Source organism: Nocardioides marinus, assembly GCF_013408145.1.
GTDB classification, from domain to species: domain Bacteria; phylum Actinomycetota; class Actinomycetes; order Propionibacteriales; family Nocardioidaceae; genus Nocardioides; species Nocardioides marinus.
The window spans coordinates 737,572-793,250 of the sequence record NZ_JACBZI010000001.1 but is presented as its reverse complement, the minus strand read 5'-3'; the positions used below and the strand labels follow the sequence as shown (position 1 = coordinate 793,250).

Annotated in this window: 54 protein-coding genes (2 of these 54 only partly in view); 22 read left to right on the top strand and 32 right to left on the bottom strand. The window is 72.7% G+C overall.

The annotated features are described in order from the left end of the window. On the top strand, positions 1-1,365 hold the end of the coding sequence (locus BKA05_RS03815) for a pyruvate carboxylase (RefSeq protein WP_179530248.1). The gene continues 2,037 nt to the left of window position 1, outside the view; only the last 1,365 of its 3,402 coding nucleotides appear in the window; its start codon lies off the left edge, out of view; it ends in the stop codon at positions 1,363-1,365. 3 nt (positions 1,366-1,368) lie between these two features. Here BKA05_RS03815 and BKA05_RS03810 read toward each other — a convergent pair whose 3' ends face one another. Beyond that, a complete protein-coding gene (locus BKA05_RS03810; RefSeq protein WP_179530247.1) occupies positions 1,369-1,905 on the bottom strand; it encodes a helix-turn-helix domain-containing protein in 537 nt (178 codons plus the stop codon). Positions 1,906-1,960: 55 nt separating this feature from the next. On the opposite strand from BKA05_RS03810, the gene BKA05_RS03805 reads away from it, so the two are divergent. Beyond that, the gene (locus BKA05_RS03805) at positions 1,961-3,160 is read left to right on the top strand and encodes a benzoate/H(+) symporter BenE family transporter (RefSeq protein WP_179530246.1); all 1,200 of its coding nucleotides are present in this window, start codon (positions 1,961-1,963) and stop codon (positions 3,158-3,160) included. On the opposite strand, the gene BKA05_RS03800 is transcribed toward BKA05_RS03805, so the two are convergent. The 3 genes from BKA05_RS03800 to BKA05_RS03790 form a co-directional block, all read right to left on the bottom strand. Continuing rightward, entirely contained in the window at positions 3,093-4,295 is a 1,203-nt protein-coding gene (locus BKA05_RS03800) for a SpoIID/LytB domain-containing protein (RefSeq protein ID WP_179530245.1), read from the bottom strand. The genes BKA05_RS03805 and BKA05_RS03800 overlap by 68 nt on opposite strands. A 110-nt stretch (positions 4,296-4,405) precedes the next feature. Beyond that, positions 4,406-5,554: a SpoIID/LytB domain-containing protein gene (locus tag BKA05_RS03795; RefSeq protein ID WP_179530244.1), complete on the bottom strand. Its 1,149-nt coding sequence runs from the start codon at positions 5,552-5,554 to the stop codon at positions 4,406-4,408. A 13-nt stretch (positions 5,555-5,567) separates the two neighbouring features. Next, positions 5,568-7,130 carry an LVIVD repeat-containing protein gene (locus tag BKA05_RS03790; protein ID WP_179530243.1) on the bottom strand — a complete coding sequence of 521 codons (1,563 nt, stop codon included), beginning with the start codon at positions 7,128-7,130 and terminating at the stop codon, positions 5,568-5,570. Between the two features lie 169 nt (positions 7,131-7,299). Between BKA05_RS03790 and BKA05_RS03785 the strand changes: the two genes are divergently transcribed. Together BKA05_RS03785 and BKA05_RS03780 are read left to right on the top strand one after the other, a co-directional pair. Then, positions 7,300-9,117: a CocE/NonD family hydrolase gene (locus BKA05_RS03785; RefSeq protein WP_179530242.1), complete on the top strand. Its 1,818-nt coding sequence runs from the start codon at positions 7,300-7,302 to the stop codon at positions 9,115-9,117. Positions 9,118-9,132: 15 nt separating this feature from the next. Then, a complete protein-coding gene (locus BKA05_RS03780) occupies positions 9,133-9,810 on the top strand; it encodes a DUF305 domain-containing protein (protein WP_179530241.1) in 678 nt (225 codons plus the stop codon). Between the two features lie 7 nt (positions 9,811-9,817). Here the strand turns inward: BKA05_RS03780 and BKA05_RS03775 are convergent, their stop codons facing one another. Then, the gene (locus BKA05_RS03775; RefSeq protein ID WP_179530240.1) at positions 9,818-11,170 is read right to left on the bottom strand and encodes an MFS transporter; all 1,353 of its coding nucleotides are present in this window, start codon (positions 11,168-11,170) and stop codon (positions 9,818-9,820) included. A 64-nt stretch (positions 11,171-11,234) separates the two neighbouring features. Between BKA05_RS03775 and BKA05_RS03770 the strand changes: the two genes are divergently transcribed. Beyond that, complete coding sequence (locus BKA05_RS03770) at positions 11,235-11,579, top strand: DUF2200 domain-containing protein (RefSeq protein ID WP_179530239.1); 345 nt, start codon at positions 11,235-11,237, stop codon at positions 11,577-11,579. A 43-nt stretch (positions 11,580-11,622) separates the two neighbouring features. Here the strand turns inward: BKA05_RS03770 and BKA05_RS03765 are convergent, their stop codons facing one another. Both BKA05_RS03765 and lpdA read right to left on the bottom strand, forming a co-directional pair. Continuing rightward, on the bottom strand, positions 11,623-13,017 hold the full coding sequence (locus BKA05_RS03765) for an NAD(P)H-quinone dehydrogenase (protein ID WP_179530238.1): 1,395 nt from the start codon (positions 13,015-13,017) through the stop codon (positions 11,623-11,625). A gap of 22 nt (positions 13,018-13,039) precedes the next feature. Beyond that, a complete protein-coding gene (lpdA, locus tag BKA05_RS03760; RefSeq protein ID WP_179530237.1) occupies positions 13,040-14,440 on the bottom strand; it encodes a dihydrolipoyl dehydrogenase in 1,401 nt (466 codons plus the stop codon). Positions 14,441-14,486: 46 nt separating this feature from the next. On the opposite strand from lpdA, the gene BKA05_RS03755 reads away from it, so the two are divergent. From BKA05_RS03755 to BKA05_RS20190, 4 genes are read left to right on the top strand one after another with little or no spacing between them, the layout of a single operon-like run. Further along, positions 14,487-14,939, top strand: a complete 453-nt coding sequence (locus BKA05_RS03755) for a gamma-glutamylcyclotransferase (RefSeq protein WP_179530236.1) — start codon at positions 14,487-14,489, stop codon at positions 14,937-14,939. A 31-nt stretch (positions 14,940-14,970) separates the two neighbouring features. After that, positions 14,971-15,774 (top strand): purine-nucleoside phosphorylase, encoded by an 804-nt coding sequence (locus BKA05_RS03750; protein ID WP_179530235.1) that lies wholly within the window; start codon positions 14,971-14,973, stop codon positions 15,772-15,774. Positions 15,775-15,786: 12 nt separating this feature from the next. After that, positions 15,787-16,461: a TetR family transcriptional regulator gene (locus BKA05_RS03745; protein WP_179530234.1), complete on the top strand. Its 675-nt coding sequence runs from the start codon at positions 15,787-15,789 to the stop codon at positions 16,459-16,461. 10 nt (positions 16,462-16,471) lie between these two features. Beyond that, positions 16,472-17,035 carry a TetR family transcriptional regulator gene (locus tag BKA05_RS20190; RefSeq protein WP_179530233.1) on the top strand — a complete coding sequence of 188 codons (564 nt, stop codon included), beginning with the start codon at positions 16,472-16,474 and terminating at the stop codon, positions 17,033-17,035. On the opposite strand, the gene BKA05_RS03735 is transcribed toward BKA05_RS20190, so the two are convergent. Genes BKA05_RS03735 through BKA05_RS03705 form a run of 7 tightly spaced genes read right to left on the bottom strand, consistent with a single transcriptional unit; the run spans position 17,036 to position 25,703 of the window. After that, a complete protein-coding gene (locus tag BKA05_RS03735; RefSeq protein WP_246289948.1) occupies positions 17,036-19,063 on the bottom strand; it encodes an HtaA domain-containing protein in 2,028 nt (675 codons plus the stop codon). It abuts the gene before it with no gap. A 12-nt stretch (positions 19,064-19,075) separates the two neighbouring features. Further along, positions 19,076-20,443 (bottom strand): HtaA domain-containing protein, encoded by a 1,368-nt coding sequence (locus tag BKA05_RS03730; RefSeq protein ID WP_179530231.1) that lies wholly within the window; start codon positions 20,441-20,443, stop codon positions 19,076-19,078. After that, the gene (locus BKA05_RS03725) at positions 20,440-21,681 is read right to left on the bottom strand and encodes a hypothetical protein (RefSeq protein ID WP_179530230.1); all 1,242 of its coding nucleotides are present in this window, start codon (positions 21,679-21,681) and stop codon (positions 20,440-20,442) included. The genes BKA05_RS03730 and BKA05_RS03725 overlap by 4 nt, the downstream gene beginning before the upstream one ends. Continuing rightward, the gene (locus tag BKA05_RS03720; RefSeq protein ID WP_179530229.1) at positions 21,678-22,757 is read right to left on the bottom strand and encodes a hypothetical protein; all 1,080 of its coding nucleotides are present in this window, start codon (positions 22,755-22,757) and stop codon (positions 21,678-21,680) included. Before BKA05_RS03720 ends, BKA05_RS03725 begins: the two co-directional genes overlap by 4 nt. Continuing rightward, positions 22,736-23,533, bottom strand: coding sequence for a heme ABC transporter ATP-binding protein (locus tag BKA05_RS03715; protein WP_179530228.1), 798 nt, complete (start codon positions 23,531-23,533; stop codon positions 22,736-22,738). The genes BKA05_RS03720 and BKA05_RS03715 overlap by 22 nt, the downstream gene beginning before the upstream one ends. Beyond that, on the bottom strand, positions 23,530-24,600 hold the full coding sequence (locus BKA05_RS03710; protein WP_179530227.1) for an iron chelate uptake ABC transporter family permease subunit: 1,071 nt from the start codon (positions 24,598-24,600) through the stop codon (positions 23,530-23,532). The genes BKA05_RS03715 and BKA05_RS03710 overlap by 4 nt, the downstream gene beginning before the upstream one ends. Continuing rightward, positions 24,597-25,703, bottom strand: coding sequence for a heme/hemin ABC transporter substrate-binding protein (locus BKA05_RS03705; protein ID WP_179530226.1), 1,107 nt, complete (start codon positions 25,701-25,703; stop codon positions 24,597-24,599). The genes BKA05_RS03710 and BKA05_RS03705 overlap by 4 nt, the downstream gene beginning before the upstream one ends. Before the next feature lie 174 nt (positions 25,704-25,877). Here BKA05_RS03705 and BKA05_RS03700 point away from each other — a divergent pair, with 174 nt between their 5' ends. Continuing rightward, positions 25,878-26,528, top strand: a complete 651-nt coding sequence (locus tag BKA05_RS03700) for a biliverdin-producing heme oxygenase (protein WP_179530225.1) — start codon at positions 25,878-25,880, stop codon at positions 26,526-26,528. Positions 26,529-26,561: 33 nt separating this feature from the next. Next, on the top strand, positions 26,562-27,560 hold the full coding sequence (locus BKA05_RS03695) for an aldo/keto reductase (protein ID WP_179530224.1): 999 nt from the start codon (positions 26,562-26,564) through the stop codon (positions 27,558-27,560). A 3-nt stretch (positions 27,561-27,563) separates the two neighbouring features. On the opposite strand, the gene BKA05_RS03690 is transcribed toward BKA05_RS03695, so the two are convergent. After that, the gene (locus BKA05_RS03690) at positions 27,564-27,995 is read right to left on the bottom strand and encodes an SRPBCC family protein (protein ID WP_415836784.1); all 432 of its coding nucleotides are present in this window, start codon (positions 27,993-27,995) and stop codon (positions 27,564-27,566) included. 30 nt (positions 27,996-28,025) lie between these two features. Here BKA05_RS03690 and BKA05_RS03685 point away from each other — a divergent pair, with 30 nt between their 5' ends. Together BKA05_RS03685 and BKA05_RS03680 are read left to right on the top strand one after the other, a co-directional pair. Next, positions 28,026-29,696 carry a phospho-sugar mutase gene (locus BKA05_RS03685; protein WP_179530222.1) on the top strand — a complete coding sequence of 557 codons (1,671 nt, stop codon included), beginning with the start codon at positions 28,026-28,028 and terminating at the stop codon, positions 29,694-29,696. 433 nt (positions 29,697-30,129) lie between these two features. Further along, positions 30,130-31,626 (top strand): HNH endonuclease signature motif containing protein, encoded by a 1,497-nt coding sequence (locus tag BKA05_RS03680; protein WP_179530221.1) that lies wholly within the window; start codon positions 30,130-30,132, stop codon positions 31,624-31,626. 24 nt (positions 31,627-31,650) lie between these two features. On the opposite strand, the gene BKA05_RS03675 is transcribed toward BKA05_RS03680, so the two are convergent. Next, the gene (locus tag BKA05_RS03675) at positions 31,651-31,902 is read right to left on the bottom strand and encodes a hypothetical protein (protein WP_218842262.1); all 252 of its coding nucleotides are present in this window, start codon (positions 31,900-31,902) and stop codon (positions 31,651-31,653) included. 62 nt (positions 31,903-31,964) lie between these two features. Continuing rightward, positions 31,965-32,558 carry a hypothetical protein gene (locus tag BKA05_RS03670; protein ID WP_179530219.1) on the bottom strand — a complete coding sequence of 198 codons (594 nt, stop codon included), beginning with the start codon at positions 32,556-32,558 and terminating at the stop codon, positions 31,965-31,967. Positions 32,559-32,647: 89 nt separating this feature from the next. On the opposite strand from BKA05_RS03670, the gene deoC reads away from it, so the two are divergent. From deoC to BKA05_RS03655, 3 genes are read left to right on the top strand one after another with little or no spacing between them, the layout of a single operon-like run. Beyond that, on the top strand, positions 32,648-33,622 hold the full coding sequence (gene deoC, locus BKA05_RS03665) for a deoxyribose-phosphate aldolase (RefSeq protein WP_179530218.1): 975 nt from the start codon (positions 32,648-32,650) through the stop codon (positions 33,620-33,622). Positions 33,623-33,639: 17 nt separating this feature from the next. After that, positions 33,640-35,076: an aldehyde dehydrogenase family protein gene (locus BKA05_RS03660; RefSeq protein WP_218842260.1), complete on the top strand. Its 1,437-nt coding sequence runs from the start codon at positions 33,640-33,642 to the stop codon at positions 35,074-35,076. Further along, complete coding sequence (locus BKA05_RS03655; RefSeq protein ID WP_179530217.1) at positions 35,073-35,945, top strand: aldehyde dehydrogenase family protein; 873 nt, start codon at positions 35,073-35,075, stop codon at positions 35,943-35,945. Before BKA05_RS03660 ends, BKA05_RS03655 begins: the two co-directional genes overlap by 4 nt. Before the next feature lie 3 nt (positions 35,946-35,948). Here BKA05_RS03655 and BKA05_RS03650 read toward each other — a convergent pair whose 3' ends face one another. Continuing rightward, the gene (locus BKA05_RS03650; protein WP_179530216.1) at positions 35,949-36,494 is read right to left on the bottom strand and encodes a hypothetical protein; all 546 of its coding nucleotides are present in this window, start codon (positions 36,492-36,494) and stop codon (positions 35,949-35,951) included. A 75-nt stretch (positions 36,495-36,569) separates the two neighbouring features. Between BKA05_RS03650 and BKA05_RS03645 the strand changes: the two genes are divergently transcribed. Genes BKA05_RS03645 through BKA05_RS03625 form a run of 5 tightly spaced genes read left to right on the top strand, consistent with a single transcriptional unit; the run spans position 36,570 to position 39,448 of the window. Next, the gene (locus BKA05_RS03645; protein ID WP_179530215.1) at positions 36,570-37,178 is read left to right on the top strand and encodes a hypothetical protein; all 609 of its coding nucleotides are present in this window, start codon (positions 36,570-36,572) and stop codon (positions 37,176-37,178) included. Continuing rightward, positions 37,175-37,498 (top strand): hypothetical protein, encoded by a 324-nt coding sequence (locus BKA05_RS03640; protein WP_179530214.1) that lies wholly within the window; start codon positions 37,175-37,177, stop codon positions 37,496-37,498. The genes BKA05_RS03645 and BKA05_RS03640 overlap by 4 nt, the downstream gene beginning before the upstream one ends. Further along, positions 37,495-38,340: a WXG100 family type VII secretion target gene (locus BKA05_RS03635; RefSeq protein ID WP_179530213.1), complete on the top strand. Its 846-nt coding sequence runs from the start codon at positions 37,495-37,497 to the stop codon at positions 38,338-38,340. The genes BKA05_RS03640 and BKA05_RS03635 overlap by 4 nt, the downstream gene beginning before the upstream one ends. A gap of 11 nt (positions 38,341-38,351) precedes the next feature. Next, entirely contained in the window at positions 38,352-38,942 is a 591-nt protein-coding gene (locus tag BKA05_RS03630; RefSeq protein ID WP_179530212.1) for an ATP-binding protein, read from the top strand. Further along, entirely contained in the window at positions 38,939-39,448 is a 510-nt protein-coding gene (locus tag BKA05_RS03625; protein WP_179530211.1) for a hypothetical protein, read from the top strand. The genes BKA05_RS03630 and BKA05_RS03625 overlap by 4 nt, the downstream gene beginning before the upstream one ends. On the opposite strand, the gene BKA05_RS03620 is transcribed toward BKA05_RS03625, so the two are convergent. Genes BKA05_RS03620 through BKA05_RS03610 form a run of 3 tightly spaced genes read right to left on the bottom strand, consistent with a single transcriptional unit; the run spans position 39,429 to position 41,451 of the window. Further along, entirely contained in the window at positions 39,429-39,887 is a 459-nt protein-coding gene (locus BKA05_RS03620) for a DUF3592 domain-containing protein (RefSeq protein ID WP_179530210.1), read from the bottom strand. The genes BKA05_RS03625 and BKA05_RS03620 overlap by 20 nt on opposite strands. Further along, a complete protein-coding gene (locus tag BKA05_RS03615) occupies positions 39,884-40,330 on the bottom strand; it encodes a hypothetical protein (RefSeq protein ID WP_179530209.1) in 447 nt (148 codons plus the stop codon). The genes BKA05_RS03620 and BKA05_RS03615 overlap by 4 nt, the downstream gene beginning before the upstream one ends. Next, positions 40,327-41,451 carry an adenosine deaminase gene (locus tag BKA05_RS03610; protein WP_179530208.1) on the bottom strand — a complete coding sequence of 375 codons (1,125 nt, stop codon included), beginning with the start codon at positions 41,449-41,451 and terminating at the stop codon, positions 40,327-40,329. Before BKA05_RS03610 ends, BKA05_RS03615 begins: the two co-directional genes overlap by 4 nt. A gap of 73 nt (positions 41,452-41,524) precedes the next feature. Here BKA05_RS03610 and BKA05_RS03605 point away from each other — a divergent pair, with 73 nt between their 5' ends. Then, positions 41,525-41,977, top strand: coding sequence for a MaoC family dehydratase (locus tag BKA05_RS03605; protein ID WP_179530207.1), 453 nt, complete (start codon positions 41,525-41,527; stop codon positions 41,975-41,977). A gap of 3 nt (positions 41,978-41,980) precedes the next feature. Here the strand turns inward: BKA05_RS03605 and BKA05_RS03600 are convergent, their stop codons facing one another. The 11 genes from BKA05_RS03600 to BKA05_RS03555 form a co-directional block, all read right to left on the bottom strand. Further along, a complete protein-coding gene (locus tag BKA05_RS03600) occupies positions 41,981-43,267 on the bottom strand; it encodes a thymidine phosphorylase (RefSeq protein ID WP_179530206.1) in 1,287 nt (428 codons plus the stop codon). Next, positions 43,264-44,454: a cytochrome P450 gene (locus BKA05_RS03595; RefSeq protein WP_179530205.1), complete on the bottom strand. Its 1,191-nt coding sequence runs from the start codon at positions 44,452-44,454 to the stop codon at positions 43,264-43,266. Before BKA05_RS03595 ends, BKA05_RS03600 begins: the two co-directional genes overlap by 4 nt. After that, positions 44,426-44,839, bottom strand: coding sequence for a cytidine deaminase (locus tag BKA05_RS19335; RefSeq protein ID WP_343045507.1), 414 nt, complete (start codon positions 44,837-44,839; stop codon positions 44,426-44,428). The genes BKA05_RS03595 and BKA05_RS19335 overlap by 29 nt, the downstream gene beginning before the upstream one ends. Before the next feature lie 2 nt (positions 44,840-44,841). Next, on the bottom strand, positions 44,842-46,068 hold the full coding sequence (locus tag BKA05_RS19330) for an ABC transporter permease (protein WP_218842258.1): 1,227 nt from the start codon (positions 46,066-46,068) through the stop codon (positions 44,842-44,844). Next, positions 46,065-47,192 (bottom strand): ABC transporter permease, encoded by a 1,128-nt coding sequence (locus BKA05_RS03585; RefSeq protein WP_179530203.1) that lies wholly within the window; start codon positions 47,190-47,192, stop codon positions 46,065-46,067. The genes BKA05_RS19330 and BKA05_RS03585 overlap by 4 nt, the downstream gene beginning before the upstream one ends. Next, entirely contained in the window at positions 47,189-48,700 is a 1,512-nt protein-coding gene (locus tag BKA05_RS03580; protein ID WP_179530202.1) for an ABC transporter ATP-binding protein, read from the bottom strand. Before BKA05_RS03580 ends, BKA05_RS03585 begins: the two co-directional genes overlap by 4 nt. A 168-nt stretch (positions 48,701-48,868) precedes the next feature. Further along, the gene (locus BKA05_RS03575) at positions 48,869-49,912 is read right to left on the bottom strand and encodes a BMP family lipoprotein (protein ID WP_343045506.1); all 1,044 of its coding nucleotides are present in this window, start codon (positions 49,910-49,912) and stop codon (positions 48,869-48,871) included. A gap of 148 nt (positions 49,913-50,060) precedes the next feature. Further along, positions 50,061-51,248: an amidohydrolase gene (locus BKA05_RS03570; RefSeq protein WP_179530201.1), complete on the bottom strand. Its 1,188-nt coding sequence runs from the start codon at positions 51,246-51,248 to the stop codon at positions 50,061-50,063. Next, a complete protein-coding gene (gene meaB, locus BKA05_RS03565; RefSeq protein ID WP_179530200.1) occupies positions 51,245-52,270 on the bottom strand; it encodes a methylmalonyl Co-A mutase-associated GTPase MeaB in 1,026 nt (341 codons plus the stop codon). The genes BKA05_RS03570 and meaB overlap by 4 nt, the downstream gene beginning before the upstream one ends. Continuing rightward, entirely contained in the window at positions 52,270-54,435 is a 2,166-nt protein-coding gene (scpA, locus tag BKA05_RS03560) for a methylmalonyl-CoA mutase (protein WP_179530199.1), read from the bottom strand. Before scpA ends, meaB begins: the two co-directional genes overlap by 1 nt. After that, on the bottom strand, positions 54,432-55,679 hold the 3' portion of the coding sequence (locus BKA05_RS03555) for a methylmalonyl-CoA mutase family protein (RefSeq protein WP_179530198.1). It continues 489 nt past the right edge of the window; the window shows 1,248 of its 1,737 coding nt (coding positions 490-1,737); its start codon lies off the right edge, out of view; its stop codon occupies positions 54,432-54,434. Before BKA05_RS03555 ends, scpA begins: the two co-directional genes overlap by 4 nt.

Sequence of the window (55,679 nt, the reverse complement as noted above, 5' to 3'; positions counted from 1 at the left end):
CCGGGCGAGAGCCTCTACACCCTCGACTACTACCTGCGCCTCGCCGAGCGGATCGTCGACGCCGGGGCGCACGTGCTGGCGATCAAGGACATGGCCGGCCTGCTCCGCGCTCCTGCCGCCCGGCGCCTGGTCACCGCCCTGCGCGAGCGCTTCGACCTGCCGGTGCACCTGCACACCCACGACACGACCGGCGGGCAGCTCGCCACGCTGACGGCCGCGATCGAGGCCGGCGTCGACGCCGTGGACGCCGCCACCTCCTCGATGGCCGGCACCACCAGCCAGCCGCCGCTCTCGGCCCTGGTCGCGGCCACCGACCACTCCGCGCGCGAAACCGGCCTCTCGCTGGCCGCGGTCAACGCCCTGGAGCCCTACTGGGAGGCCGTGCGCCGGGTATACGCCCCCTTCGAGTCCGGCCTCACTGCCCCGACCGGTCGCGTCTACCGCCACGAGATCCCCGGGGGCCAGCTCTCCAACCTGCGCCAGCAGGCGATCGCGCTGGGCCTCGGCGAGCGCTTCGAGCAGGTCGAGGACATGTACGCCGCGGCCAACGACATCCTCGGCAACGTCCCCAAGGTCACCCCGAGCTCCAAGGTGATCGGCGACCTGGCGCTGGCCCTGGTCGGTCTCGGGGCGGACCCGGCGGAGTTCGCCGAGGACCCGAGCCGCTTCGACCTGCCCGACTCGGTCATCGGCTTCCTCAACGGCGAGCTGGGTGACCCGCCCGGTGGATGGCCCGAGCCGTTCCGCACCAAGGCGCTGGCCGGGCGCACCTGGAAGCAGCCCGCGGCCGAGCTGTCCGCCGAGCAGTCCGCCGGGCTGGCCTCGGAGTCGGGCGAGCACCGTCGCCGGACCCTCAACGAGCTGCTCTTCCCCGGCCCCACCCGCTCGTACGCCGAGTCCCGCGAGACCTACGGCGACACCTCGGTGCTCTCGACGCTGGACTACCTCTACGGCCTGCGGGGCGGCGTCGAGCACGAAGTGACGCTGGAGGAGGGCAAGACGCTCATCCTCGGCCTGCAGTCGATCAGCGAGCCCGACGAGCGTGGTTTCCGCACCGTCATGGCCACCGTCAACGGCCAGATCCGGCCGGTGGCCGTGCGCGACACCTGCGTCTCCTCCCAGGTGGCGGTCGCCGAGAAGGCCGACCCGGGAACCCCGGGCCACGTCGCCGCGCCGTTCCAGGGCGTGGTGTCGGTGGTCGTCGAGGCAGGCCAGCAGGTCGAGGCCGGCGAGACGGTCGCGACGATCGAGGCGATGAAGATGGAGGCCGCGATCACCGCACCCATGGCCGGCACGGTCCAGCGCGTGGCGCTGTCGGGCACCCAGGCCGTCGACGGGGGCGACCTCGTGGTGGTGCTCGGCTAGGGATCAGCCCGGCGTGACGATCACGTCGACGGCGCTGAGCTCCTCGGTGGACGTGCAGGCGTAGGCGTGCGGCACGTCGGCCGGCCAGGTCACGTGCGTGCCCGGCACCAGGGCGACGACCTGCTCGGACCCGGGCGTGCCGTAGGTCAGCCGTCCCTCACCCGACAGCACCACGAGCTGCTCGACGGCACCCGTGGCGTGGGCGGGCGAGGAGCGCTCGGCCCCGGGTCGCACGCGGACCAGGTAGACCTCGGTGGTCCGGCCGGGCTCGGTGAGCAGGTGCAGCCGCACCGCGGTGAGGGCGTCGTCGCTCAGCGCGTCGGAGTCGCCGGCCTCGGCCACCAGGGCGACCAGCGGGACGCCCAACGGGCCGGCGACGGCGTACACGGTGTCCAGGGTGGGGTTGCGGCGACCGGCCTCGAGCTCGGACAGCGTGGCCTTGCCGATGCCGGCGGCCGCGGCGAGCGCGCTCAGCGACATCCCACGCTCCTCGCGCAGCGCGCGGATGCGGGCGCCGGTGGACGCACCTGGTCCGACCATCGGGACCTCCCCTAGAGTCTGTTCCGTAAACGGAACGATACGCGGGAGGGCGACGATGAGCGAGCAGGGCACCCCGGTGGCCGCGGGCGTGGTCGCGGCCGTGGTCGGCTTCTCCTCCTCCTTCGTCGTCGTGCTGGCCGGGCTCACCGCGGTCGGCGCCACCCCGGTCCAGGCCGCCTCGGGGCTGCTCGCCCTGTGCGTGGCCCAGGCGCTGGGCATGCTCTGGCTGGCGCTGCGGCACCGCACCCCGGTCTCGTTGGCCTGGTCGACCCCCGGGGCCGCGCTGCTGGTCACCACCGGCGCCGTGCAGGGCGGCTGGCCGGCCGCCGTCGGCGCCTTCCTGGCCACCGGTGTGCTGGTCGTCGCCACGGGCCTGCTGCCGCGGCTCGGCGACCTGGTCGCGGCGATCCCGGTCTCCCTGGCCCGCGCGATGCTCGCCGGGGTCCTGCTGCCACTGTGCGTCGAGCCGGTGCTCGCGCTCGCCGACTCCCCCGCCACGGTCGCACCGGTGGTGCTGACCTGGCTGGTGCTGCAGCGCCGCGCCGCCCGCTGGGCGGTGCCGGCCTCGCTGGCCGTCGCCCTGGTCGTGGTGGTCGTGACCGCCGGTGACGCCGTGGCCGCGGGCGACCTGCTGCCCACCCTGGCCGTCACGGCACCCGGGTGGTCCTGGCAGGCGCTGGTGGGCGTCACCCTGCCCCTGTACGTCGTCACGATGGCCTCGCAGAACGTCCCGGGCGTCGCCGTGATGGGCAGCTTCGGCTACCGCGTGCCGTGGCGCGAGACGATGGGCGTCACCGGCCTCGGGACCCTGCTCGTCGCGCCGCTGGGTGGCCACGCCGTCAACCTGGCCGCCATCACCGCCGCGCTCAACGCCGGACCCGCCGCCGGCCCGGACCGCGAGCAGCGGTGGCGGGCCTCGGTGTCCGCGGCCGTGACCTACCTCGTGCTGGCGGTGGGCGCCGGGGCGCTGACCGCGCTCGTGGCCGCCGCCCCCGACGGGGTCGTGCAGTCCGCGGCGGGGCTGGCGCTGCTCGGCACGCTGGCCGCCTCACTCTCCGACGCCCTCGCCGACCCGACCGACCGGCTGCCGGCCGTCGGCTGCCTGGTGGTCGCCGCCTCCGGGGTCAGCATCCTCGGTGTCGGCGCCGCGTTCTGGGCGCTCGTGGTCGGGCTGGTGCTGCGGCGGGTCAGCCCGTCCGCACCGTCACCCACGTCGAGCGCAGGCCGAGCCCGAAGCGGAACGCATCGCCGCTGAGGGTGACCGAGCCCTGGGAGCCCTTGAGCCTGATCGAGCGCACCCGCCCACCCCACTGGCCGTTGCCGTCGCGGGAGAGGACCTCGACCTGGCGCAGGTCACCGATCGCCGGCCACTGCGCCTCGATCCGGTCGTCGGTCACGGTCACCGACCAGCCGTGGACAGGGTTGCCGTCGTGGCCGTCGTAGGGGTCCTCCTGGGCCACGAGGTAGTCCACCGAGCCCGCCGAGGTCCACCCCCCGCTGCTGGAGGAGAACTGCGTGAACGCGGGTGCACCGTCGACGAGGCGGGCCTGCCCCTTGGTCTCGCGGATCGCGGCGTCGGAGGCCGGGTGCTCGGCGGAGGCCCCGCCGTAGACCTGACAGGACGTCGTGTCGCAGACCTGGTAGTGCCTGGCCCGCGGGTGGGCTCGTTCGTACGCCGCGTAGGTGCGCGCGGCCACCGACTGGGCCTGGACCGCCGCGGGGCTCCAGGAGGCGGGCATCTCCAGCGGCACCACGCCGCGCAGGTAGTCCTCCAGCCTCAGCCGGTTGACCGTGTCGCGGGCCTGGCTGCCCGCCGAGGGGGCGGCCGCGCGGAGCTTGCCGCGGTAGGCCCGCTCGACACCGCCGGGCAGCACCAGGGTGATCGGCTTGTTCTTGGCGTCGAGCTCGCCCTCGCCCTGCAGGACCAGGAGCTTGCGCCAGCCGCCGGAGTCCTGGGCGCCGCGGGGCAGGTAGGAGACCTTCGCCCGGCCCTTGCGGTCCTGGCGGATCCGCCAGGCCTGCGCCCCGACGTCGTCGGGCAGCACGGTGCGCTCGCCGGTTCCGAGGTCGGTGACCCTCAGCCCCGACCGGGGACGGACGACCAGGTCGTCGGTGGTGTCGGCGCTGACGAGCACGCTGATCCGGCCGGAGGCGCGGCCGGCCTCGGTGCCCGGGTAGTAGAACGCCAGGATCTCCGTGGCGCTGAGCCCCTGGCGCGCCGCGCCCTCGGCACCGTACTGCGACATGCCATGGCCGTGCCCGAAGCCCCGGCCCTGGATCCTCAGGGTCGGCTCGCCCTCCACGTCCCACCGGTCCGAGGCCGCCGAGGCCGGCGCCGGGACCGAGACCAGGGCCGTGGCGACCGCCAGGGCGAGGGCGCGGACGAGCATCGGCGGACTCCTGTGACGGCTGGTGCGAGGGGGGTCGTGGGGGCCGGTGTGACCACACCAGCACCCCATCGCACCATGCGTCACACGGGGCGGCAATGGCCTCGGGAGAACTACAGATCTGTAGTTCTGAACATCGTGCTGGGCAGCCCCAGCCGGCTCCGGAAGGTGTCGCCGCTGACCGTGCTCGAGCCCTCGCTGCCGGTGACCGTGACCCGCACGACGCGACCTCCGAAGGCGCCACGCCCGTCGCGCTCGACGACCTCGATCGACTCGTAGTCACCGATCGTGTCGAAGGCCGTCTCCAGGTCCGCGACCGGGACGGTGCGGGTCCAGGTGTAGGGGTCCCAGGGGTCCTCGCGCGCCGGGAGGTAGTCGAAGGGGCCGGCGACGCTGTAGCCGCCGTTGCTGGCGGAGAACTGCGCGAAGATCGGCTCACCGCCGCTGACCAGCACCGTCGTGCGGGTGGCGCGGATCGCCTCGTCGGAGGCCGGGTGCTCCGCGGAGGCGCCCCCGTAGACCTGGCAACGGTCGGTGTCGCAGATCTGGTAGTGCCCCGCCAACGGCTCGCCCCGCTCGAAGGCGGCGTAGGTCCGCGCCGCGACCGCCTGCGCGCGCACCGCGTCGGGATCCCACAGCGCCGGCACCTCGCGCGGGACGACGCCGCGCAGGTAGTCCTCGAGGGAGACCCGGTTGACGGTGTCCCGGTCGGTCCCCGAGGCGTCGGCCGACGCCGATCGCACCCGCCCGCGGTAGGCGGTGCGACCCTGCGGGGTCACCACCGTGACCGGCCCCCGTGCCGAGAACTCCGCGTCCCCGCCGAACCGCTTGCTGGTGCGCCAGCCGGCGCCCCCGCGGCGCGCCTGCAGCACGCTGCGGCCGCGGTCGTCGGCGCGGACCCGCCACTGCCTCGCGCGGCGGTCCAGGCGCTGGAGCGACCAGCGCTTCGTCGTACCGACCTTGCGGAGGGTGAGGCCGGGGCGCGCGAGCACCCGGGTGTCGCCGTCGTCGTCGGCGGAGAGCAGGACGGCGACCTGTCCCCCGGCCTTCCCGAGCCGGGTGCCCGGGTAGTAGGTGCGGACGATCTCCTTCCAGCCCACCCCCTGCGTGGCGGCGCGCTGGGCGCCGTGCTGCGAGAGACCGATGCCGTGGCCGAAGCCGCGCCCCTGGAGCTCGAGCGGGTCGGCGGCCGCCGCGGGCCCGACCGGGGTCAGCAGGGCCGCGGCGGCGGCGACGGCGAGGAGGCGGGTCCGAGTTCCCATGCCCCCTATGACATCACCCGGCGTAGGAAGGTTGCGACTGAGCGTTGAAGGTGCCCATCTTGACCTTCTTGGCCGCGTTGACCAGCGGGTCGTCGATCGAGAAGACCTCGAGGCCGCGGGTGATGTCGCTGGAGTAGATGTGGCCGTTGTACCAGTAGACCGACCAGGGGCCGCCCAGCTCGAGGCTGGTGGTGGAGATGGGGCCGCGGTCCCAGTAGGCGAACTCGGTCGGGTTGGCGGAGTCGGTGAAGTCGAAGACCGAGAAGCCGCCCTGGTACCACGCCTGGACCATGATGTCCTTGCCCTTCACCGGGATCAGCGAGCCGTTGTGGGCCACGCAGTTCTCGGTCAGCGCCTGGATGCGGGGGATCTTGTAGTAGCTCTGGAACTCCAGTGCGCCGTCGACGATGTCGTAGATGCCGTTGGCACCCTTGGTCGGGCCGAAGCCGGGGTGGCAGGTGGGCAGCGAGCCGCCGCCGAGCTCGTCGGTGAACAGGACCTTGGTGCCGGCGTTGTTGAACGTCGCGGAGTGCCAGAAGGCGAAGTTCAGGTCGTCGGTCACGACCTCGGTCACCGTCGGCTTGGCCCGCTTGCTGATGTCGAGCAGGATGCCGTCGCCCATGCAGGCACCCGCCGCGATGTCCTTGCTCGGGTAGGCCGTGATGTCGTGGCAGCCGCTGGTCGAGCTCGAGGTCAGCAGCGGGATCGGACCGCCCGGGTTGCCGCCGTCGGGGAAGAGCACCGGGGTGGCAGCCAGCTTCGCGCGCGCCGGCTTCTTCACCGGGATCTTCACGACCGAGATCTTGTCGTGCGGCGGCTGGCAGTCGGGGTAGTCGGCGTTGGGCGAGTACGAGGACACGTAGACGAACAGGGACTTCCCGTTCTTCGTCGGGGCCAGCGTGTGGGTGTGCGAGCCGCAGTCGGTCTCCACGGCTGCGACGTACTTGGGCTTGCGGGGGTTGGAGACGTCGAAGACGCGCAGGCCCTCCCAGGCCGACTTCTCGGTCGCCGACAGCGCGGTGCTCGAGCAGGAGTCGTCGCTGCGGCTGGCGTCCACGCTCATCACCAGGATGTTCTTGTGGATCGACAGGTCGCCCTGCCCGCCGGGGCAGAACACCTGCGCGACGCGCTTGGGCTTGGTGGGCTTCTTGATGTCGAAGACCTGAAAGCCGTTGTAGTTGCCGTCGTAGAGCCACCGGCCCTTGAAGGCCATGTCGGTGCCGTAGGCGCCCTCCTCGGCGAAGCTGCCCTCCAGCGGGAGGTGCGCGACGAGCTCGACGTTGTCGGACTTGTCGACCTCGTCCTCGCTGGTCAGCGGCAGCGGCTCCTGAGCCAGGGCGTCGGCGAACCCGGAGGTGATGTCGGCCAGGGCCGAGCCGGGCAGCTGACAGCCCAGGGCGAAGTTGTCGCCGGCCTCGACGAGGGCGGCGTACTCCTCGGCCGTGCAGGCCCGCAGGCCGGGGTCGGCCTCGGCGGTGACGTTGACCGCCGCGAGCCCGAGGCCGGCGGCGAGGGTCACGGCCAGGCCGGCGAAGGAGAGTCGGGTGCGCGCAGAAGGGAGGGAGCGGTGGCTCATGGCCGTGCAACCGTCGACCGGGGTCGGAGGTTACGGGTCGTCCGCGGTCGATCTGCGTCGCAACGTGATCGTCACGAGCCCGTCATAACGGCAGCGAGCCCGACTCGTTGACCACGCGGCGGGGCGCCCACTCGCTGTTCTCGGTCACACCACTCCCGGAAGCCACTCGATGCCCCTCACCCCGCGCCGCCTCCTCGTGGGCACGCTCGCTCTCATCCTCTTGGGCCTCACCCCGCTGGTCACCGAGCCCTCCCCTGCGCAGGCGCGTGCCCGCCACACCGTGCAGACCCTGCACTTCGCAGTGACGGTCGGACCGCCCGGTGAGGAGCGGGTCTGCGACATCGTCGGTGACCTCTACGTCCCCGCCCGAGCATCACGTCGGCACCGCGCCCCGGCAGTGCTCACCACGCACGGGTTCGGGGGTTCCAAGGCCGACATGGCCGGGTTCGGCCGCCTGCTCGCCGACCGCGGCTACGTCGTGCTCAGTTACTCCGGCCTGGGCTTCGGCGGCTCGGGCTGCAAGGTCACGCTCGACGACCCAGACGTCGACGGTCGGGCCGGACAGCAGCTGGTGAGCTACCTCGGCGGCGCTCCCGGGATCGCCTTCCTCGACGCCGAGCACACCGAGCCGGCGCCGCGGCTGCGCGTGGTCCGCCTGGACCGGGAGCACGGGCGCCACGACCCACGCGTGGGGATGATCGGTGGCTCCTACGGCGGCGGCGTGCAGTTCGCCGTGGCCTCGCGGGACCGACGTGTCGACACCATCGTCCCGCTCATCACCTGGAACGACCTGTCCTACGCGCTCTCCCCCAATCACACCGACCAGGTGACAGGCGTGACCACCGCGACCCCCGGCGCCATCAAGGTGGTCTACGGCTCGGTGATCACCGCCTTCGGGGTACGCGCCGGGGCGACAGGCGCCCAGGACGACCCGAGTCGGCTCGTCGGGTGCCCCAACCTCGCCGAGATCATCTGCGCCGGCATCCTGTTCGGGCTGCCGACGGGCTACTTCCCGCCGGCGACCATCGAAGGGCTGCAGCACGCCTCGGTGGCGCACTACGTCCGACGGATCAAGGTGCCGGTCCTGCTGGTGCAGGCCCAGCGGGACACGCTCTTCAACCTCAACGAGGCAGTCGCGACCTACCGGGCGCTCCAGCGACAGGGCACCGAGGTCAAGATGATGTGGCAGCAGTGGGGCCACTCCGACCAGACGGTCCCGGGCGAGATCTCGCTGGCCGATCCCGACCCGCGCACGCAGCACACCACCGCGCGGACGCTCGACTGGCTCGACCACTACCTGATGGACCGCCCGGTCAGCACCGGGCCGGAGTTCGAGTACGCGCGACCCTGGGTCGACTACGAGGGCAGCGCGGAGCCGGCGTACCGCAGCAGCAGGAGGTTCCCGGTCGGCAGGACCCACCGCTACACCCTGTCCGGCACCGGCGACCTGGTCCGCGAGGCGGCGGCCGCGGAGCCGGCCACCAGTCGGTTCCTCACCCCCGGGGCGGGTGCGCCGACCGGCATGGAGGACCCCGATGCCGTGAAGAACGTGCTCGGTCTCCCCGACCTCGAGCCGCAGGACCTGCCCGGCACCTATGCCGCCTTCCGGACCGCGCCTCTGGCTGCCGACCTCGACGTCGTCGGCTCGCCGGTCGCGCGGCTGGGTGTCGAGGCGCCGACCGCGATGACGACCCAGGAGGTGGGCCCGGCGGGTCAGCTCGTGCTCTTCGTCAAGGTGGTCGACGTCGCCCCTGACGGCACCCGTCGGCTCATCAACGGCCTGGAGGCACCCGTGCGCGTGCCGGATGTCGACCGCCGTTTCACCGTCACCTTGCCTGGCATCGTCCACCGCTTCGAGCGGGGTCATCAGCTCGAGCTCGTGGTGGCGGGCGGGACGCTGAACTACCGGGGCGGTGCGCTCTCGACTCCGGTGAGCATCACCAGCGGACCGGGTCAGACCCTGCGGCTCCCGGTCGTCGGCTCGTGATCGAATGAGGTCCTGATGCGCTCGTCGTCCCTCGCCGCCACGCTCGCGGTCGCCCTGTCCGTCGGCCTGTCCGGCTGCTCCGACGCCGCTACCTCCACCTCGCCCGATGCCGCGGCGAGCTCGACCTCCGAGCTCCGGGAGCTCGTCCCCGGGGCGCCCGGCGCCCCGGTGGCCACCGCGTCCGGGCCGGTCGACGTGGAGATCCCGGGGTGGAGCCACGCCGACCTGGCCTTCGTGCAGATGATGGTCCCCCACCACCGCCAGGCCCTGGAGATGGCGGCCCTCGCGCCCGACCGCGCCGCCTCCCAGGAGGTGCTGTCCCTGGCCCGCCGCATCGATGCCGCCCAGGCCCCGGAGATCTGGTTGATGAGCCAGTGGCTGGAGGCCGAGGGCGTCGACGTCCCCCAGGCCGGTGACGACCCGGCGGAGTGGGACCACGGTGCACACGGCCACGCGGGCATGGCCGGCCTGCTCTCGCCCGAGGAGATGGCGGCCCTCATCCGCGCCGAGGGCACCGACTTCGACCGGCTCTTCCTCGAGGGGATGATCCGGCACCACGACGGCGCCGTGCAGATGGCCGCCGAGGGGATGCCCGAGTCCACCGACGCGCGGGTGCTGGAGCTGATGGAGGAGGTCGCCACCGGGCAGGCCGCCGAGATCGCGCGGATGGAGAGCCTGCTGGCCTCGCTGTAGACCGCGCTCAGGCCTGGGGACGCCCCATCACCGGGGTGTCGGGGTCGATCAGCGACGGCGGCCCGACCTCGAGCGACTCCTCGGCGCTGGGCGCCCCGGCTCGGGCGTCGGCGAGCACGTCGGGCGGCACGTGCTGCTCGAGGAATCGGCGCGCCAGCGCCGTCGCCGGGTGCAGGGCCACGGTGGCGAGCACGATGATGCCGGCGATCACCAGCCACCCCAGCGAGCTCCAGGTGATCGCGAGGAAGGTGTAGAGCGCCGGGGCCCACACGCGCCCGAGCGTGCCGGTGAACTCGGCGGCACCCTGGTAGGAGCCGCGCTGGCGGGGGTCCATCAGCTCGGCCTCGAAGGTCCAGCTGGCGGCCGACAGCTTCAGCTCCGCGCCCGTGAGCGTGACGTGCCCGAGCCAGATCAGCACGATGGTGAGCCAGCCCGCGGTCTCGTGGGTGGCCATGGTGATCAGGCACGAGAGCACGAAGAACGTCGAGGAGACGCGCATCGCCCGCAGCGCGGTCGGCAGGTCGGCGACGCCGCGGGCGGCCAGCATCGGCAGGAAGATGCACATCACCGTGTTGGTGCCCAGCAGCAGCGCGATGAGCTCGCGCGGGGCGTCGGTCTCGGTGAGGACCCACAGCGGGATGACCATGTGCAGCAGCACCTGGTTGGTCCAGGAGGTCCCCAGCAGGAAGGTCGTGACCAACCACCCGGGGTTGCGCAGCGGCCCCGGCCCGGGGACCTTGACCTTGCGCTCCTCCGGGGTGCGGTCGTCGTGGGAGGCGTTGGGCAGCCGCGCGATGTTGAAGGCGTTGACCAGGAAGACCGCGGCGGTGAACCACGGCAGCCCGTGCAGCAGCACGTCGGACTCGAAGGCCAGCGCGATCGCGCCGAAGAGCGCACCGACGGTGAAGCCCGCGTTCAACGCGGAGTACATGTAGGCCCGGGAGCGCACCCGCTCGGCCGGCGGCAGCACGTCGATGGTGTACGCCCCGTGCGCCGCGCCGCCCAGGGCGCCGACGACCTCCATCGCGACCGCCATCGCGACGTAGCCGGCGAAGCTCTCCACGAAGGGCCAGACCGCGAAGGTCGCCGCCTGGCCGAAGGCGCTCAGCGCCCACATCCGGCGTGGGCCGAACCGGTCGACCAGCTTGCCCATCGGCAGCGCCGAGAGGAACGCCGCGATGCCCGCGATCGTGAGGCCCAGGCCGACCTCGACCGGCTTCAGCCCCACGATGATCGTGAAGAAGGCCGCCGACCCGGCCAGGAAGGTGCCGTCCCCCAGGGCGAAGAGGAGCGACTGGCGCGCCAGCCTCCCGGCCAGTGGCGAAGGCGGGCGGGCGGCGCGGAGCAGAGCGGTGAACATCGGTCCGGATTCTGTCCCGCCGCACCGACATCTGTCGCATCCATTACGCCTAGGCTCAGGAGCCATGCACCGGATCTTCACCACCAGCGTCGCGTCGGTCTTCCCGCACTACGTCGCGAAGGTCGAGAAAAAGGGCCGGACGCGGGAGGAGCTCGACGCCGTGGTGACCTGGCTGACCGGCCTCTCCCCCGTGGAGGTCCAGCAGCACCTGGACGCCGGCACGACCTTCCAGGAGTTCTTCGACGCCGTCGAGCTGAACCCCGACGTCTCCCTCATCACCGGGTCGGTGTGCGGGGTGAAGGTCCAGGAGGTCGAGGACCCGCTGATGCGCAGGATCCGGTACCTCGACAAGCTGGTCGACGAGCTGGCCAAGGGCCGCCCGCTGGAGAAGGTCCTCCGCTCGTCCTGACCCGGGGCGTGTGACCCACGCCCCCAAGCATCAGAGCCGCCGGTCAGAAGCGGTGCAGCCTCCGGGCCGCCTCGGCGATCGAGCCGCTCATCGACGGGTAGACGGTGAACGCCTGCGTCAGCTGGTCGGCGGTGAGTGACTCGGCCACCGCGATCGAGACCGGGTGGATCAACTCGGAGGCCCGCGGACCCACGACCACGCCACCGATCACGATGCCGGTGCCGGGGCGGCAGAAGAGCTTCACGAAGCCGTCGCGGACCCCCTGCATCTTCGCCCGCGGGTTGCCCGACAGCGGCAGCATGACGACCTCGGCCTGGATCTCGCCCGCGTCGACGGCCTGCTGCGACCAGCCGACGGTGGCGATCTCGGGGGCGGTGAAGACGTTGGAGGAGACCTTCTTCAGGTCCAGCGGGTGCACGGTGTCGCCGAGCAGGTGCCACATCGCGATGCGGCCCTGCATGGCGGCGACCGAGGCGAGCATCAGGACCCCGGTGCAGTCGCCCGCGGCGTACACGCCCCGCGCGGAGGTGCGCGAGACCCGGTCGACGTAGACGAACCCGCCGTCGTTGAGCAGGACGCCGGCCTCCTCCAGGCCGATGTCGCCGGTGTTGGGCACCGACCCGAGCGCGAGGATGCAGTGCGAGGCCTGGACGCTGCGCCCGTCGGTGAGGGTGACGGTGACGACGTCTCCGTCGCGCGTGACCGACTCCATGCGCGACTTCGACAGCACGTTCATGCCGCGCCGCTTCGAGACCTCCTCGAGCACCATCGAGGCGTCGGCATCCTCACCGGGCAGCACCCGGTCACGGGAGGAGACCAACGTGACGGGGACACCGAGCGCCTGGTACGCCGACGCGAACTCCGCTCCGGTGACACCCGAGCCCACCACGACCAGGGACTCGGGGCGCTCGTCGAGGTCGTAGACCTGCTCCCAGGTCAAGATGCGCTCACCGTCGGGCTGCGCGCTGGGCAGGGTGCGCGGCGCGGCGCCGGTCGCGATGAGGATCGCGTCGGCCTCCAACGTCGTCTCCGACCCGTCGGGAGCCGTGGCGACGACCCGGTTGGGCCCGTCGAGGCGGCCGTGCCCCTGCACGACCTGCACGCCGTCACGGTCGATGCGGCGGGCGATGTCGCTGGACTGCTCGGCAGCCAGCCGCTTCACCCGGGCGTTGACCTTGGCCAGGTCGACGGTGATGCCCGTGGCCGGGTCACCGCCGGCGTCGGTGAGCCCGATGCCGAGCTCGCCGGCCTCGGCCACCTCGGTCATCACCTCGGCGGTCGCGATGAGGGTCTTGCTGGGCACGCAGTCGGTGAGCACCGCCGAGCCGCCGAGACCGTCGGTGTCGACGATCGTCACCTCGGCCCCCAGCTGGGCGGCGACGTGGGCTGCTTCGTAGCCGCCGGGGCCTCCCCCGACGATGACGACGCGATCAGTCATGCGGCTCCCTCGAAGAGTCGGTTCAGAAGTTGATCATGTGGCCGGTGATGCCGTGCACGGCTTCCTTCACGGCCTCCGAGAGCGTCGGGTGCGCGAAGACGTTGCGGGCGACCTCGTCGGCGGTCAGGTCCCACTTCTGCGCCAGCGTCAGCACCGGCAGCTGCTCGGTGACGTCGGGGCCGATCATGGCGGCGCCGAGGATCTCGTTGTGCTCGGCGTCGGCGATGACCTTCACGAACCCGATCGCCTCGCCGAGGCCCTGGGCCTTGCCGTTGGCCGAGAAGGGGAAGGTCGCGGTCTTGACGTCGTACCCCTTCTCCTTGGCCTGCGACTCGGAGTAGCCGAAGGAGCCGATCTGCGGCTGGCAGTAGGTCGCACGCGGGACGAAGTCGTACTCGACCGGCATCGTCTCGGCGCCGGCGAGCGTCTCGGCGGCCACGATGCCCATGGCCTCGGCCACGTGGGCCAGCATGAGCTTCCCGGTGACGTCGCCGATGGCGTAGACGTGCTCGACGTTGGTACGGCAGAAGTCGTCGATCTCGATGGCACCGCGCTCGGAGACCGCGACGCCGGCGGCCTCGAGGCCGTAGCCGTCCAGGCGGGGCGCGAAGCCGAAGGCGGCGAGGAACTTGTCGGCCTCCAGCACCTGCGAGTCACCACCGTCGGCGGGGCTGACGGTGACCTTCACGCCGGAGCCGGTGTCCTCGACGTTCTCCACCTTGGTGGAGGTCATGACCTTCACGCCGAGCTTCTTGTAGTGCTTGGCCAGCTCCTTGGACACGTCGGCGTCCTCGGTGGGGACCATCCGGTCGAGGAACTCCACGATGGTGACGTCGACGCCGAAGTTCTTCATCACGTAGGCGAACTCGACGCCGATCGCGCCGGAGCCGCCGATGATGATCGAGGAGGGCAGGTTCTCGTCGAGGATCTGCTCCTCGTAGGTCACGACGTTCTCGCTGCGCTCCATGCCGGGGAGCATCCGCACCTTCGCGCCGGTGGCGATGATCAGGTCGTCGCAGGTGTAGGACGTGGTCGACCCGTCCTTGCCCTTCACCTCGAGCGAGGTCGGGCCCGTCAGGGTGCCCCAGCCGTCGATCTCGGTGATCTTGTTCTTCTTCATCAAGAAGTGGACGCCCTTGACGATCCCCTCGCTGACCTTGCGGCTGCGCGCGTGCGTGGGGCCGAAGGACATCGTGGCGTCGCCCTCGATGCCGTACTTGGCCTTGTCGTGGGTGAGCACGTGGGCGAGCTCGGCGTTCTTCAGCAGCGCCTTGGAGGGGATGCAGCCGACGTTGAGGCACACGCCGCCCCAGTACTTCTCCTCCACGACGGCGACGGTCTTGCCGAGCTGCGCCGCGCGGATGGCAGCCACGTAGCCGCCGGGGCCTGCACCGAGAACGAGGACATCGAAGTGGGTCGTCACGAGGTCCACCCTAATGCGGCGGGCCGTGACGTTAGCCTTCGGTGTCGTGACGCTCTACGCCGCCTACGGGACCAACCTCGATCCCGCCCGGATGGGTGAGCGCTGCCCGCACTCCCCGTTGAACACGACCGGGTGGCTGGAGGGCTGGAGGCTGACCTTCGGCGGCGAGGAGCACGGCTGGGACGGCGCCCTGTCGACGATCGTCCAGGACTCCTTCGAGCGGGTGTACGTCGCGGTCTACGACGTCACGAAGGAGGACGAGGTCGCCCTGGACGGCTGGGAGTCCGCCGACTCCGGTCTCTACCGCAAGACCAAGGTGCGGGTCTCGACGATGACCGGTGAGCAGGTCGCGTGGACCTACGTGCTCGACGCCTACGAGGGCGGGCTGCCCTCCGCGTCCTACCTCGGGGTGCTGGCCGACGCCGCCGAGGCGGCCTCGGCCCCCGACGACTACGTCGCGGCCCTGCGTCGGCGGCCCTGTCGCTCGACCGGGCTGTGAGCGGCTCGCGGGGGGCGTATCCTCACCGCTCGTGACTGACGAGCCGACGCCCTACACCCGCGCCGACGACGCCGCCGCCCGTCTGGCGGAGCTGACCGGGGTCGAGCGGCACGACGTCGCGCTGGTCCTGGGCTCGGGCTGGCTGCCGGCCGTGGACGCCCTGGGCGAGGCGACCGCCGAGATCGACACCACCGACCTGCCCGGCTTCTCCGCCGCGGCGGTGGCCGGGCACAGCGGGAAGATCCGCTCGGTACGGGCCGGGGACCGCCAGCTGCTGGTCTTCCTCTCCCGCACCCACTACTACGAGGGCAAGGGTGTGGAGGCTGTCGTGCACGGCGTGCGCACCGCTGCCGCGGCCGGCTGCCGCGCGATCGTGCTGACCAACGGCTGCGGTGGGCTCAAGGAGTCCTGGACCCCCGGCACGCCGGTCCTGATCAGCGACCACATCAACCTGACCGGTCGCTCGCCGATCGTCGGCGCCCGGTTCGTCGACCTCACCGACCTCTACTCCGCGCGGCTGCGGGCGATGTGCCGCGAGGTCGAGCCCTCCCTCGACGAGGGCGTCTACGTGCAGTTCCCGGGCCCGCACTACGAGACCCCCGCCGAGGTGCGGATGGCCGGCGTGCTGGGAGGCCACCTGGTCGGGATGAGCACCACGCTGGAGGCCATCGCTGCCCGCGAGGCCGGCATGGAGGTGCTGGGCATCAGCCTGGTCACCAACCTCGCCGCCGGCATCAGCGACCAGCCGCTGGACCACTCCGAGGTGATCGAGGCCGGTCGCGCGGCCGCCTCGCGCATGGGCGACCTCCTCAGCCGCGTCGTCCCCCGGATCTGACAGGAGCCCACCATGACCGCACCCTCCCCCGGGGAGACTCCCAGCGGCGGCCCCGCCGCCAGCGGCGCCGAGACCCGCCAGCGGCTCCTCGTCGCCGCCACGCGGGCCTTCGCCGAGCACGGCGTCACCAACGCCTCCCTGCTCGACATCACCCGTCAGGCCGGGCAGCGCAACCGGGGGGCGGTCCACTACCACTTCGGCTCCCGCGAGGGCCTGCTCGCCGCCGTGCTGGAGCAGCACGCCGACTTCCTGTCCGAGCGTGAGCACCGGCTGCACCAGGCCGCCCTCGAGCGGCCCGACGACGACCTCCCGGCCGCGCTCGAGGCGCTGGTGCGCCCGGCCACCGAGCTGTCCGAGACCGGCTGGAGCGGCCGGTGCTACCTGGTGATCGTCGCCGACCTCATCGCCGACGAGCAGCACGACAAGGACCCCGACGTACGGACCGCGCTCGAGCGCACCGGCGGCGTGCCCGTCTACGAGCTCATCACCGCCCGGATGCCCCCGATGCCCGAGGAGGTCCGGGCCGAGCGGCTGGCGCTGCTGACCTCGTTCGTGCTGCGCGCCATCGGGGACCGCGCGCGGGCCGAGGAGCGCGGGTCGACCCAGCGGCTGGGCCTGGACAGCGAGACCTTCGTGCGCAACCTGGTCTCGATGGCGGCCGGCATGCTGCGCGCCGACCTGCCGTAGCCTCGGGCCCGTGCCCAGGATCACCGGCGGTTCGCTCGCCGAGCACCGCGCGCAGATCCACCACCGCGTCTTCACGGCCTTCGCCGAGCTCCTCGCCGAGCGCAGCTTCGACGCCATCACGATGGCCCAGATCGCGGCCGGCGCGGAGGTCGGGCGCACCACGATCTACCACCACTTCCCCGACAAGGAGTCCGTGGTCGTGGCCTTCGCCGGCCACGAGACCTCGCGCTACCTCGCGCGCCTGGAGGAGGTCCTGGCGCAGGCCTCCGAACCGGCCGCGCGGCTGCGGGCCTACGTGCACCACCACCTGGCCTCCGGCGAGGAGTTCCACCTCGGCCTGGGTCCCCGGTTGTACGGCGTGCTCCCGCCCGAGTCGCGCGAAGCCATCCGGGAGCACGTCGTGGCGGTCGAGAAGGTGCTGCGCGAGGTGCTGACCGACGGCGAGCGCGCCGGGGTCTTCACCGTCGAGGACCTCGACGCGACGGTCGCGCTGGTCCACGCCTGCCTCGCTCCCCGGGGACTGGCTCCGGAGAGCGTGGCGAGGTTCGTGCTGCGGGCGGTCAGCGCACCCTGATCAGCGCACCTTGAAGCGGACCCGGTCCTCGGACCGGTCGTGGTCCTCGTCGCCCTCGTAGGTGGCGATGGCCACGAGCCTGCCCTCGCTCGCCCGGTGGAGCCGCAGCTTGACCCTGCCGCCGGAGCGCAGCGTGGCCCGATGGGTCTCGACCCGACCGGACTGGCGCACCTTCAGCGCCACCCGCCCCGAGGCCGGCGCGCCGTTCGCGGTGACGAGGACCCGCACCGCACCACGCTCGCCGGCGCGCGGCTTCTTGAGCACCCGCAGCGTGGTGGTGGTCGGGGCGGGCTCCGCAGCCGCACGGGGCAGCGCGGTGACGGTGTCCTGACTGGTGTTGGAGTGCGTGTGCGCCTGCCAGGTGAAGACGGAGGCCGTGCCCTCCGGGGCCCCGTCGGGCAGGGACAGGGTGCTGGTGAACGCCCCGTCGACGATCCGTCCGGGCCTCACCCAGTCGACGGCCAGGAACTGCTCGGTGTTCTCCCGCTCGGCCACGTCCGGCAGCACGTCGCCCTCGGCGATGCCGACGTAGACGCCGCTGTCGCCGGGGCAGCTCTCCGCGCGGAACCCGGTGCCGAGGACCCGGAAGGTGTCGCCGCTGGTGGTGTCGAGGCGGGAGACCGAGACCGACGGCGAGGCCGGGGCAGGCTCGCACGCCTCCGGCTCGGGCCCCGGCTCCGGCTCCGGCTCGGGTGCCGGGACGTGCACGGCCCTGGCGGTGAGCGGCGCGGGCGCCTTGGCGTCCTGGGCCGCGTCCTCGCTCGTGGCCCGGAAGTGGTCGCGCGACTCCGCGGTCACCTGGTCGAGGAAGGCCGCCGGGAAGCTCCTGCCCACAGTGGCCCAGTCAGGGGTGGTCGCGAGGGTGGCGACCCCGTCGGAGGCCGACCAGTCCTCCGCGGTCACCGAGAACGTCGCGACGACCACCCGGGTCGGCGTCGTGCTCGTGCCGGGCAGGATGGGCAGCACGGGCGACAGCGGGCTGGGCGTCTCCCCGGACACCACGGCCGTGACCTGCCCCGCGCCGGTCCCGTCCACCTGCAGCCGCGGGTCGGCCAGGGTGAGGGAGTACCGCGTCGAGATCCCGAGGAACGGGTCGGGCACCGATCCGGTGACCGAGCCGGCGTACGACACCGTGGTGACGCCGGTGGCCTCGTCGTGGCTGCCGCGGCCGTCGGGGAAGGTGATGACCCCGTCGGTCTCCGTCGCGCCACCGGTGAGGCTGCGGTCGAAGACGTCGGTGAACTCCGAGGAGACCGCCCAGTCCAGGGTCAGCGGTGCCGGGGGCTCGGGCTCCGGCACGACGTCGGTGGGGGTGGCCTGGGCGACGAACGCCGCCGGGCGCTTCTTGTCGTCCGAGCCGGAGCCGGTGGCGTAGAAGTGGGCGCGGACCCCCGACGTGACCTGGTGCAGGAAGGGGACGGCCCAGGCGCGGCCGTCGATCGGGGTGCCCTCGTCCATCCCCAGCTCGGCGGCGTCCTCGCTGCCCGGCTCGACGACACCCGCCCAGTCGGGGGTCGCCGACAGCGAGGCGAGCGCACCGTTGGGCGCCCAGTCGGAGGCGCCGACGTCGAAGCCGAACATCACGACCCGTGCGGGCTGGGTCTCCTGCGCCTCCTCCCCCTGGGCCGCGATGTTGGCGGCCGAGACGAGAGCCGTCATCTCCCCCCGCCCGGAGCCGTCGACCTGCAGCACCGGCTCGGCGATGCGGACGTGGTAGAACTCCTGGCCCAGCTGGAAGGCACCCCGCACGGAGCCCTGGTAGGCCACCTCGGCGACGCCGGTCGAGGGGTCGTAGGTGCCGGTCCCCCCGGGGAAGGTGACCACACCGTCGGAGTCCTCGGTCGCGCCCCCGCCGAGCGCGTGGCTGCTGAGGTGGTCGTCGAACTGCTGGGACACCTCCCAGCGCAGCACCGGGGCTGCCGCGGTGCTGTCGTGGTTGGTCTCATCGGCGGCGGCGGGCGCCGCCAGGACGCCCGCGAGCCCGACGGGCAGCGTGCCGAGGCAGCAGACCACCAGGCCCGCGAGCATCCTGCGCACGGCTCAGCGCACCCTGAGGGTCAGCCGGTCGGTCGACCGCGCGTAGGTGTCGGACGGCTTGAAGACCACCACGACCTTCCACTTCCCACGCGACAGCGTGGGGAGCGTGACGCGGGCCTTGCCACGGGTGACGGCCTTGGTCACCTTCTTGGTCTTCCCGCCCTTCTTCGCGGTCACGACGGCCTTGCCGGAGGCCTTGCCCGCCTCACCGGTGACCTTGGCGAGGAGCACGCCACGGCGCTTCGTCGTGGGCTTCTTCTTCACCTTCACCGTGGTCGTCGAGGCGACGTCGGCGAGCCCGAGCGCCGCCCAGTCGATCGCGACCGCGGTCTCGGTGTCCTGGCTGGTGTTGGAGTGACCGTGCGCCTGCCAGGTGTAGACGCTGTAGTCACGCTCGGCGTCCAGGTCGGCGGGTTCGGCAGTCAGGGTGACGTCGATGGTGCCGTCGGTCATCTGTGCGGCCGGCACCCAGGCGGCGGCCGCGAAGGCGTCCTGGTCCTGCTGGGAGTCGGTGTCCGGCAGGCCACCGGCCGGGGCGAGGCCGACGTACACGCCGTCGTCACCGGGGTTGGTCACACCGGTGAAGCCGGAGCCGTCGACGTCGAGCACGAGCGCGTCCGACGTGGCGGAGGTGGTGCGCACCGCGACCTGCGGTCCGGCGGCCTCGGCCGCGAACGCCGACGGCTGCTTGGTGGCGTCGGAGCCGGACCCGGAGGCGTAGAAGTGGGCGCGCACGCCGGGTGTGAGCTGGGCCAGGAACTCCGGCGCGAACGACTGGCCGTCGACCGGCTGGGTGTCGGAGAGACCCAGGGCCAGGGCGGCCGGGCTGCCGGTGGGCAGGACCCGGGCCCAGTCCGGCGTCGACTGCAGCGTGGACAGGCCGCTGGTCGGCGTCCAGGCGGAGTCGCTGAACGTCGTGACCACCACGCGCGCGGGGTCGGTCGTCGCGGCTGCCCCCTGCTGCGTGGCGGCATTGGCAGCGGAGACGACGGCGCTCAGCGACCCGCTGCCGTCCTCGGTGACCGAGACGACGGGGTCGGCGAGGGTGACGGAGTAGTACTCCGTGCCCATCATCGCGAAGGCCCCCTTGACCGAGCCGTCGTAGGTCAGGGTGCCCGCCCCGGTCGCCGGGTCCAGGTCGGCGGCGACGAGGGGGAACGACACGACGCCGTCCTCGTCCTCGCTCGCGCCGTCGGACAGCGTGTGGGTGGACAGGTGGTCGTCGAAGCGGGGCGAGATCTCCCAGCTCAGGACGGGCGCGGCGGCATCGGCGTGGGCCGGGGCGGCCAGCCCGACGACGGCGGCGGAGGCCGCGAGCGTCGGGACCAGGGCCGTGGCCAGGCTGACACCGAGGGCGGTGGCGCGGTTCATGGCATGTTCCTCTTCTTGACGGGGACGAGCAGGACCGCGACCGAGAGCAGCAGCAGGCTGCCCCCGACCCACCACAGCGGGTCGGGACGGTCACGTGGGGTCGCCGCGGCCGGGGCGGCCAGCAGACGGGTCTGGGTGGTCACGGTCGTGACCGGGGCGACCGAGGTCGCCGAGGGCCCGACGACCGGCGTGGGTGCCGCGGGGGCGGGAGGCGGGGCGGAGGGCGACGCGGCCGGGGCGGTGACCGTGGCGGTCACCGTCGCCGGGGGCGGGAGGACGGTCGGCGGGGCCGGCGTGGCGGTGGCGCTCGGGCTGGTGGGGGCGTTGGGCGTCGGACCCACCGCGCCGTCCGCGCCCGTCGAGAGGGTCAGCGGCGCGGCGACCTTGAAGGCGTCGGTGGAACCGCCGCTGGAGTACCAGAACGCGGCCGTGCCGAGCCGGTCCATCGCGTCGACGAAGGACTGCGGGAAGGAGCCGGCGTGCTCGCCGTCGCGCTGCTGCGGGACGCCGCTCACCCGCACCCCGAGGTACGCCGGTCGCCAGCTGAGCCCGGTGTCGAGGCTGCCGTCGGCGAGCGCGTCGACCTCCACGTCGGGCAGGTCCGCGACCGTGACCCGCTCCGGGTCGACCGGCTCCCACACGTCCGGGTCCTCCTGGGAGGAGGCGTAGCCCGACACCTCGGCGGTGAGCACCCCGACCCCGTCGGCGACCTCGAGCACCGGGTCGGCGAGGTGGAAGAAGCTCATGCCGGAGTAGTAGAGGACCGTGACCTCGCCCTCCCAGGCGATGGTGGCGGTGCCGGCGACGGTGTCGACCACACCGTCGCCACCCGAGATGGTGACGGTGTGGTTGCTGAAGGTGCCGGCCGTCGGGGAGCCGAGCGGGTCGCCGGCACTGGTGGTGCGCAGGCCGGCCCAGGTCGCGCGACGCCAGGCGGTGCCGTCCCACTTCTCGACCTGCACCGCGCCGTCGCGGCTGCTCCAGTCGGCCCGGTCGATCGTGGTCCCGCCCCGCCCCGGGTCGGGGATGCGACCGGCGGAGAAGAAGTTGTAGGTGTCGGGGGCGAAGGCGCGGTTGCTCGACTCGTCGTTGAGGCCCCAGCGCAGGGTGACGTCCTCGAGCGCGGTGGTGGTGGGTGAGTCGGCGTCGCCGGGCTGGTCCTGGGCGGCCGCGGCCGGCAGGGCGACGCCGGCGGCACCGACGGCCACCAGCAGCGCGGCGAGGAGACGGCGGCTCATGCCCGCCTCCCGCGCACGAGCAGGGCGAGGCGGAGCAGAGCCAGGCCGAGCAGCAGCGCCCCGGCCACCACGAGCAGGACCGCGCCCGGGTCTCGGCCGTCCCCGGCGACCGGCTCGACCGGGTCGACCACGGCGGCAGCGGCCGGCTGGACGGCGAAGGAGACCTCCGGGGCCTCCTCTCCCCCACCCGCCCACAGGCGCAGCACGTGCGTGCCCGGGCCGAGGTCGACGGGGAGGGTCAGCACGCCGGTGAGCGAGCCGTCAGCGCTCGCGACGAAGGGGCCGGCTCCCGCGACTCCGTCGTCGAGGACCAGGGAGTACTGCCGGCCCGCGGTCAGGCCCACCGCCGAGAACGGCAGGACGTGCCCGGCCACCGCGGACTCCCGGTCGACCTCGAGGGCGGCCGCCATCGAGCGGGTGCGTCGCCCCGCGGACTCCTCGCCCTCCTCGGTCGGTGGCTCCGTGAGTTCGGCACCGGCCACGGTGGTCGGCTCGCCCGCGGCGGTGGGTTCGTCGGCGTCGTACAGCTCCTCGACACGGACGGGGGTGAAGGTCTCGTTGGTGGCGTTGCTGACGCCGTGCGCACCGACGGTGATCACGCCGCAGGTGACCTCGCGGCAGTCGATGCTGCGCGACCCCCCGCTGCGGTCGAATGCCTCGAAGACCGCCCCGGGGACGGTCAGCGTGACCGACCAGGCGCCGGCCCGGCTCATCGTCCCCTGCGCGGAGGAGGAGGTGTCCGATCCAGGGAAGGAGACGAACTGCTGGAAGCCCTGGTTGTCGCGCGACTCGCTGTCGGGGACGTAGAAGTAGTCCTCGCCGGTGCGCCCGCCCTGGCTGGGCCGCCAGCCGTCGCGGACGTGGCCGAAGAAGACGTAGACGCCGCCGTGCCCGCCCTGCACGGCCTGGAACCCGCTGCCGCGCACCGTGAGCGTGGTGGCGTACGTCGGGTCCACGACCGCGCCCCCGTCGGGACCGGTGACGGTGACGCGTCCCTGCGCGTGCGCGGGGGCGGTCACCGTGACCGGGAGGACGAGCCCGGCGAGCAGCAGGATCAGGACAGCAGCGCGTCGCACGTCGCCTCCTCCCGGACGGGGATCACCACGAGTGCGCCGTCGACGTCGACCACCCGCACCGGGTGGTCGTAGACCTCGCCGAGCAGCTCGGCGGTGAGCACCTCGTGGGGGGCCCCGTCGGCGCGGACCGCGCCGCGGGCGAGCACGCAGATCCGGTCGGCGTACGCCGCCGCCAGGCTCAGGTCGTGCAGCACGACCACCACGGCGCGACCGGCGCGCGTGAGGTCGCGGGCCACCGACAGCACGGCCTCCTGGTGCCGGATGTCGAGGGCGGCGGTGGGCTCGTCGAGCAGCACCACCGCGGTGTCCTGCGCCAGCACGCGGGCCAGGTCGGTGCGGGCGCGCTCCCCACCGGAGAGCGTGGGGTAGCTGCGCTCGGTCAGGTGGAGGACGTCCGCGCGCTGCAGCGCCTCGTCGACGAGACGCTCGTCGTCGTCCTCGTGGTCCGTGCGCGCCCACGGGGCACGCCCCATCGCCACGACCTCGCGCACGAGGAACCCGAAGGCCAGGCGCCCCTGCTGCGGGAGCACGGCCCGTCGCCGGGCCAGGTCGAGCGGTCGCATCGACCGCACCTCGCGCTCCCCGAGCCGGACCGTCCCGGCGGCGAGGTCGAGGTCGCCCGCGAGGGCGGCCAGCAGCGTGGACTTGCCGGCACCGTTGGGCCCGACGAGCGCCACCAGCTCACCGCCGTGGACCTCGAGGTCGACGGCGTCCAGGACCGTCGTGCCGCCGAGGCGCACCGAGACGCCGGCGGCGCTGAGCCGGGTGCCGATCATGCCCACGCCCCCGAGGTACGCCGGGCGCGACGGATCAGCCAGAAGAAGAACGGGCCGCCCACCAGGCTGGTCAGCATGCCGATCGGGAGGTCGGCGTAGGCCACGAGGGTGCGCGCGCCGAGGTCGGCGACGACCAGCAGCAGCGCGCCGCCGAGGGCGCTGGCGGGCACCAGCAGCCGGTGCCCGGGGCCGGACAGCAGCCGCACCAGGTGGGGCACGACCAGCCCGACGAAGGCGATGATCCCGCAGAACGCGACGGCCGCGGCTGTCAGCAGCGCCACCACGACTATGGCGCCCATGCGCAACCGCTCGACGTCCACGCCGACGTGTCGCGCCGCGCGGTCGCCCAGCGCCAGGAGGTCCAGGCGTCGCGACATCAGCATCGCGACCACCAGCCCCACCACCATCAGGGGCGCGGCCACCCAGACCTGCTCCCAGCGCGAGCCGTTGAGGCTTCCGAGCTGCCAGAAGACGATCTCCTCCCGGGCCTGCTGGTCCCCCAGGAACAGCAGGAACGCCAGGCCGGCGCTCGCCACCGCGTTGATGGCGATGCCGGTGAGGACCAGGGTGACCACCTCGGTGCGTCCGCCGTCGCGGGAGAGCAGGTAGACCGCGACCGTGGTCACGAGGCCGCCCAGGAACGCGAACAGCGCGATGGTCCAGCTGCCGGCCACGGTCAGGTCGAACACGATGACGGTCGCCGCGGCCAGGGCGGCACCCGCCGAGACGCCGACCACGCCGGGCTCGGCCAGCGGGTTGCCGAAGATCCCCTGCATCAACGCCCCCGCCGTGGCCAGGGCGGCACCGGCGACGGCCGCCATCACGACCCGGGGGAAACGGACCGTCCACAGGGTCACGTCGCCCTGGGGGTGCGCGGGCATCGGCCCGGCGTCGAGCCCGAGCCGGTGCAGCAGGGAGCCGACGACCTCGGCCGGGGCCACGTCGAGCTGCCCGCGACCCGCGGCCAGCACCACGGCGACGAGCAGCGCCGCGGAGAGGGCGCCGAGCAGGCCCACCCGGCGCACCGACGTACGCCGGTGGGCGGCCGACACGGGGACGGCGGTCACGAGACCGCGCCCGGGGCGTGGACCGCGACGGCCAGCGCGTCGAGCGTGGCTGCCGTGGTGGGGCCGAAGCCGAGGATGTCGGCGTCGGCCATGTCGACGAAGCGCCGGTGCTGGCCGGCCGGGGTGCTCGCGAGGGCCGGCAGCCGCTCGAGCAGGCCCTCGACGCCCCCGGCGGACTCCAGCCCGGCGGTCATCATCAGCACCAGCTCGGGCTGGGCGGCCACGATGCCCTCGTCGGTCACCGGCTTCATGCCGTCCCACCCGATCTCCTCGGCGACGTCGTAGAGCCCGACGGCGTCGATCAGGGAGTCGGCGCCGCTGCCCTCGCCGAAGAGGTAGTAGACGCCGGACTGGCCGCGGACGTAGAGGAAGACCGTGCGCAGCCGCTGTGTCGGCACCGCGGGGGCGACGGCGGCGATCTGCTCGGTGACCTCGGCGACCTCGGCCTCGATCCGCTCCGCGAGGGCACGGCCCCGCGCCGGGACACCGAGCGCCTCGGCGACCTGCATCGTCAGCGTGGAGAGGTTGTCCAGGCCGCGGTGGGAGTCGGTGACGACGACCGGGATGCCGGCGTCCCGCATCTGCAGCACGACGTCCCAGGGGCCCAGCGAGGTGTCGGTGAGGATGAGCGTGGGATCGAGCGCGAGGATCGCCTCGGCGTTGAGGTCGTGGCCGTTCTGGGTCACCAGGGGCAGGTCCGCGGCCTCCGCGAACTGCGTCGAGATGTCCCGCCCGACCATCCGCTCGCCCAGGCCGAGCTCGTGGACGGTGCGCGAGAGGGTGCCGTGCACGTCGAGGGCGAGGACGCGGCTCACGTCGGTGACGGTGACCTGCGTGCCCTGTGCGTCCTCGACCGTGACGGGCAGCGCCGGCCCCGGCCCGTCGACGGGATCGACAGCCCGCTCCGGAGCACGCGCCGTCGTGGCCCCCTCCCACGCCCGCGGGTCCTCGAGCACGTCGGCGCCCACCTCGGCCAGCGGAGGAGCGACAGCCGTCGTGGACTCCTGCTCGCGGGCGGGCACGGCGTCGCCCACGCTGGGGGCACAGCTGCTGAGCAGGCAGGCGCACACGACGGCCAGGGCCGTGGGCAGGGGGGAGCGCATGGGAACCGTCTCTCGATCCGGGCGTGGTCTGGCCACGCGAAGTTAGGTGAGGCTAACATCATCCAAGCAAGGCAAGCCTTACCTGTCCAGGCGTATGTTGACACAGTGTCGACTAGTTCTCGACACTGTGTCGAGAACTCCACGTCCCGCTCGCCCCCACCTCCCGAGGACCCCATGACCACCACGCTGCTCGCCCTCTCCGCCGCCATGCGCGAGGGCTCCCGCACCGAGCACGAGGCCGCCGAGGGCTCCTCGTTCATGAGCGAGCTGCTCGACGGGAGGATCTCTCCGGCGGGCTACACGGCCTACCTGCTGCGCCTGCGCACGGTGTACGCCGCGATGGAGACCGTCGGCCGCCAGCACCTCGACGACCCGTTCGTGGCCGCGGTGCACGACGTGGACCTCGAGCGCCTCGCCGCCATCGACGCCGACCTCGACCACTGGGACCCCACCGGCCCCCGGCAGGTCGACTCCCCCGCCGCCGAGGCGTACGCCGCACGCCTGCACGCGTCCGCGGCCTGGGGCGGGCTGTTCGCCGCCCACCACTACACCCGCTACCTCGGCGACCTGTCCGGCGGCCAGGCCATCGGGCGGATCCTCGACCGCGCCTTCGACCTCGACGGCCGCGGCATCGCGTTCTACGACTTCGCAGCCATCGGCAAGCCCAAGCCCTACAAGGACGCCTACCGCGCCCGCCTCGACGCCCTCGGCACCTCACCCGAGGAGACCGACCGGGTCGTGGCCGAGGTCAAGGTCGCCTTCGGGCTCAACCAGGCGCTGTTCGAGGAGCTGGGCCGTGACCTCCCCCGCTGGCGACGCGCTTGACCTGGAGCACGCTCCAGCCTCCACACTGAGGCGATGGGCACCACGATCAGCACCCGCACCCTCGGCACCGCCTCGCCCCTCACCGTCTCCGCGCTCGGCCTGGGCTGCATGGGCATGTCGGAGTTCTACGGCTCACCCGACGAGCAGGGCGGCCTGGCCACCATCCATCGCGCCATCGACCTCGGGGTCAGCTTCCTCGACACCGCGGACATGTACGGCCCCTTCACCAACGAGCGCCTCGTGGGCATGGCGCTGGCCGGTCGGCGCGACCGGGTCCAGCTGGCCACGAAGTTCGGCAACGAGCGGGCCGAGGACGGCACCCGGATCGGCATCAACGGACGCCCGGACTACGTGCGTCGTGCCTGCGACGCCTCCCTCGGACGGCTCGGCACCGACCACATCGACCTGTACTACCAGCACCGGGTCGACCCCACCGTCCCGATCGAGGAGACCGTCGGCGCGATGGCCGAGCTCGTCGAGGCGGGCAAGGTCCGTCACCTCGGGCTCTCCGAGGCCAGCGCCCAGACCATCCGACGCGCCCACGCGGTGCACCCGATCACCGCTCTGCAGACGGAGTACTCGCTGTTCACCCGCGACCTCGAGGACGAGATCCTCCCGGTGCTGCGCGAGCTCGGCATCGGACTGGTGCCCTACTCCCCGCTCGGCCGCGGCATCCTGACCGGGGCGATGCACGTCGGGTCGGCCGAGGACGGTGACAGCCGTGCGTCGGCGTACTTCCCCCGCCTCAACGGCGAGAACCTCCAGCACAACCTGCGCCTCGTCGACGCGATCCGACAGCTCGCCGACCAGCACGGCTGCACCCCGGGCCAGCTCGCGCTCGCCTGGGTCCTCGCCCAGGGCGAGGACGTCGTCCCGATCCCGGGCACCAAGCGGGTGCGCTACCTCGAGGAGAACATCGGCTCGCTGGACGTGTCCCTCTCCTCGGAGGACCTGGCGTCGCTCGAGGCGGCGGTGCCGCGTGACGCCGTGCGCGGCGACCGGTACGGCGACATGAGCCACATCGACGCCTGATCCTCAGGCCAGCCGCGCGGCCAGGCCCTCCACACAGCCCCGCATCATCCGGTCGTGGTTCCACGTCAGGACCGGCCGCGCCACGCGGGAGAGGGCACCGAGCAGGCCCGGGACGACGACGTCCTGGGCGAAGTCCAGCCGGGTGCCCTCGCCCTCCGGCCTCAGCTCGAAGCGCACCGTCCCCTCCAGGTCGCCGTCGACGCCGACCTCCAGGACGTCGGGGCGGTTGAGCACCTCGGTGAGCACGAGCTGGAGGGTGTAGGGCAGCGCGGAGCGGCACAGCACCAGGCCACGCCCCTCGCCGAGGTAGCCCACGGCCACCACCTGCGGCCACCACTCCACGTAGCGCTCCACGTCGACCAGCACCTCGCGGACCCGCTCGGGCGGGGCGTCGACGTGCCAGCGGTCGCGGAAGGAGTACGTCGAGGTCGGCACGGGCACCATCCTGCGGCTACCGTCCCGTCCATGACGACCCTCTCGGAGTCCGAGCTGTCCGACCTCCTCGACCGCGCCCGGGCCTGGGCGGCGGCCGACCCCGACGCCACCACGCGCCAGGAGCTGGAGCGCATCGTGACCGAGGTCGAGGCGGGCGGGGACCCGGCCGACCTCGCCGACCGCTTCGACGGCACCTTGGAGTTCGGCACCGCCGGGCTGCGCGGCGCGCTCGGCGCCGGCCCGAACCGGATGAACCGCGTGGTCGTCCTGCGCGCCGCGGCCGGCCTGGCCGCCCACCTCGGGCCCGGCGGCTCGGTCGTCGTCGGGTACGACGCCCGCCACCTCTCCGACACCTTCGCCGAGGACACCGCGGCCGTCATGCGTGGCGCGGGCCTCGACGTGTGGCTGATGCCCCGGCCGCTGCCCACCCCGGTGCTGGCCTACGCCGTGCGCGAGCTCGGGTGCGTCGCGGGCGTCATGGTCACGGCCAGCCACAACCCGCCCGAGGACAACGGCTACAAGGTCTACCTGGGCGACGGCAGCCAGATCGTCTCCCCCACCGACGCCGAGATCGCCGCCCGCATCGCCGAGGTCGGCGACCTCACCTCGGTCCCCCGCGGGTCGGGCTGGCAGGTGCTGGGCGAGTACCTCCTCGACCGCTACCTCGACCGCATCGCCGGGCTCGTCGCCGACGGCCCCCGCGACCTGTCCGTGGTCTACACCCCGCTGCACGGGGTCGGCGGGTCGCCCGCCGCGGACGTGCTCCAGCGGGCCGGGTTCGCTGCGCCGTACGTCGTGGAGCAGCAGGCGCACCCCGACCCGGACTTCCCGACCGTTGCCTTCCCCAACCCCGAGGAGGCCGGCGCGATGGACCTCGCGCTGGCACTGGCCGAGGAGCGCGGGGCCGACCTGGTCGTGGCCAACGACCCCGACGCCGACCGCTGCGCCGCCGCCGTCCCCACCCCGACCGGCTGGCGGATGCTGCGGGGCGACGAGGTCGGCGCCCTGCTCGCCACCCACCTGCTGCGCCGGGGCCGCACCGGCACCTTCGCCACCACGATCGTCTCCTCCACGCTGCTGTCCAAGATCGCGGCGGCAGCAGACCAGCCGTACGTCGAGACGCTCACCGGCTTCAAGTGGATCGGTCGGGTGCCCGACCTGGCCTTCGGCTACGAGGAGGCGCTCGGCTACTGCTGCGACCCCGACCACGTGAAGGACAAGGACGGCGTCTCGGCCCTCGTCCTGCTCTGCGAGCTCGCGGCCTCGCTCAAGGCGGAGGGTCGCACCCTGCTCGACCTGCTCGACGACCTCGCCCGCGAGCACGGCCTGCACGCCACCGACCAGGTCTCCGTGCGCGTCTCGGACCTCTCGCTGATCTCGGCGGCCATGGAGCGGCTCCGCACCGACCCCCCGGCCTCGCTGGGTGGCCTCGACGTCGTCGGCGTCGACGACCTCGCCGAGGGCACCGAGGACCTCCCGCCCACCGACGGCCTGCGCTTCCGCCTCGCCGACGACGCCCGCGTCGTCGTCCGCCCCAGCGGCACCGAGCCGAAGATCAAGTGCTACCTCGAGGTCGTCGTGCCGGTCGAGGACGCCGCCGACAACCCCGACCAGACCGACGCCGTCGAGGGCGCCCGGATCTCCGCCGCCACCCGCCTGGACGCCCTGGGCTCCGACATCCGCGCCGCCGCCGGCCTCTGACCCTGCGCCCTCCGCTGGTCGAGCAGGCGAGCGCCAGCGAGCCGCACTGGTGGTCGAGCAGGCGAGCCGCACTGGTGGTCGAGCAGGCGAGCGCCAGCGAGCCGTCGTCGAGACCCCGTACGCCGACGAGCAACCTCATCCACGGGGCGACTGGAGGGTCTGTCGTGACCCCCTCTCACGCCACGCCCTCCGGTCCGCTTCGACTCCGTGGTCGGCGTGGGTGGGCGCCTCGACGTCCGCGCTGCAGCAGGCCCTTCATTTTCGAAGAGCACGGTTGCCGTCTGCTTCGGTTGCGGTACCTGGTTGCGGTCGCTCGCCGGCCTTGCGGCACCTTGAGGTGCTCGCTTCGGTTGCGGCTGGATCGTCCTCCACAGATTCGTTCGGTGCCCTCACGACCATTCCATTCGAACACTTGTTCTAGTAGAATCTGGTCATGGCACTCGGGCACCACGACACCACTGCGCAGGACTCTCCTGCCGGGTCGACCGGTGACCTGTTGACCTCCATCCGCGACCTCGACAAGGCTGCCGATCAGGCCGACCGGGACCGGTTCATCGCGATCGCTGAGTGGGCCGACCGCCACACCACCGGCCAGCTGATGCCGGACCTCTACGGCACCTACGGGCTGGCCGACGACGACGCCCACACCGAGGCCGAGAACGCGTGGGTCGCCCGGTTCGGGATGTCGGGTGCCGACACCATGCTCGAGCTCGCCGGTCCGGGTGCGCCGGAAGTGTCGGAGTTCGCCGTCATCGAGCTCGCCGCCACCCTCGGCCGTTCCACCGACTCCGGCCGGGCCCTGCTCTCCGATGCGGTGGAGGCCAAGCACCGGCTGCCGAAAATCTGGGCTCGCCTCGAAGCAGGTCAGGTGCAGGTGTGGCGGGTACGGCGGGTCACCGAGGTCACCCGTCAGCTCACCGCCGAGGCCGCTGCGTTCGTCGATGCGCACCTGGCCCACGTCGTGCGCACCGCCTCGTTCGCCACCGTGAAGAGGTTGGCTGCCGAGGCGGCAGCCCGGTTCGACCCCGAGGGATGTGAGATGGAGGAGGTCGACACCGCCGCGTCTCTGCACGTCACCCTCGACCTCACCACCGCCTGGACCATCGGCACCGCCAGCGGCGTCCCCCTGACCGGCCTGCTGGACCGCGCCGACGCCGAAGAGCTCGAGCACGCGATCCGCACCATCGCCGACCAGCTGCTTGCCGCCGGCTCGGCCGACTCGCTCGACGTCCGTCGGGCGAAGGCGCTGGGCTACCTCAGCCGCGGCGACCTCACCCTCGATCTCGCTGACGCAGGTGGTCGAGCAGCGACGAGCGCCAGCGAGGAGCGGGCGTCGAGACCACCCCGCTCGAGCCGTCCCCGCCAGGTCGTCCTCCACCTCCACCTCTCAGAAGCCGCCCTCCGCGGAAACGAAGGACCCGGCACCCCCGAGATCGACCCCGACACCGGACGGCTCGGTCTCCACCTCGCCCGCCTCGAGAACCACCACCAGACCCTCACCGCCGACACCGTCCGCGACTGGCTCGCCGTCCCCGGCACCCAGATCACCGTCAAACCGGTCATCGACCTGCACGACCAGATCGCCGTCGACGCCTACGAGATCCCCGACCGCATCAGCCAGCGCGTCAAGCTCAAGCGCCCCACCTGCGTCTTCCCGCACTGCACCCGCACCTCAGCCAAGGTCGACCTCGACCACATCGAGGAGTACGTCCCACCCGACCAGGGCGGACCACCCGGCCAGACATCAACAGCCAATCTCGCCCCCCTGTGCAGACGCCACCACCGAGCCAAGACCCACCCATCCCCGGCCTCGACGAGCTCGACCAACACCAGGTGGGACTACCAGCAGCTCACCCCCACCACCTGGCTCTGGACCAGCCCCCACGGCATCCGCATGCTCGTCCACCCCGACGGCACCACCGAGCTCTGACGAGAGCCCTGCCGGCGCGCTGCGTCAGCGCGGGTCGGTGAAGTCGACGCGTCTGCCGGCAGCTCGGGCGTAGGCGATCTCCGCTGCCGTCGACTCCCCCACGTAGCCGCCCGGGTTGACCACCAGCACCCGGTCGGCGAGGTCGATCTTGTGCCGGTGCAGAGCGTCGAGCGTCGCCTTCTGCTCAGGCGTCGGCGCGTCCTCGGCGTCGACGGGGGTCAGGACGACAAAGCCTGCGAGGCCCAACTCCCGCGCCAGGGACCGCATCTGCGGCATGAACCGGGCGGAGCCACACAGGCACACGACCTCGGGACGATCACCCACTGGACCGTGCGACCTCAGAACGAGAAGCTGACGACGAACAGCAGCAGGCTGCCGAGGACCAGCGCGATCTCGGGCCACGCCCACTCCCGCCGTACGCCGCTGGGCGCATCGGGGACGCCCCGGGCGACCCGGGCCGCCTCGCGGATCCGGTCCTCGACGAAGTCGGCGTAGTCGGCCCCCTCGTCGGGGGTCCAGCCCTCACCGGGCACGGGGGTCATCGTCAGGTCGCGGGTGGAGCGCGGCCGGCGCATCGCACGGAACCGCGACCGGCCGACGCCGGGGTTGGCGTAGCGCTTGTCGTCGACGGTGGCGACCAGCACCTGCTGCACGACGACCGACTGCAGCGCGGCGAGCGGGAGGTGGAGCGTGGAGACCATCCCGCGCAGCACCAGCCATGCCCCGTCGAGCCGGACGCGGGGGCGCAGCATCGCCGCCCACGCCAGCACGCCGACCAGCAGGCCACCGGTGGCGACCGGCACCGGGTAGTCACCGGGGAAGGCCACGGTGACCACGACGGCGACGACGCCCAGCAGCACCGTCAGCACTCCCATGACCCGACCGCTGGTGGGCGCGAACTCCAGACTCTCCTCGTGGGGGTCGTGGTCCATCCGGGCGGGCTCCTCAGCGGGTCGGCAGGCGGCGAGCGGGCCCGGTCGAGGGTTGGGGTGCGGGCCGCCGGCAAGCCTATGCTGACCCAATGCCCACGATCTCCACCCCCGGAGTCGGCTGGGACTTCTCGGACGTCACCCGGTCCGACGCTGCGCTCCGTCGCTTCCTGCACGGCCTGCCCGGCGTCGACCAGGTGGGTGCAGAGGCCCGCGCCGCCGCCCTCGGGACCCGCTCGATCAAGACCACCGCCAAGGAGCAGGCTCTCGACCTCGCGATCCGGATGGTCGACCTGACCACCCTGGAGGGCCAGGACACCCCCGGCAAGGTCCGGGCCCTGGCCAGCAAGGCGATGCGTCCCGACCCCACCGACCCGACCTGCCCGGCCACGGCCGCCGTCTGCGTCTACCCCGACCTCGTCGGGGTCGCCAAGGACACCCTCGGCGAGTCCGGCGTCAACATCGCCGCCGTCGCGACCGCGTTCCCCTCGGGACGCGCGGCGCGTGACATCAAGCTCGCCGACACCCAGGACGCGGTCGAGGCCGGCGCCGACGAGATCGACATGGTCATCGACCGCGGGGCGTTCCTGTCCGGTCGTTACCTGGAGGTCTTCGAGGAGATCGTCGCGGTCCGCGAGGCCTGCACCCAGGGCGAGCGCAGCGCCCACCTGAAGGTCATCTTCGAGACCGGCGAGCTGCAGACCTACGACAACGTCCGTCGCGCCAGCTGGCTGGCGATGATGGCCGGCGGTCACTTCATCAAGACCTCCACCGGCAAGGTCCAGCCAGCGGCGACGCTGCCGGTCACGATGATCATGCTGGAGGCCGTCCGCGACTTCCGCGAGGCCACCGGCCAGATGGTCGGCGTGAAGCCCGCCGGCGGCATCCGCACCACCAAGGACGCCATCAAGTACCTCGTGATGGTCAACGAGGTCGCGGGCCACGACTGGCTCGACCCCGACTGGTTCCGCTTCGGCGCCTCCACGCTGCTCAACGACCTGCTGATGCAGCGGACCAAGATGCGCACCGGCCGCTACAGCGGCCCCGACTACGTCACCCTCGACTGAGACCGGCAGGAGAAGAGATGAGCATCTTCGAGTACGCGCCGGCTCCCGAGTCGCGCGCGGTCGTCGACATCAAGGAGTCCTACGGGCTCTTCGTGAACGGCGAGTTCACCAGCGGCGCGGGCACCGCCTTCAAGACCGTCAACCCCGCCACCGAGGAGGTCCTCGCCGAGGTCGCGGAGGCCGACGCCTCCGACGTCGACCGCGCGGTGAAGGCCGCCCGCAAGGCCTACGACAAGGTCTGGGGCCCGATGCCGGGCCGCGAGCGCGCCAAGTACCTCTACCGCATCGCGCGGATCATCCAGGAACGCAGCCGCGAGCTCGCCGTCCTGGAGACCCTCGACAACGGCAAGCCGATCAAGGAGGCCCGCGACGTCGACGTCCCGACCGTCGCGGCGCACTTCTTCTACTACGCCGGCTGGGCCGACAAGCTCGAGCACAGCGGCTACGGCACCACGCCCCTCGGCGTCGCCGGACAGGTCATCCCGTGGAACTTCCCGCTGCTGATGCTGGCGTGGAAGGTCGCCCCGGCCCTGGCCTGCGGCAACACCGTGGTCCTCAAGCCGGCCGAGACGACCCCGCTGACCGCGCTGCTCTTCGCCGAGATCTGCCAGCAGGCCGACCTCCCGCCGGGTGTCGTCAACATCCTCACCGGCGCCGGTGAGACCGGCCGCGCGATCGTCGAGCACCCGGGAGTCGACAAGGTCGCCTTCACCGGCTCCACCGACGTCGGCAAGGCCATCGCCCGTGCCGTCGCCGGCACCGACAAGAAGGTGACCCTCGAGCTCGGCGGCAAGGCCGCCAACATCGTCTTCGACGACGCCCCCATGGACCAGGCGGTCGAGGGCATCGTCAACGGCATCTTCTTCAACCAGGGCCACGTCTGCTGCGCGGGCTCGCGCCTGCTGGTCCAGGAGTCCGTGGCCGACGAGGTGCTCGAGCGCCTCAAGCGCCGGATGGCCACCCTGCGCCTCGGCGACCCGCTGGACAAGAACACCGACGTGGGCGCCATCAACTCCGCCGCCCAGCTGGCCCGCATCCGCGAGCTCTCCGAGGCCGGCGAGGCCGAGGGCGCCGAGCGCTGGTCCGCGCCGTGCGACCTGCCCAGCAGCGGCTACTGGTTCGCCCCGACGCTGTTCACCGGCGTCTCCCAGGCCCACCGGATCGCCCGCGAGGAGATCTTCGGCCCCGTGCTGTCGGTGCTGACGTTCCGTACGCCGTCGGAGGCCGTCGAGAAGGCCAACAACACCCCGTACGGCCTCTCGGCAGGCATCTGGACCGAGAAGGGCTCCCGCATCCTCGACGTCGCCGGCAAGCTGCGCGCCGGGGTGGTGTGGGCCAACACGTTCAACAAGTTCGACCCCACCAGCCCGTTCGGCGGCTACAAGGAGTCCGGCTACGGCCGTGAGGGCGGCCGGCACGGCCTGGCCGCGTACCTCGAGGGAGGCCAGGCATGAGCGCGCGCATCGACGTCCGCAAGACCTACAAGCTCTTCATCGGCGGGGCCTTCCCCCGCTCGGAGTCGGGCTACTCCTACGTCGTCAACGACCACAAGGGGACCTTCGTGGCCAACGCCGCCCTCGCCTCGCGCAAGGACGCCCGTGACGCCGTCGTCGCCGCCCGCAAGGCCGTCGGCGGCTGGTCGGGTCGCACCGCCTACAACCGCGCGCAGATCCTCTACCGCGTCGCCGAGGTCATGGAGGACCGCCGTCCGCAGTTCGTCCAGGCCGTGCAGCACTCCGAGGGGCTCAACGCCGGCAAGGCCGAGAAGGTCGTCGACGCCGCCGTGGACCGCCTGGTCTGGTACGCAGGCTGGGCCGACAAGCTCGCCCAGGTCGTCGGCAACGCCAACCCCGTGGCCGGCCCGTTCTTCAACCTCTCCACCCCCGAGCCGACCGGTGTCGTGGCCGTCCTCGCGCCCGAGGAGTCCTCGCTGCTCGGGCTGGTCTCGGTCATCGCCCCGGTGATCGTGAGCGGCAACACCGCGGTCGTGGTGTCGTCGTACTCCCGGCCGCTGCCCGCGGTGAACCTCGCCGAGGTGCTCGCGACCAGCGACCTGCCCGGTGGCGTGGTCAACATCCTCACCGGGAAGGCGGCCACCGTCGCCCCCTGGCTGGCCTCGCACATGGACGTCAACGCCATCGACCTGACCGGCATCGCCGGAGACACCGCGCTCGCCACCGAGCTCGAGGTCGCCGCGGCCGACAACCTCAAGCGGGTCCGCCGGGCCCCGGCGAGCGAGCCGGACTGGACCCAGGACCCCGGCCTGGAGCCGATGACGGCGTTCCTGGAGATCAAGACCGTCTGGCACCCGATGGGGGTCTGACCCTCACTCCCGAGGGATGCCGCCCGTCAGGGCACTGGTCATCGACGCCACCCGAGCAGCCAGCTGCTCGGGTGGCGTCGCCGTCGAGGAGAGCTGCACGCGCACCGTCGCCCGGTCGGGGACGACGCGGGCGATCCCGGTCGCCGTGCTCCCGACGACGCCCGAGCAACCACCGGCCTGCTCCACCAGCTGCTCGACGTCGGGCGTGCCGGCGAGAGTGCGACAGGCACCGTCGAGCGCCCGGTCCACCGGCGTGGTGTCGTCGCTGTCGGGGAGGGCGTAGGAGACGACCTCGACCACCAGGTCGGTGTCGCCCTCGCCCGACCACCGGCACCCGGCACGGACCAGCTCGTCGTCGGCCTCGTGGCTGGGGCTGCCCCCGTCCAGCCCCAGGTCGCTGGGGACCTCCTCGGCCAGGGCGGCGCACAGGTCCTCGGGCAGGGCCGCCGGGTCGGCGCCGGTGACCTTCGGGTCCTCGGAGCAGGAGGCGAGCGTGGCACCGAGCAGGACCGCGAGGCACGGGGCGAGCAGACGGGAGCGGGCGGGCATGCCCGCAGCCTTCCGTGGGGACCGGCGCGACAAACCCCAGGGTTAGGACCGCCGGTGTCGGGGCATCCGACCTGCGTGAACGTCTTGGACCACGACTCCCGCCTCGTGCTGGCGCACCGCGCCGCCACGCGTCCCGACTTCTGGGGGCCCACCGAGGACGCGTCCGGGGCCGATGCCTCCGGCGCCGTCGAGGTGGTCGTCGACCCTGCGGCCCTGGTGCGGGCGGTGCGGGTCTGCGACCCCGGTCTCCTCAGGACGCCGGAGGCGCTGCAGGCCAGGGTGCTCGAGGCCCACCGGGCCGCCGACACCGCGCGGGCGGTCGCCGTGCAGCTCGCGCACTCGGTCGAGGAGCCACCGGCGACCCCGGAGGCGCTGGTCGCATCGCTGCAACCACGGGTGCGCCGCCCGAGCGACGCGGTGCGGCACGCACGGATGGTGGCCGACTCCGGGGGCACACCGCCCACCCACGCCCCTCCCCCACGCGGCGTCCAGGGGCTCTCGCAGAACGGCATGGTCACCGTGGGCACCGATGCCGACGGCCGGCCCGCGACCGTCCTCGCCGACCCCGCCTGGCTCTCCGCCGCGACCGCCGGAGGCCTGCAGCAGGCGCTGCTCCAGGCCTTCCAGCGGGCCTTCACCCACTACGCCGACACCCTCACCACCGCGACAGGAGGCACCTCGTGAGCGACTCCCTCGAGGCCGACATCGACCGCTTCCCCGAGGCCGCCCAGGGCTGGGAGGCGCTCGGCGCCCGCCTGGCCGAGAGCCGGGACCTGCTCTCGGACGGCCTGGGTGACGGCTGGCGCTTCGGCGTGCTGGCCACCGAGATCGGCGGTCAGCACGACGCCTTCGTCCAGTCGATGTACGACGCCCTCGACGAGGGCGCGAGCCGCGCCCGTCGCGTCGGGGAGCTGCTGCGCGACGTCGCCCGCGACCTCGGGCTCACCGACGCCGAGCAGCAGGCCCACCTCGACAGCCTGCGCGGGCAGGTGCTCGGCGCATGACGACCAGCGCACCGACGCAGCACGACACGTCCTTCGTCGACTGGCAGGACGAGGTCGAGCGGATGCTGGAGACCCTCGAGGAGAAGATCCAGGAGGGCGTCGACTGGGTCCTCGACCAGTGGGACGGCTCCATCCTCGACTCGTGGCTGAAGTACACCAGCCCGGCGGTCTACGCCGCCGGCAAGTACGCCCTCAGCAGGCTGGAGGACGCGATCCAGCGGATCTGGGACGAGTTCGAGCGCACCCTCCCCGAGGTGTGGGAGCAGGTGCGACGCCTGTTCGCCACCCCGTGGGGCCTGATGGACCTCAGCGAGCGCTACAGCGAGGCGGCCGGGGCGCTGCGCGACGAGGAGATCGCCGTGGAACGCCTCACCCGGCACCTCCAGAAGGGCTGGAGCGGAGACGCCGCCGCGGCCTACGCCGGGGTGGCGGCCGAGCAGAAGAACGCCATCCTGGCCGTCAACACCGGGCTCACCAGCGCCTCCTCGGCCTGCGCCACCGGGGCCCGCCAGGTCTGGGCGACCTGGCAGGCGGTGGTCGACACCATCCTCGACATCGCCGGCTCGGTCGTGGCCGCGATCAAGGACGGCACCGATGCCGGCCAGTGGGTCACCCTCGACGCAGGGCCTGCGATCAAGGTGATCGGCGAGGTCGCGATCGAGGTGCTGCGCCTGGCCAACGAGCTGCTCGGTTTCTGGGCCGACAACACCACCGTCAACCTCGCTGTGTGGACCGGTCTCAACGACGGCCTGGTGGGCCTGCGCTCGGGCAACGCGTGGCCCGACATCGATTCCTACGACCGCGACGACGTCCGTGACGGGAGCGGCTGGACGCACTCCTAGACTCATCTCCCGTGCATGCGCGGGTGATCGTCCTGGCCGGTCCGTCCGGATCCGGCAAGTCCCGTCTCGCCGCTCGGCTCGGCCTGCCCGTGCTGCGGCTCGACGACTTCTACAAGGACGGCGACGACCCCACGCTGCCGCGCATCGAGCACGGCGCCAACGCCGGCCTGGTCGACTGGGACCACCCAGAGTCCTGGCTCCCCGAGGACGCCCTGGCCACGATGGTCGAGCTGGCCACCACCGGCCACGCCGAGGTGCCGGTCTACGAGATCTCCGAGAACGGTCGCTGCGGCTCGCGCGCGCTCGACCTCGGCGGGGCGCGGCTCTTCGTCGCCGAGGGCATCTTCGCCCCCGACGTGGTCGGGCCGGCCCGCGAGGCAGGCGTGCTCGCCGCCGCCTACTGCGTACGCCGCTCGGCGGCCACGACCTTCGTGCTGCGCCTCGTACGCGACCTCCGGGAGCACCGCAAGCCACCGCTGGTGCTGGTCCGGCGGGGGCTGGCGCTGGCCCGGGCCCAGCGCGGCGTCGTCGCCGACGCCGTCGCCAAGGGCTGCGAGCCGCTCTCCCCCGATCGCACCGTCGAGGCGGTCGCGGCGCTGTGATCGCGCCCGACGGACTCCCCTGGGGCCGGCTCAAGCAGCCGGACCGGCTCAGCTGCGGCGCCGCGGTCCTGGTGGTCGCACGCATGCTCTCCGACGAGGTGTACGCCGGTCGCGTGCTGCCCCGCTTCGCCGAGGAGGTCCTCGCGACCCACCGGGAGGTCGTCGGCTGGTGGCCGCGGGCGCTCGGCACGCCGCCGTGGGCGCTGCTGCGCCACCTGCCCGGCAGGCACCGGCTGACCCGACCGGACTTCGCCGCGGTGCTGGCCGCCGCCGAGCACGACCCGGTGCCGGTCTACGTCGGCACCCGGGTGCTGCCCCGGCACGTGGTCCTCGTGGTGGCCGCGGCCCACGGCACCTGGGTGGTCTACGACCCGGCGCGCGGCGGGCTGGTCACCGTCGACGCCGAGCAGCACGCGCAGGACCGGCTGCCCTTCGGGCGCTGGCACCACGCGTGGTGGGCCCTCGTCCCGCGGGCTACCCCGGGAGCTAGACCGCGAACTCGGTGATCAGCACGATCAGCGCCCAGGCCACCGGCAGCGACACCGCGGCCCCGAGCATGACCCGGGCCAGGCCGAGGGCGGTGGCCCCGGCACCCATCCGGTGGTCGACCTGGTCGAGGACCACGCGGCCCGGGTGCGCGGAGTCGTAGCGGACCTCGACCCGCTCCCCCACGTGCGGGATCGGCGGCTCCATGCCCGACATCGTCTCCGAGGTCAGGGTCTGGCCGTCGACCTCGTAGCGCACCAGGTGGAAGTAGACGGTCACCGGCTCCCCGGACATGGCGACGTCCTTGGGGCGGGTCTCCAGGACGTCGGCGACGGTGACGACCGCCCGCTCGGCGAAGGAGTCGGCAGCGCGGCGCTCGCGCAGGCCGCGCAGGCCCAGGACGACGGAGAGGGCCAGGGCGACACCGGCCGCACCCAGCATGACCACGCTCAGGATCATCGGATCCTCCTTCCGGCACGATCATGGCGGAGGACCCACCGCGCCGCGAGCAGACCCACCGTCGCCACGAGCAGCTCCTGCGGCAGTCGACCGGCGTCCTCGCGCTGGATGGAGACGTGCCACTCGTCCAGCGCGGCCGGGAAGGGCGAGCGCCCGAAGAAGAGGTTCGACGGCTTGTCGGCGTCGGGCAGGCAGGCACCGAGCATCCCGGCGAGCACGCGTGCGCGCCGGTGGGCGGGCGTGACGCGGGCCAGCAGCCCCATCGCGGTGAGCCCCACGAGGCCGTCGGGGACCGCGACCTGCAAGAAGATGGAGTCATCGCCCCAGTGCGGCGTGCGGTCCAGCGCGAAGTGGGAGGCGACCCCGGCGGCGAGGGCCGAGACCGGCCCCGGTGCGACGGCGCCGATGACCGCGCCGGTCCACACGTGGTTGGTGATGATCACCGGGCGGCACCGTCGGCCGGGGCCGGGCCGACGAGCCCGGCGTACCCGGGCTTGATGACCTCGTCGATGAGCGCCAGCCGCTCGTCGAAGGGCAGGAAGGCCGACTTCATCGCGTTGATGGTGAACCACCGCAGCTCCGCGGCGCCGTACCCGAACGCCTCGACCAGCGACCACATCTCCTCGGTCATCGACGTCCCGCTCATCAGCCGGTTGTCGGTGTTGACCGTGATCCGGAAGCGCAGGTCGGTGAGCAGGCCGATGGGGTGCTCGGCCACCGAGGTGGCCGCGCCGGTCTGGACGTTGCTGGCCGGGCACAGCTCCAGGGGGATCCGCTTGTCGCGGACGTACGCCGCGAGCCGGCCCAGCTCGACCGACCCGTCCTCGGCGACCGTGATGTCGTCCACGATCCGCACGCCGTGGCCGAGCCGGTCCGCGCCGCACCACTGCAGGGCCTCCCAGATCGACGGGGTGCCGAAGGCCTCGCCGGCGTGGATGGTGAAGTGGAAGTTCTCGCGCTGGAGGTACTCGAAGGCGTCGAGGTGGCGGGTCGGGGGGTAGCCGGCCTCGGCGCCGGCGATGTCGAAGCCGGCGACGCCGCGGTCGCGCCACTGCACGGCCAGCTCGGCGATCTCCATCGAGCGCGCGGCGTGCCGCATGGCGGTCAGGAGCTGGCGCACCACGATGCGGCCCTCGGCCGCGGCGACGCCCTCGTCGAAGCCGCGCTGCACCGCTGCCACGACCTCGTCGAGCGAGAGCCCGTCCTCGAGGTGCTGCTCGGGGGCGTAGCGGACCTCGGCGTAGACCACGCCGTCGGCGACGAGGTCCTCGACGCACTCGCGCGCCACCCGGGTCAGGGCGTCGGCGGTCTGCATGACCGCGACGGTGTGGGTGAAGGTCTCCAGGTAGCGCTCGAGGGACCCGGAGTCGGCGGCATCGGCGAACCAGCGGCCCAGCGCCGCGGCGTCGCCGTCGGGGTCGGTGGGCAGCTCGTGGCCGACCTCGCGGGCCAGCTCCAGGACCGTCGAGGGCCGCAGCCCGCCGTCGAGGTGGTCGTGCAGGAGCACCTTCGGCGCCCGCAGCACGTCGTCGCGGGAGAGGTCTGGAGAGGGGGTGGCGCTCATGGCGCGATCATCCCAGACACCGCGTCACGGACCTCCCCTGACACCGCGACCCACGGCCCGCTAGGTTCACCCCATGCGCGTCTTCACCACCATGGACGAGGTCTCCGCCGCCGCCGGCGAGGAGCTGGGCACGAGCGACTGGGTGGAGATCACCCAGGAGCGCGTCGACACCTTCGCCGACGCCACCGGCGACCACCAGTGGATCCACGTCGACGCCGAGCGGAGCGCGGAGGGCCCCTTCGGCGGCACCATCGCCCACGGCTACCTCACGCTCTCGATGGTGCCGTGGCTGGGCAGCGAGGTCTTCGCGCTCGACACCCCGGGTGCCAAGCTCAACTACGGCGTCAACAAGGTCCGCTTCCCGAACCCCGTCCGGGTCGGCAAGCGGGTGCGCGCCCACGTGGCCATGGGCGAGGTGACCGACATCCCGGCCGGCAAGCAGATCACCCTGCGCTACACGATCGAGATCGAGGGCGAGAGCAAGCCCGCCTGCGTGGCCGAGACGGTCGTCCTGCTGCTGGCGTGAGGGTCAGCTGACCCGGTCGATCACCAGCGGCGACGGCTCGTACGCCGACCCGGCCGGCTCCACGTCGTACCCGCCCTCGAGGCTGGCCAGCGCGCGGTCGAAGCGCTCGGGCTCGTCGGTGAGCAGCGTCATCAGCGGCTGACCCTCGGTGACCTCGTCGCCGGGGCGCGCGTGCCAGACGACGCCGGCGCCGTCCTGGACGGCGTCGCCGAGCTTCGCGCGGCCCGCGCCGAGGCGCCAGGCGGCCATGCCGACGGCCAACGCGTCGAGCCGCGTCAGGACACCCGTGGCCGGCGCGGTCACCACGTGGGACTCCCGCGCGGTCGGAAGCGCCGCGTCGGGGTCGCCGTCCTGGGCGCGGATCATCTTCTTCCACACGTCCATCGCGGAGCCGTCGGCCAGCTTGTCGGCGGGGTCGACGTCGTCGACCCCCGCACCCGCGAGCATCTCGCGCGCGAGGGCGACGGTGAGCTCCACGACGTCGGCCGGTCCGCCGCCGGCCAGCACCTCGACGGACTCGGCCACCTCGATGGCGTTGCCGGCGGTGAACCCCAGCGGGGTGGACATGTCGGTGAGCAGCGCGGTGGTGCGCACGCCGGCGTCCTTGCCGAGCGCCACCATCGTCTCGGCCAGCTCGCGGGCACGGTCGAGGTCCTTCATGAACGCCCCGGTGCCGACCTTGACGTCCAGCACCAGCGAGCCGGTGCCCTCGGCGATCTTCTTGCTCATGATCGAGGAGGCGATCAGCGGGATCGCCTCGACGGTGCCGGTCACGTCGCGCAGGGCGTAGAGCTTCTTGTCGGCCGGGGCCAGGCCGGTGCCGGCCGCGCAGATGACCGCGCCGACCTCCTCGAGCTGACGCATCATCTCGTCGTTGGACAGCGCGGCGCGCCAGCCGGGGATCGACTCGAGCTTGTCGAGCGTGCCGCCGGTGTGGCCCAGCCCGCGACCGGAGAGCTGCGGCACGGCCACGCCGCAGGCGGCGACCAGGGGCGCCAGCGGCAGGGTGATCTTGTCCCCCACCCCGCCGGTCGAGTGCTTGTCGGCGGTGGGGCGGGACAGCGCGGAGAAGTCCATCCGCTCCCCCGAGGCGATCATCGCCGCGGTCCAGCGCGAGATCTCCTCGCGCTCCATGCCGTTGAGCAGGATCGCCATCGCCAGCGCCGACATCTGCTCGTCGGCGACGTCACCCCGGGTGTAGGCGTCGACGACCCAGTCGATCTGGCTGTCGCTCAGGGTGCCGCCGTCCCTCTTGGCGGTGATCACCTCGACGGCGTCGTGCTGGCTCATGCGTCCCTCTCCTCCGGGTGACCGCCCGATGCGGTCACCTCCACTCGTCGGTGGCCGCGCAGCACGAACGTGCCGCGGCTCTCCGGCTCCCCGGCCAGGGCCAGGCCGGGCAGGCGCTCGAACAGCAGCGCCACCGACTCCGTCAGCTCCATCCTGGCCAGTGGTGCACCCAGGCAGAAGTGCACGCCGACCCCGAAGGCCAGGTGCGGGTTGGTCGCCCGGGCGACGTCGAACTCGTCGGGCCGCTCGAAGACGGCCGGGTCGCGGTTGGCGGCGCCCAGCAGGGCGCTGACCCTCTCGCCGGGGCGGACCACGATCCCCCCGGGCAGCTCGACCTCCGCGGTGGCGGTGCGCTCGAAGAGCTGCAGCGCGGAGTCGAAGCGCAGCATCTCCTCCACGCACGCCGCCACGTCGGGGCCCGGCCGCAGCCCCCGCCGCAGCATCGCCACGAGGCCGTTGCCGAAGACGTTGACCGAGGCCTCGTGGCCGGCGTTGAGCAGCAGCACCACGGCCGCGACGACCTCGTCGTCGCTCAGCTCGGTACCCGCGAGGTCGGTGATGAGGTCGTCTGCGGGCTGCCGGCGGCGTACGGCGACCAGGTCGCGCACCAGGGCGGCGAAGTCCTCCGCGGCGGCCACGGCCGCGGCGACGACGCTCTCGTCGGGCGAGGGCTCGTACATCCGCACGATCGCCTGGGACCAGTCGCGCAGGTCGTGGGCGTGGCTGCGCGGCACCCCCAGCAGCTCGGCGATGACCAGCACCGGCAGCGGCTCGGCGTAGGCCTCGACCACGTCGAAGGGGCGCGAGGCGTCGACCTCGTCCAGCAGCTCGGAGGCCAGCGCGCGCACCCGCGGCCGCAGCCGCTCCACGTGGCCGCGGCTGAACGCCGAGGCGACCGGACGCCGCAGCCGGGTGTGCTCCGGCGGCTCGTTCTCCATCATCTGGTTGCGGTGCAGCAGGTTGAACGGCTCGAGGCGCTCCGCGGGCTCGCGGTCGGTCCAGAGCCGCCCCAGCCGGCGGTCACGCTGCACCGCCGAGACCGCGGCGTGGGTGAAGGTGAACCAGGAGCCCGAGGGCTCGTGCCAGGCGACCGCGTGCCGGGACCGCTCCTGCGCGAACCAGGGGTAGGGGTCGGCGACGACGGCGGGGTCGGTCAGGTCAAGCGAGGTCGTCGGGGCCGAAGGCATCCGGCAGCACCTCGCTCATCCGACGCAGCCCCGAGACGGTCATGATCTCCATCTCCGGGCCGCCGTTCTCCCACAGCAGCTGGCGGCAGCGCCCGCACGGCATCACCACGACCGGCTCGGTGCCGACGGCGCCGCCCACGCACACGAAGTGCGTCAGGCGCCCGCCGCCCTCGATGTGCAGCCGGCTGACCAGCCCGCACTCCGCGCACAGCGCGACGCCGTAGGCGGCGTTCTCGACGTTGCAGCCGGTCACCAGCCGCCCGTCGTCGACGAGCGCCGCGGCACCCACCGCGAAGGAGGAGTAGGGCGCGTAGGCGTGCCGCGAGGCGGCCACCGCCTCGGCCTGCAGGGCGTCCCAGTCGACGCCGGTCCCAGGGGTCGACACGGCTAGCCCGCACTCCCCCGGCGATAGACCTGCCCGTCGGCCGCGGGCATCCGTAGTCGTTGCGAGGCGAAGGCGAGGACCAGCAGCGTCACGACGTACGGCGTGATGTTGACGAAGTCGCCGGGCACGACGTCGATCGCGGCGTAGACGGTGATCAGCGCCGCGGCCGCCACCAGGATGCCGACGGCGAGGCGGACCTGCTTGCGCCACAGCTGGTAGCCGGCCAGGGCGATGGCCAGGACCGCGACGGCCAGCAGCAGCGCGTGCACCGAGGTGCCGCCCTGGCGCAGGCCGAGGGTCTGGGTGTAGCCGAAGAGGCCGGAGCCGGCCAGCAGCCCGCCGGGCCGCCAGTTGCCGAAGATCATCGCGGCCAGGCCGATGTAGCCACGACCGCCGGTCTGCCCGTCGCGGTAGTTCGACGAGGCCACCATCGCCAGGAAGCCGCCCGCCAGGCCGGCGAGGGCGCCGGAGATCAGCACCGCGATGAACTTGTAGCGCAGCACCGCGACACCGAGCGACTCCGCCGCCGACGGGCTCTCGCCGGTCGAGCGCAGTCGCAGGCCGAAGGAGGTGCGCCACAGCACCCAGTAGGTGAGCACGAGCAGCACGAAGGCCAGCACCACGAGCAGCGAGAGGTTGGTGACCAGGGCCCGGGCCACGGCGGCGAGCTCGGAGACGAAGAAGATGTTCTGCCCCTCCACCTCGCCCAGCGCGTCGCTGAGTGGCCCGATCGTGATCGAGCCGACGTTGTCCAGCTTCGGGGACTGGGTCTGGCCGCCGCCGGGCAGGCCGACGAAGGTGAGCGCGGCGAGGTACTGCACGGCCCCGACCGCGATGATGTTGATCGCGACACCGGAGATGATGTGGTCCACGCCGAAGACCACCGTCGCGGTCGCGTGGATCAGGCCGCCGATGGCGCCCATCAGCAGCGCACCGGCGACACCGGCCCAGGCGCCGTAGTGGTAGCCGAAGTACCCCGCACCGTAGGTGCCGAGCACCATCATCCCCTCGAGGCCGATGTTGACCACGCCCGCGCGCTCGGACCACAGGCCCCCGAGACCGGCGAGCATGATCGGCACCAGGGCGATCAGGGTCGCGCGCACCGTGCCCGAGGACGCGAGGTCCTCGGCGCCGGTGACGACCCGGAGCACCGAGATCGCCAGCAGCACCAGCACGGCGGCACCCAGCCACCACAGCCGGGGCAGACGACGGGTGGTCACGGCGCTCATGCGCGGGCCTCCTCTTCCTGGTCGGTCGCCGTCGCGCGGCCGGCCTCGAGGGCGCGGGCCACGGCGTGCTGCTCGAGGCGCACGCCGTAGCGGCGCACCACCTCGTAGGAGATGACGACGGTCAGGACGATCACGCCCTGGGTGATGGCGACGATGTCGGGCGAGACGCCGACGAGGATCTGCAGCGGGTTGGACTGCTCGTCGAGGTAGGCGAAGAGCAGGGCGCCGATCGCGATGCCGATCGGGTGGTTGCGACCCAGCAGCGCGATGGCGATGCCGGCGAAGCCGAGACCGGACTGGAAGGTCGAGCCGTAGCTGTAGGAGTCGCCGAAGAGCAGCGGGAGGCCCACGAGCCCGGCGACGGCACCGGAGAGGAGCATCGCCACGATCGTCATCCGGGTCACCGAGATGCCGCTGGCCACCGCTGCGGTCGTCGACTTGCCGGTCGCCCGGAGGTCGAAGCCGAAGCGGGTGCGGTTGAGCAGGAACCAGTAGGTGAACCCGGCCAGCGCGGCGAGGAAGATGAAGCCGTAGACCTCGGTGGTCGACCCGTCACCGATCTGGAAGCCGGGGATCCGCGAGCCCTCCGGGATCTCCTTGGTGCCGATGTCGTTGCTGCCCTCCTCGCGCACCGCGACCCGGCGCAGGAAGTAGGCGACCAGGCCGGTGGCGATGAAGTTGAGCATGATCGTGGAGATCACCTCGCTGACGCCCCGCTTGGCCCGCAGCACACCGGCGATGCCGGCCCAGGCGGCGCCCGCGAGCATCGCGGCCAGGATCGCCAGGACGGTGTTGGCCGCGCCCGGTAGCCAGGCCTCGCCCGCGACCACGGCGGCCACGAACGCGGCGACGCGGTACTGGCCGTCGACGCCGATGTTGAACAGGTTCATCCGGAAGCCCACCGCGACGGCGAGGCCGGAGAGGTAGAGCACGGTGGCGTTGTTGAGGATGTTGGCGACGTTGCGCTCGGCGGGGACGCCGAGCAGGGTCGACCAGACCTCGCCGACGGGGTCGCCGGCCAGCACCAGCACCAGGCTGGTGATCAGGAACGCCAGCACCAGCGCGAGCACCGGGGCGAGCAGCCCCAGGCCCAGCTTCTGCAGTCGTGGGTCGAGGTTCGTCACGCGGCACCTCCCGCACCGGTCATGGCCGAGCCGAGCTGCTCGGGGGTCACCTGACCCGGGTCGAAGGAGCCGACGAGACGACCCCGCAGGATCACCTCGATCCGGTCGGAGAGACCGATGAGCTCGTCGAGGTCGGCGGAGATCAGCAGCACCGCGAGGCCGAGCCGGCGGGCCTCCTTGATGTGCCCCCAGATCGCGGCCTGGGCGCCCACGTCGACCCCGCGGGTCGGGTGGGCGGCGATCAGCAGGATCGGGTCACCGCTCATCTCCCGGCCCACGATCAGCTTCTGCTGGTTGCCGCCGGACAGCGCGCGGGCGAGGGTGTCCACGCCCGGGGTGCGCACGTCGTAGTCCTCGACGATGCGCTGGGTGTCGGTGCGCGAGGCGCCCCGGTCGATCAGGCCCCGGCGCGCCCACGGCTTGCGGGTCTGGTGGCCGAGCACGCGGTTCTCCCACAGCGGCGCGTCGAGGAGCAGCCCGTGGCGGTGCCGGTCCTCGGGGATGTAGCCGATGCCGGCCTCACGACGCCGGCGGGTGGAGAGCTCGGTGAGGTCCTGGCCGGCGAGCCGGACGGTGCCGGTGGCACCGGGCCGCATGCCCATGATCGCTTCGACCAGCTCGGCCTGGCCGTTGCCCTCGACCCCGGCGATGCCGAGGACCTCCCCGGCGTGGATGTCGAAGGAGATGGCGTCCAGCAGCGGCCGGTTCTCGCCGGGCAGCCCGAGGTCGGCGACGTGCAGGGTGACCCGGTCGGTGACCGTGGAGGCCTCCGTCGACGGGCTGGGCAGCTCCGAGCCGACCATCAGCTCGGCGAGCTCGCGCGAGGTGGTGCCGGAGGGGTCGACGGTGGCCACCGTCGTACCGCGGCGGATGACGGTGATCTCGTCGGCGACGGAGAGGACCTCGTCGAGCTTGTGGGAGATGAAGATGACCGAGAGCCCCTCGGCCTTGAGCTCGCGCAGGTTGGCGAAGAGCTCCTCGACCTCCTGGGGCACCAGGACCGCCGTCGGCTCGTCGAGGATGATGACCCGCGCGCCGCGGTAGAGGACCTTGAGGATCTCCACCCGCTGACGGGCGCCGACACCGAGGTCCTCGACCATCTGGTCGGGCTCCACGCCGAGGCCGTAGGCATCCGAGATCCGCACGATCTCGGCGCGCGCGGCGGCACCGATGCCGTGCAGCTTCTCGGCGCCGAGGACGACGTTCTCGAGGACGGTGAAGTTGTCGGCGAGCTGGAAGTGCTGGAAGACCATGCCGACTCCGTGCCGGATCGCGTCCGCGGGCGAGCCGAGGCTCACCTGGGTCCCGCCGATCTCGATGGTCCCGGAGTCGGGTGCCTGCACGCCGTACAGGATCTTCATCAGCGTCGACTTGCCGGCGCCGTTCTCACCCACGATCGCGTGGATGGTGCCACGAGCGACGTCGATGTTGATGTCGTCGTTCGCGATCACGCCCGGGAACCGCTTGCCGATCCCCCGCAGGCGCACCGCTGGTGCGACGTCGGACACGAGAACCCCTTCCGGTCCCGAAAATCTCACTGCATCAATCTCACTGGGTGGCACGCAGAGGCTGCGCGCCGACGAGCACGCTATCCGACGAGGACCGGTGCACGGGAAGCCGCAGGCCACGCCCGCCGGAGCGGACGTGGCCTGCGACGTGGAACCAGACGCGCTAGATCACGGAGCGGTGGGCACCGAGATCTCGCCGTCGATGATCTGCTGCTTCAGCTCGTCGAGCTGCTCGACGATGTCGTCGACGAAGCCGCCGCTGGTGGAGTAGCCCACGCCGTCGACCGCGAGGTCGTAGGTGGTCACACCGGAGGGGAACTCGCCGTCGTTGACCTGGGTGAGGTACTCGTAGACCGCGACGTTCACGTTCTTGAGCATCGAGGTCAGGATCGAGTCCTGCACCGACGGGTCGGCGGTGTTGTACTGGTCGGAGTCGACACCGATGGCCCAGTTGCCGGACTCCGAGGCAGCCTCGAAGACACCGCCGCCGGAGCCGCCCGCGGCGTGGTAGACGATGTCCGCACCGTTGTCGTACATGCCCTCGGCCGCGGTCTTGCCCTTGGCCGGGTCACCGAAGCCGGAGAAGTCCGGCACCTGGGTGAGGTAGGTGACGTCGATCTCGATGTCGGGGTTCACCGACTCGGCACCGGCGATGTAGCCCGCCTCGAACTTCTGGATCAGCGGGGTCTCGACGCCGCCGACGAAGCCGATGTGGTCGTTCTCGGTCTTCAGCGCCGCAGCGGCACCGACCAGGAACGAGCCCTGCTCCTCGGCGAAGACCAGGCTGGCGACGTTGTCGGACTCCACGCTGGAGTCGTCGATGATCGCGAAGTGGACGTCGGGGTACTCCTCGGCGACCTTGCCGATCGAGGCGGCGTAGGCGAAGCCGACCGCGATGATCGGGTCGTAGCCGGCGTCGGCGAAGGTGCGCAGGCGCTCCTCGCGGGCCGACTCGGCCTCGCCGTCCTCGGCCTCGGACTCCTGGGACTCCATGCCGAACTCGTCCATCGCCTGGTCGAGGCCCGCGGCAGCGGAGTCGTTGAAGGACTGGTCACCGCGACCGCCCACGTCGTAGGCCATGCCGACCTTGACGTCGCTGGTGGGGGCGTCCCCGTTGTCGGTGCCCTCGTCGGTGCCCTCGTCGGAGCCACACGCCGACAGGGTGAGCGCGGCGGCCATGGCCACCGCTGCAAATCGAGCCGTCTTCCTCACGGCAACCCTCCTGATGATCGGTTGCGTCCCGTGGTGCGGGACACACCGGGTCACCCTAGGGCCGCACCGGGCCCACGACGGGGTCCCAGGCCGAAATTCCCCCGGTTGTTACCTGTCGGTGACCTCCGCGGTCCGCGCGAGCGTCGCCTCAGGCGCGCAGCGCCCTCCAGGCCGCCTCCGCCATCAGGCGGGCACCGATGGTGATCGCCCGCTCGTCGATGTGCAGGTTGCCCTGGTGCAGGTCGTAGGTGGGCCCGCCGGGAGTGCGGGTGCCCAGGCGCATCATCGCGCCGGGGACCTGGTCGAGGTACCACCCGAAGTCCTCGCCACCGAGGCTCTGCGGGGCGGTCACCTGGCCGTCCGGGCCGAGGACCTCCGTCACGGCCTCGGCGAGGATCCGGTTGGACAGGGACTCGTTGACCACCGGCGGGACGCCGCGCTGGTAGTCCAGGTGCGCCGTGACGCCGTAGGGCCGCACGATCTCGTGCACCAGCTCGCGCACGAGCTTCTCGCACTCCGCCCACGCGACCGCGTCGAGGATCCGGACGGTGCCGGCCAGGACCCCGTGGTCGGGGATGACGTTGGGCGCCGAGCCGGCAGCGACCATCCCCCACACCACGCTGACCCCCGAGCGGGGGTCGAGTCGACGGGAGAGGATGGCCGGCAGCTCGGTGGTCACCTTGGCCAGCGCGAAGGTGAGGTCCCCGGTGAGGTGCGGGCGCGAGGTGTGCCCACCGGTGCCCTCGAGCCGGATCTCGATGCGGTCGGCGGCGCTGGTGAGCGGGCCCAGCCGCAGGCCCACCTGGCCGACGTCGACCCCGGGGTCGCAGTGCAGGGCGAAGACCCGCTCCACGCCGTCGAGGACGCCGAGGCCCATCAGGTGCACGGCCCCGCCGGGCATGACCTCCTCGGCGGGCTGGAAGAACAGCCGCACCCGGCCCCCGAGCTCCCCCACCGCGTGCACGCGGGCCAGCGCGTGGGCGGCGCCCACGAGGGCGGAGGTGTGCACGTCGTGGCCGCAGGCGTGCGCCACGCCGGGCAGCGTGGAGCGCCACGGGTCCTCGGAGACCTCCTGGACCGGCAGCGCGTCGAGGTCGGCGCGCAGGCCGACCGTCCGCTCCCCCGTGCCGAGATCGGCCACCAGGCCCGCGGGGCTGAGCCGCTGGATGCGCCACCCGCTGGCCTCCAGCCCGGCGGCGACGACGTCGGTGGTGCGGTGCTCGGCCCACGACAGCTCGGGGTGGGCGTGCAGGTCGCGGCGCAGGGCGACCAGGTCGGCCTCGTGGTCGGCCACGACCTGGGCGATGAGGGCGGAGGGCGTGGCCGGGGTCGTCATGGTCGTTCGAGGATAGTCGGGTCCCCGTCGTAGGCCGCGAGGATCCGGTCGGCCGCCACGGTGGCGGGCAGCTCGCCGGCCAGCACGGCGTCGCGGATCTCGTCGCGCACGGCGCGGACGCCCGTGGAGAGCCGCAGCCGCTGGTCGAGCTCGTCGCGGACCATCGCCCAGGTGAACTCCAGCTGCTGCTCGGCGCGCTTGGTGCCCAGCCCGTCGGTGCCGAGGTGCTCGCGGTGGGCGAGCACGCGCGACCAGACGTCGTCGACGTCGACGTCGTGCAGGCCCGAGCAGGTGACCACCGGGGGTGCCCACTCGGACTTCCCGCGCACCAGCCGCAGGGCGCCGGCGAGGTCGCGGGCCGCGGCGCGGGCCTCCTGCTCCCGGTCGCCGTCTGCCTTGTTGACCGCGATGACGTCGGCGATCTCGAGGATGCCCTTCTTGATGCCCTGGAGCTGGTCGCCGGTGCGGGCCAGGGTGAGGAACAGGAAGGTGTCGACCATCCCGGCCACCGTCACCTCCGACTGCCCGACGCCGACGGTCTCGACCAGGATCACGTCGTAGCCGGCCGCCTCGAGGACGGCCATCGCCTGGACGGTGGCCCGGGCGACGCCGCCGAGGGTGCCCGCCGACGGGGAGGGGCGGATGAACGCGTCCGGCTCCACCGAGAGCCGTCCCATCCGGGTCTTGTCGCCCAGCACCGAGCCGCCGGTGCGCACGCTGGAGGGGTCGACGGCCAGCACGCCCACCTTGTGCCCCTCGGCGACCAGGCGGGTGCCGAGAGCCTCGATGAACGTCGACTTCCCGACCCCGGGTACGCCGGAGATCCCGACCCGGACCACGTCGGACCCGCCGGACTCCTCGGCCAGCTCGGTCAGCAGCGCCCGCGCCTGGGCGCGGTGCTGCGGGCGCGAGGACTCCACCAGCGTGATCGCCTGCGAGACCGCCGCGCGCCGCTGCGCCCGGATGCCCTCGACGAGCCGGTCGACCTTCTCCTGGTCCCTGTCCCGGTCGGGAGCCGGCATCAGTGCCCGAGCTGGTCGCGCAGGGTGGCCAGCAGCGACAGCGCCGACTGGGCGATGACCGTGCCGGGCAGGAACACCTCGGCGGCACCCATCTCCAGCAGGGTCGGCACGTCGTCGGGCGGGATCACGCCACCGATGACGACCATGATGTCGTCACGGCCCTGCTCGGCCAGCGCGGTGCGCAGCGCCGGGAGCAGGGTGAGGTGGCCCGCGGCGAGCGAGCTGACGCCGACGATGTGCACGTCGTTGTCGACCGCCTGCTGAGCGACCTCCTCGGGCGTGGAGAACAGCGGCCCCACGTCGACGTCGAAGCCCATGTCGGCGAACGCGGAGACGATGACCTTCTGGCCGCGGTCGTGGCCGTCCTGGCCCATCTTGGCGACCAGGATGCGGGGGCGACGCCCCTCGGCCTCCTCGAACTCCGCGGTCTCGGCCAGCACCTGCTTGACCTGGGTGGCACCCTCGCCGTCGCCGGACTCGTCGCGGAACACGCCGCTGATCGTACGGATGACGGCCTGGTGGCGGCCGTAGACCTTCTCCAGCGCCTCGGAGATCTCGCCCACGGTCGCCTTGTTCCGCGCGGCGTCGACGGCCAGGGCGAGCAGGTTGCCCTCCATGCCCGAGCCGCCCCGCTCGGCGGAGGCGGTCAGCGCCTCCAGCGAGCGGCGTACGGCGTCGTCGTCACGCTCGGCGCGCAGCCGCTCGAGCTTGGCCAGCTGGCGTCGGTAGACGTCGTCGTTGTCGACGCGCAGGACGTCGAGCTTGTCCTCGGCGGCGAGCCGGTAGGTGTTGACGCCGATGAGCTTCTGCGCGCCGGAGTCCAGCCGGGCCTGGGTGCGGGCGGCGGCCTCCTCGATGCGCATCTTCGGGATGCCCTGCTCGATGGCCTTGGCCATGCCGCCGGCGCGCTCGGCCTCCTGGATGTGGGCCCACGCGCGCTCGGCGAGGTCGTGGGTCAGCCGCTCGACGTAGTAGGAGCCGGCCCACGGGTCGATGGTGCGGGTCGTGCCGGACTCCTGCTGCAGCATCAGCTGGGTGTTGCGCGCGATGCGGGCCGAGAAGTCGGTCGGCAGCGCGATCGCCTCGTCGAGGGCGTTGGTGTGCAGCGACTGGGTGTGACCCTGGGTCGCGGCCATCGCCTCGATGCAGGTGCGGCCGACGTTGTTGAAGACGTCCTGGGCGGTCAGCGACCAGCCGGAGGTCTGGGAGTGGGTGCGCAGGGAGAGCGACTTGGGGTTCTTCGGGTCGAACTCGCGCACCAGGCGCGACCACAGCGCGCGAGCGGCGCGCATCTTGGCGACCTCCATGAAGAAGTTCATGCCGATGGCCCAGAAGAAGCTCAGCCGCGGCGCGAAGGCGTCGATGTCGAGGCCGGCCTCGAGGCCGGCGCGGATGTACTCGACGCCGTCGGCGAGGGTGTAGGCCAGCTCGAGGTCGTTGGTCGCCCCGGCCTCCTGCATGTGGTAGCCGGAGATGGAGATCGAGTTGAACCGCGGCATCCGCTCGGCGGTGAAGGCGAAGATGTCGGAGATGATCCGCATCGACGGCACCGGCGGGTAGATGTAGGTGTTGCGGACCATGAACTCCTTGAGGATGTCGTTCTGGATGGTCCCGGCGAGCTGCTCGGGCTTGACGCCCTGCTCCTCGGCCGCGGCGATGTAGAGCGCCATCACCGGCAGCACGGCGCCGTTCATGGTCATCGAGACCGACATCTGGTCCAGCGGGATGCCCTCGAAGAGGGTGCGGGCGTCGTAGATCGAGTCGATCGCGACACCGGCCATGCCGACGTCGCCGCGCACCCGCGGGTGGTCGGAGTCGTAGCCGCGGTGGGTGGCGAGGTCGAAGGCGACCGAGAGGCCCTTCTGGCCGGCCGCGAGGTTGCGGCGGTAGAAGGCGTTGGACTCCTCGGCGGTCGAGAACCCGGCGTACTGACGGATGGTCCACGGCTGCGTGGTGTACATCGTCGGGTAGGGGCCGCGCAGGAACGGGCTCAGGCCCGGGTAGGTGTCGAGGGCGTCGAGGCCCTCGAGGTCCTCGGGGCCGTAGGACGTCTTGATCGCGATGCCCTCCGGGGCGGTCCACAGGTCGTGGGCCGGGGTGCCGGTGGACGGCGCCGCGCCCTCCCCCACGAGGGGCAGGCCGGCGAAGCTGGACGGGACACTCATCGGAGGGCCTCCCTGGTGCGGGTGAGGAAGGCGAGGGCGTCCACGCCCATCGCGCAGGAGTCGTCGATCACGTCGAAGACACCGCTGGTCGAGCTTGTCGAGACCCCCGCGATGATCACGCGGGTCGCGCCGGCCTCGCGCAGCGCGGACGCCGCGGCCTCGCCCCACTCGGCGTAGGTCGGGTCGGCACCGGCCAGGCACACGACCGACTGGCCGTCGTACGCCGCCACGAGCGCCTCGGGGCCGTCGGTGGCTCCGGCCACGTCGACGGCGACACCGCCGGCGGCGAGCAGGTTGGTGGCGAAGGTGGCCCGGGCGGTGTGCTGGGCGATCGGGCCCATCGTGGCGAGGAAGACGCGGCCCGCGGGGGCCTCGGCGCGCATCGCCTCGAAGGCCGCGCCGTAGGAGCGCACGCCCTCCCAGCCGGCGTACGGCTCCCGGGCGGGCAGCTCCTCGCCGAGGTTGGGGAACTCGGTCAGGCCGGTGAGCGGGCGCTGGCGGGTGGCGACCTCGCGGTCGCGCTGCTCGACGGTCGCGGCCACCATCTCCTCGAGCACCGCGGCGTCGGGACCGTCGGCGCCGTCGGCGCCGTCGAGGCGACCCAGCGCCTCCCAGGCGGCGCGGGCCATCGCGTCGGTGAGCTCCTCGACGGCGTACGCGCCACCGGCGGGGTCGGCGACGTGCGCCACGTGGGACTCGTCGATGAGCAGGTGGTGGGTGTTGCGCGCGATCCGGCGACCGAAGGCGTCGGGACGTCCCAGCGGGGCGTCGAAGGGCAGCACCGTGACGCTGTCGGCGCCGCCGACACCGGCGGCGAACGCGGCGACGGTGGTGCGCAGCATGTTCACGTACGGGTCGTAGGTGCTCATCATCGGACGGCTCGTCACGGCGTGGACGCTCACGGCGCCGGTCGAGCCCGTCGAGACCCCGGAGAGCTCCAGGACCCGCGCCCACAGCCGGCGTACGGCGCGGAGCTTGGCGATCGAGGCGAACTGCTCGTCGGTGACGGCCAGCCGCAGCTCGATGAGCCCCGCGGCGTCGGCGGCGCCGATGCCGGCGGCCTCCAGGACGCGCAGCACGCGGGCGCCGGCCGCCAGGACCCAGCCGAGCTCGGTGACGTCGGAGGCACCGCGGTCGTGGACCTTCGTGCCGTCGACCACGACGCCCAGCAGGCCCCGCTCGCGGGCCAGGCGGGCGACCGCGGCCAGCGTCTCGGCGTCGGCGGTGGCCGGGGCGCCGAGGTT

Excerpts from the sequence above, each read along its gene's own strand:
- BKA05_RS03650 (WP_179530216.1), bottom strand. The coding sequence starts at position 36,494 with ATGCCCGCCCGCTCCCGTCTGCTCGCCCCGTGCCTCGCGGTCCTGCTC.
- BKA05_RS03795 (WP_179530244.1), bottom strand. The coding sequence starts at position 5,554 with ATGGGAACTCGGACCCGCCTCCTCGCCGTCGCCGCCGCCGCGGCCCTG.
- BKA05_RS19330 (WP_218842258.1), bottom strand. The coding sequence starts at position 46,068 with ATGAGCGCCGTGACCACCCGTCGTCTGCCCCGGCTGTGGTGGCTGGGT.
- BKA05_RS03745 (WP_179530234.1), top strand. The coding sequence starts at position 15,787 with ATGACCGCACCCTCCCCCGGGGAGACTCCCAGCGGCGGCCCCGCCGCC.
- meaB (WP_179530200.1), bottom strand. The coding sequence starts at position 52,270 with ATGCCGGCTCCCGACCGGGACAGGGACCAGGAGAAGGTCGACCGGCTC.
- BKA05_RS03800 (WP_179530245.1), bottom strand. The coding sequence starts at position 4,295 with ATGCTCGTCCGCGCCCTCGCCCTGGCGGTCGCCACGGCCCTGGTCTCG.
- BKA05_RS03705 (WP_179530226.1), bottom strand. The coding sequence starts at position 25,703 with ATGCGCTCCCCCCTGCCCACGGCCCTGGCCGTCGTGTGCGCCTGCCTG.
- BKA05_RS03605 (WP_179530207.1), top strand. The coding sequence starts at position 41,525 with ATGCGCGTCTTCACCACCATGGACGAGGTCTCCGCCGCCGCCGGCGAG.
- BKA05_RS03780 (WP_179530241.1), top strand. The coding sequence starts at position 9,133 with ATGCGCTCGTCGTCCCTCGCCGCCACGCTCGCGGTCGCCCTGTCCGTC.
- BKA05_RS03670 (WP_179530219.1), bottom strand. The coding sequence starts at position 32,558 with ATGGACCACGACCCCCACGAGGAGAGTCTGGAGTTCGCGCCCACCAGC.
- BKA05_RS03635 (WP_179530213.1), top strand. The coding sequence starts at position 37,495 with ATGACGACCAGCGCACCGACGCAGCACGACACGTCCTTCGTCGACTGG.
- BKA05_RS03695 (WP_179530224.1), top strand. The coding sequence starts at position 26,562 with ATGGGCACCACGATCAGCACCCGCACCCTCGGCACCGCCTCGCCCCTC.
- BKA05_RS03680 (WP_179530221.1), top strand. The coding sequence starts at position 30,130 with ATGGCACTCGGGCACCACGACACCACTGCGCAGGACTCTCCTGCCGGG.
- BKA05_RS03785 (WP_179530242.1), top strand. The coding sequence starts at position 7,300 with ATGCCCCTCACCCCGCGCCGCCTCCTCGTGGGCACGCTCGCTCTCATC.
- BKA05_RS03810 (WP_179530247.1), bottom strand. The coding sequence starts at position 1,905 with ATGGTCGGACCAGGTGCGTCCACCGGCGCCCGCATCCGCGCGCTGCGC.
- scpA (WP_179530199.1), bottom strand. The coding sequence starts at position 54,435 with ATGAGTGTCCCGTCCAGCTTCGCCGGCCTGCCCCTCGTGGGGGAGGGC.
- BKA05_RS03595 (WP_179530205.1), bottom strand. The coding sequence starts at position 44,454 with ATGCCTTCGGCCCCGACGACCTCGCTTGACCTGACCGACCCCGCCGTC.
- BKA05_RS03660 (WP_218842260.1), top strand. The coding sequence starts at position 33,640 with ATGAGCATCTTCGAGTACGCGCCGGCTCCCGAGTCGCGCGCGGTCGTC.
- BKA05_RS03685 (WP_179530222.1), top strand. The coding sequence starts at position 28,026 with ATGACGACCCTCTCGGAGTCCGAGCTGTCCGACCTCCTCGACCGCGCC.
- BKA05_RS03610 (WP_179530208.1), bottom strand. The coding sequence starts at position 41,451 with ATGAGCGCCACCCCCTCTCCAGACCTCTCCCGCGACGACGTGCTGCGG.
- BKA05_RS03675 (WP_218842262.1), bottom strand. The coding sequence starts at position 31,902 with ATGCCGCAGATGCGGTCCCTGGCGCGGGAGTTGGGCCTCGCAGGCTTT.
- BKA05_RS03570 (WP_179530201.1), bottom strand. The coding sequence starts at position 51,248 with ATGACGACCCCGGCCACGCCCTCCGCCCTCATCGCCCAGGTCGTGGCC.
- BKA05_RS03715 (WP_179530228.1), bottom strand. The coding sequence starts at position 23,533 with ATGATCGGCACCCGGCTCAGCGCCGCCGGCGTCTCGGTGCGCCTCGGC.
- BKA05_RS03725 (WP_179530230.1), bottom strand. The coding sequence starts at position 21,681 with ATGAGCCGCCGTCTCCTCGCCGCGCTGCTGGTGGCCGTCGGTGCCGCC.
- BKA05_RS03790 (WP_179530243.1), bottom strand. The coding sequence starts at position 7,130 with ATGAGCCACCGCTCCCTCCCTTCTGCGCGCACCCGACTCTCCTTCGCC.
- BKA05_RS03765 (WP_179530238.1), bottom strand. The coding sequence starts at position 13,017 with ATGACTGATCGCGTCGTCATCGTCGGGGGAGGCCCCGGCGGCTACGAA.
- BKA05_RS03700 (WP_179530225.1), top strand. The coding sequence starts at position 25,878 with ATGACCACCACGCTGCTCGCCCTCTCCGCCGCCATGCGCGAGGGCTCC.
- BKA05_RS03730 (WP_179530231.1), bottom strand. The coding sequence starts at position 20,443 with ATGAACCGCGCCACCGCCCTCGGTGTCAGCCTGGCCACGGCCCTGGTC.
- BKA05_RS03770 (WP_179530239.1), top strand. The coding sequence starts at position 11,235 with ATGCACCGGATCTTCACCACCAGCGTCGCGTCGGTCTTCCCGCACTAC.
- deoC (WP_179530218.1), top strand. The coding sequence starts at position 32,648 with ATGCCCACGATCTCCACCCCCGGAGTCGGCTGGGACTTCTCGGACGTC.
- BKA05_RS03805 (WP_179530246.1), top strand. The coding sequence starts at position 1,961 with ATGAGCGAGCAGGGCACCCCGGTGGCCGCGGGCGTGGTCGCGGCCGTG.
- BKA05_RS03775 (WP_179530240.1), bottom strand. The coding sequence starts at position 11,170 with ATGTTCACCGCTCTGCTCCGCGCCGCCCGCCCGCCTTCGCCACTGGCC.
- BKA05_RS03655 (WP_179530217.1), top strand. The coding sequence starts at position 35,073 with ATGAGCGCGCGCATCGACGTCCGCAAGACCTACAAGCTCTTCATCGGC.
- BKA05_RS03620 (WP_179530210.1), bottom strand. The coding sequence starts at position 39,887 with ATGATCCTGAGCGTGGTCATGCTGGGTGCGGCCGGTGTCGCCCTGGCC.
- BKA05_RS03735 (WP_246289948.1), bottom strand. The coding sequence starts at position 19,063 with ATGCTCGCGGGCCTGGTGGTCTGCTGCCTCGGCACGCTGCCCGTCGGG.
- BKA05_RS03600 (WP_179530206.1), bottom strand. The coding sequence starts at position 43,267 with ATGAGCCAGCACGACGCCGTCGAGGTGATCACCGCCAAGAGGGACGGC.